This is a genomic window from Demequina muriae, from assembly GCF_030418295.1.
GTDB lineage: Bacteria > Actinomycetota > Actinomycetes > Actinomycetales > Demequinaceae > Demequina > Demequina muriae.
Genome location: NZ_JAUHQA010000001.1, coordinates 1,136,397 through 1,192,740, shown reverse-complemented (window position 1 = coordinate 1,192,740; position 56,344 = coordinate 1,136,397). Strand labels below are relative to the sequence as shown.

The 56,344-nt window shown below is 68.6% G+C and carries 56 protein-coding genes (2 of these 56 only partly in view); 34 read left to right on the top strand and 22 right to left on the bottom strand.

All coding sequences use genetic code 11. The features are described from left to right. The 14 genes from QQX02_RS05590 to QQX02_RS05525 form a co-directional block, all read left to right on the top strand. Positions 1-124 carry the 3' portion of a LemA family protein gene (locus QQX02_RS05590; protein ID WP_301141773.1) on the top strand. Its footprint begins 437 nt before the window's first position, so 124 of the gene's 561 nt are visible here — the last part of the coding sequence; its start codon lies off the left edge, out of view; it ends in the stop codon at positions 122-124. 10 nt (positions 125-134) lie between these two features. Then, the gene (locus QQX02_RS05585) at positions 135-896 is read left to right on the top strand and encodes a hypothetical protein (protein ID WP_301141772.1); all 762 of its coding nucleotides are present in this window, start codon (positions 135-137) and stop codon (positions 894-896) included. Positions 897-905: 9 nt separating this feature from the next. Continuing rightward, complete coding sequence (locus QQX02_RS05580; RefSeq protein ID WP_301141771.1) at positions 906-1,562, top strand: TrmH family RNA methyltransferase; 657 nt, start codon at positions 906-908, stop codon at positions 1,560-1,562. 87 nt (positions 1,563-1,649) lie between these two features. Next, positions 1,650-2,009: a YciI family protein gene (locus tag QQX02_RS05575; protein WP_301141769.1), complete on the top strand. Its 360-nt coding sequence runs from the start codon at positions 1,650-1,652 to the stop codon at positions 2,007-2,009. Then, on the top strand, positions 2,006-3,298 hold the full coding sequence (locus QQX02_RS05570; protein ID WP_301141767.1) for an RNA polymerase sigma factor: 1,293 nt from the start codon (positions 2,006-2,008) through the stop codon (positions 3,296-3,298). The genes QQX02_RS05575 and QQX02_RS05570 overlap by 4 nt, the downstream gene beginning before the upstream one ends. A 63-nt stretch (positions 3,299-3,361) precedes the next feature. Beyond that, the gene (locus QQX02_RS05565; protein WP_301141766.1) at positions 3,362-4,024 is read left to right on the top strand and encodes a metal-dependent transcriptional regulator; all 663 of its coding nucleotides are present in this window, start codon (positions 3,362-3,364) and stop codon (positions 4,022-4,024) included. A 91-nt stretch (positions 4,025-4,115) separates the two neighbouring features. Beyond that, complete coding sequence (gene fbaA / locus QQX02_RS05560; protein WP_301141765.1) at positions 4,116-5,135, top strand: class II fructose-bisphosphate aldolase; 1,020 nt, start codon at positions 4,116-4,118, stop codon at positions 5,133-5,135. A gap of 136 nt (positions 5,136-5,271) precedes the next feature. Then, complete coding sequence (locus tag QQX02_RS05555) at positions 5,272-6,570, top strand: adenylosuccinate synthase (RefSeq protein ID WP_301141764.1); 1,299 nt, start codon at positions 5,272-5,274, stop codon at positions 6,568-6,570. Between the two features lie 120 nt (positions 6,571-6,690). Beyond that, positions 6,691-8,484 carry an AHH domain-containing protein gene (locus tag QQX02_RS05550; RefSeq protein WP_301141763.1) on the top strand — a complete coding sequence of 598 codons (1,794 nt, stop codon included), beginning with the start codon at positions 6,691-6,693 and terminating at the stop codon, positions 8,482-8,484. Beyond that, entirely contained in the window at positions 8,472-9,104 is a 633-nt protein-coding gene (locus QQX02_RS05545; protein ID WP_301141762.1) for a hypothetical protein, read from the top strand. Before QQX02_RS05550 ends, QQX02_RS05545 begins: the two co-directional genes overlap by 13 nt. A 90-nt stretch (positions 9,105-9,194) precedes the next feature. Next, complete coding sequence (locus QQX02_RS05540) at positions 9,195-9,806, top strand: hypothetical protein (protein ID WP_301141761.1); 612 nt, start codon at positions 9,195-9,197, stop codon at positions 9,804-9,806. Then, positions 9,790-9,915 (top strand): hypothetical protein, encoded by a 126-nt coding sequence (locus tag QQX02_RS05535; protein ID WP_301141760.1) that lies wholly within the window; start codon positions 9,790-9,792, stop codon positions 9,913-9,915. Before QQX02_RS05540 ends, QQX02_RS05535 begins: the two co-directional genes overlap by 17 nt. Before the next feature lie 167 nt (positions 9,916-10,082). Beyond that, complete coding sequence (locus QQX02_RS05530; protein WP_301141759.1) at positions 10,083-10,550, top strand: hypothetical protein; 468 nt, start codon at positions 10,083-10,085, stop codon at positions 10,548-10,550. 128 nt (positions 10,551-10,678) lie between these two features. After that, positions 10,679-11,317 carry a hypothetical protein gene (locus QQX02_RS05525; protein WP_301141758.1) on the top strand — a complete coding sequence of 213 codons (639 nt, stop codon included), beginning with the start codon at positions 10,679-10,681 and terminating at the stop codon, positions 11,315-11,317. Between the two features lie 124 nt (positions 11,318-11,441). Here QQX02_RS05525 and QQX02_RS05520 read toward each other — a convergent pair whose 3' ends face one another. Then, a complete protein-coding gene (locus QQX02_RS05520) occupies positions 11,442-11,768 on the bottom strand; it encodes an ArsR/SmtB family transcription factor (RefSeq protein ID WP_301141757.1) in 327 nt (108 codons plus the stop codon). A 189-nt stretch (positions 11,769-11,957) separates the two neighbouring features. Between QQX02_RS05520 and QQX02_RS05515 the strand changes: the two genes are divergently transcribed. The 3 genes from QQX02_RS05515 to QQX02_RS05505 are packed head-to-tail and all read left to right on the top strand — an operon-like array spanning position 11,958 to position 14,580. Further along, positions 11,958-12,380 (top strand): hypothetical protein, encoded by a 423-nt coding sequence (locus QQX02_RS05515; protein WP_301141756.1) that lies wholly within the window; start codon positions 11,958-11,960, stop codon positions 12,378-12,380. 29 nt (positions 12,381-12,409) lie between these two features. Further along, complete coding sequence (purD, locus tag QQX02_RS05510; protein WP_301141755.1) at positions 12,410-13,684, top strand: phosphoribosylamine--glycine ligase; 1,275 nt, start codon at positions 12,410-12,412, stop codon at positions 13,682-13,684. Continuing rightward, entirely contained in the window at positions 13,684-14,580 is an 897-nt protein-coding gene (locus QQX02_RS05505; RefSeq protein WP_301141754.1) for a phosphoribosylaminoimidazolesuccinocarboxamide synthase, read from the top strand. The genes purD and QQX02_RS05505 overlap by 1 nt, the downstream gene beginning before the upstream one ends. A gap of 13 nt (positions 14,581-14,593) precedes the next feature. Here the strand turns inward: QQX02_RS05505 and QQX02_RS05500 are convergent, their stop codons facing one another. Next, positions 14,594-15,310 carry a trimeric intracellular cation channel family protein gene (locus tag QQX02_RS05500; protein ID WP_301141752.1) on the bottom strand — a complete coding sequence of 239 codons (717 nt, stop codon included), beginning with the start codon at positions 15,308-15,310 and terminating at the stop codon, positions 14,594-14,596. A 100-nt stretch (positions 15,311-15,410) separates the two neighbouring features. Between QQX02_RS05500 and QQX02_RS05495 the strand changes: the two genes are divergently transcribed. From QQX02_RS05495 to QQX02_RS05470, 6 genes are all read left to right on the top strand, one after another. After that, positions 15,411-15,890 carry a hypothetical protein gene (locus QQX02_RS05495; protein ID WP_301141751.1) on the top strand — a complete coding sequence of 160 codons (480 nt, stop codon included), beginning with the start codon at positions 15,411-15,413 and terminating at the stop codon, positions 15,888-15,890. Positions 15,891-15,948: 58 nt separating this feature from the next. After that, entirely contained in the window at positions 15,949-16,398 is a 450-nt protein-coding gene (locus tag QQX02_RS05490; protein WP_301141750.1) for a septum formation family protein, read from the top strand. A gap of 74 nt (positions 16,399-16,472) precedes the next feature. Then, positions 16,473-16,721, top strand: coding sequence for a phosphoribosylformylglycinamidine synthase subunit PurS (purS, locus tag QQX02_RS05485; protein WP_301141749.1), 249 nt, complete (start codon positions 16,473-16,475; stop codon positions 16,719-16,721). Next, complete coding sequence (purQ, locus tag QQX02_RS05480) at positions 16,721-17,422, top strand: phosphoribosylformylglycinamidine synthase subunit PurQ (protein WP_301141748.1); 702 nt, start codon at positions 16,721-16,723, stop codon at positions 17,420-17,422. Before purS ends, purQ begins: the two co-directional genes overlap by 1 nt. 2 nt (positions 17,423-17,424) lie before the next feature. Further along, positions 17,425-18,105 (top strand): nucleoside/nucleotide kinase family protein, encoded by a 681-nt coding sequence (locus tag QQX02_RS05475; protein ID WP_301141747.1) that lies wholly within the window; start codon positions 17,425-17,427, stop codon positions 18,103-18,105. 232 nt (positions 18,106-18,337) lie between these two features. Continuing rightward, positions 18,338-21,202 carry a fibronectin type III domain-containing protein gene (locus QQX02_RS05470; RefSeq protein ID WP_301141745.1) on the top strand — a complete coding sequence of 955 codons (2,865 nt, stop codon included), beginning with the start codon at positions 18,338-18,340 and terminating at the stop codon, positions 21,200-21,202. A 184-nt stretch (positions 21,203-21,386) separates the two neighbouring features. Here QQX02_RS05470 and QQX02_RS05465 read toward each other — a convergent pair whose 3' ends face one another. From QQX02_RS05465 to QQX02_RS05445, 5 genes are all read right to left on the bottom strand, one after another. After that, positions 21,387-21,905, bottom strand: coding sequence for a metallophosphoesterase family protein (locus QQX02_RS05465; protein ID WP_301141743.1), 519 nt, complete (start codon positions 21,903-21,905; stop codon positions 21,387-21,389). Positions 21,906-21,949: 44 nt separating this feature from the next. After that, a complete protein-coding gene (locus QQX02_RS05460) occupies positions 21,950-23,038 on the bottom strand; it encodes an LLM class flavin-dependent oxidoreductase (protein WP_301141742.1) in 1,089 nt (362 codons plus the stop codon). An 85-nt stretch (positions 23,039-23,123) separates the two neighbouring features. Continuing rightward, a complete protein-coding gene (locus QQX02_RS05455) occupies positions 23,124-23,402 on the bottom strand; it encodes a hypothetical protein (RefSeq protein ID WP_301141741.1) in 279 nt (92 codons plus the stop codon). Beyond that, positions 23,399-23,824 carry a hypothetical protein gene (locus QQX02_RS05450; RefSeq protein WP_301141740.1) on the bottom strand — a complete coding sequence of 142 codons (426 nt, stop codon included), beginning with the start codon at positions 23,822-23,824 and terminating at the stop codon, positions 23,399-23,401. The genes QQX02_RS05455 and QQX02_RS05450 overlap by 4 nt, the downstream gene beginning before the upstream one ends. After that, entirely contained in the window at positions 23,817-24,257 is a 441-nt protein-coding gene (locus tag QQX02_RS05445; RefSeq protein ID WP_301141739.1) for a hypothetical protein, read from the bottom strand. Before QQX02_RS05445 ends, QQX02_RS05450 begins: the two co-directional genes overlap by 8 nt. 117 nt (positions 24,258-24,374) lie before the next feature. On the opposite strand from QQX02_RS05445, the gene QQX02_RS05440 reads away from it, so the two are divergent. Together QQX02_RS05440 and QQX02_RS05435 are read left to right on the top strand one after the other, a co-directional pair. Then, complete coding sequence (locus QQX02_RS05440; protein WP_301141738.1) at positions 24,375-25,868, top strand: deoxyguanosinetriphosphate triphosphohydrolase family protein; 1,494 nt, start codon at positions 24,375-24,377, stop codon at positions 25,866-25,868. A gap of 31 nt (positions 25,869-25,899) precedes the next feature. After that, positions 25,900-26,892, top strand: coding sequence for a GNAT family N-acetyltransferase (locus QQX02_RS05435; RefSeq protein ID WP_301141737.1), 993 nt, complete (start codon positions 25,900-25,902; stop codon positions 26,890-26,892). 3 nt (positions 26,893-26,895) lie between these two features. Here the strand turns inward: QQX02_RS05435 and QQX02_RS05430 are convergent, their stop codons facing one another. Then, entirely contained in the window at positions 26,896-27,600 is a 705-nt protein-coding gene (locus QQX02_RS05430; RefSeq protein WP_301141736.1) for an aspartate/glutamate racemase family protein, read from the bottom strand. A gap of 260 nt (positions 27,601-27,860) precedes the next feature. Here QQX02_RS05430 and QQX02_RS05425 point away from each other — a divergent pair, with 260 nt between their 5' ends. The 5 genes from QQX02_RS05425 to QQX02_RS05405 all read left to right on the top strand — a co-directional run bounded on the left by QQX02_RS05425 (position 27,861) and on the right by QQX02_RS05405 (position 34,458). Further along, on the top strand, positions 27,861-28,259 hold the full coding sequence (locus QQX02_RS05425) for a heavy metal-responsive transcriptional regulator (protein WP_301141735.1): 399 nt from the start codon (positions 27,861-27,863) through the stop codon (positions 28,257-28,259). A gap of 305 nt (positions 28,260-28,564) precedes the next feature. Further along, a complete protein-coding gene (locus QQX02_RS05420) occupies positions 28,565-30,127 on the top strand; it encodes a Re/Si-specific NAD(P)(+) transhydrogenase subunit alpha (protein WP_301141734.1) in 1,563 nt (520 codons plus the stop codon). A gap of 4 nt (positions 30,128-30,131) precedes the next feature. After that, a complete protein-coding gene (gene pntB / locus QQX02_RS05415) occupies positions 30,132-31,547 on the top strand; it encodes a Re/Si-specific NAD(P)(+) transhydrogenase subunit beta (protein ID WP_301141733.1) in 1,416 nt (471 codons plus the stop codon). Between the two features lie 236 nt (positions 31,548-31,783). Continuing rightward, entirely contained in the window at positions 31,784-32,008 is a 225-nt protein-coding gene (locus tag QQX02_RS05410) for a heavy-metal-associated domain-containing protein (RefSeq protein WP_301141732.1), read from the top strand. Then, the gene (locus QQX02_RS05405; protein ID WP_301141731.1) at positions 32,005-34,458 is read left to right on the top strand and encodes a heavy metal translocating P-type ATPase; all 2,454 of its coding nucleotides are present in this window, start codon (positions 32,005-32,007) and stop codon (positions 34,456-34,458) included. The genes QQX02_RS05410 and QQX02_RS05405 overlap by 4 nt, the downstream gene beginning before the upstream one ends. Positions 34,459-34,485: 27 nt before the next feature. Here QQX02_RS05405 and QQX02_RS05400 read toward each other — a convergent pair whose 3' ends face one another. Together QQX02_RS05400 and QQX02_RS05395 are read right to left on the bottom strand one after the other, a co-directional pair. Continuing rightward, complete coding sequence (locus QQX02_RS05400; RefSeq protein WP_301141730.1) at positions 34,486-35,295, bottom strand: ATP-binding cassette domain-containing protein; 810 nt, start codon at positions 35,293-35,295, stop codon at positions 34,486-34,488. After that, complete coding sequence (locus tag QQX02_RS05395; RefSeq protein ID WP_301141729.1) at positions 35,292-36,467, bottom strand: ROK family transcriptional regulator; 1,176 nt, start codon at positions 36,465-36,467, stop codon at positions 35,292-35,294. The genes QQX02_RS05400 and QQX02_RS05395 overlap by 4 nt, the downstream gene beginning before the upstream one ends. Before the next feature lie 292 nt (positions 36,468-36,759). Between QQX02_RS05395 and mmsA the strand changes: the two genes are divergently transcribed. The 3 genes from mmsA to QQX02_RS05380 are packed head-to-tail and all read left to right on the top strand — an operon-like array spanning position 36,760 to position 40,851. Further along, complete coding sequence (mmsA, locus tag QQX02_RS05390) at positions 36,760-38,316, top strand: multiple monosaccharide ABC transporter ATP-binding protein (RefSeq protein ID WP_301143664.1); 1,557 nt, start codon at positions 36,760-36,762, stop codon at positions 38,314-38,316. A gap of 43 nt (positions 38,317-38,359) precedes the next feature. Further along, positions 38,360-39,733: a multiple monosaccharide ABC transporter permease gene (gene mmsB / locus QQX02_RS05385; protein WP_301141728.1), complete on the top strand. Its 1,374-nt coding sequence runs from the start codon at positions 38,360-38,362 to the stop codon at positions 39,731-39,733. Further along, complete coding sequence (locus QQX02_RS05380) at positions 39,730-40,851, top strand: substrate-binding domain-containing protein (RefSeq protein WP_301141727.1); 1,122 nt, start codon at positions 39,730-39,732, stop codon at positions 40,849-40,851. Before mmsB ends, QQX02_RS05380 begins: the two co-directional genes overlap by 4 nt. 151 nt (positions 40,852-41,002) lie before the next feature. Here QQX02_RS05380 and QQX02_RS05375 read toward each other — a convergent pair whose 3' ends face one another. The 3 genes from QQX02_RS05375 to metZ are packed head-to-tail and all read right to left on the bottom strand — an operon-like array spanning position 41,003 to position 44,149. After that, positions 41,003-42,175, bottom strand: a complete 1,173-nt coding sequence (locus tag QQX02_RS05375; RefSeq protein WP_301141726.1) for a PrsW family intramembrane metalloprotease — start codon at positions 42,173-42,175, stop codon at positions 41,003-41,005. Then, positions 42,172-42,909 carry a hypothetical protein gene (locus tag QQX02_RS05370; protein ID WP_301141725.1) on the bottom strand — a complete coding sequence of 246 codons (738 nt, stop codon included), beginning with the start codon at positions 42,907-42,909 and terminating at the stop codon, positions 42,172-42,174. The genes QQX02_RS05375 and QQX02_RS05370 overlap by 4 nt, the downstream gene beginning before the upstream one ends. 16 nt (positions 42,910-42,925) lie before the next feature. Continuing rightward, entirely contained in the window at positions 42,926-44,149 is a 1,224-nt protein-coding gene (metZ, locus tag QQX02_RS05365) for an O-succinylhomoserine sulfhydrylase (protein WP_301141724.1), read from the bottom strand. A 111-nt stretch (positions 44,150-44,260) separates the two neighbouring features. On the opposite strand from metZ, the gene QQX02_RS05360 reads away from it, so the two are divergent. Continuing rightward, positions 44,261-44,533, top strand: a complete 273-nt coding sequence (locus QQX02_RS05360) for a hypothetical protein (protein ID WP_301141723.1) — start codon at positions 44,261-44,263, stop codon at positions 44,531-44,533. Positions 44,534-44,644: 111 nt separating this feature from the next. Here QQX02_RS05360 and yicI read toward each other — a convergent pair whose 3' ends face one another. The 9 genes from yicI to QQX02_RS05315 form a co-directional block, all read right to left on the bottom strand. After that, entirely contained in the window at positions 44,645-46,915 is a 2,271-nt protein-coding gene (yicI, locus tag QQX02_RS05355) for an alpha-xylosidase (protein ID WP_301141722.1), read from the bottom strand. Next, a complete protein-coding gene (locus tag QQX02_RS05350; RefSeq protein ID WP_301141721.1) occupies positions 46,915-47,844 on the bottom strand; it encodes a carbohydrate ABC transporter permease in 930 nt (309 codons plus the stop codon). The genes yicI and QQX02_RS05350 overlap by 1 nt, the downstream gene beginning before the upstream one ends. A gap of 3 nt (positions 47,845-47,847) precedes the next feature. Beyond that, a complete protein-coding gene (locus tag QQX02_RS05345) occupies positions 47,848-48,813 on the bottom strand; it encodes a carbohydrate ABC transporter permease (RefSeq protein WP_301141719.1) in 966 nt (321 codons plus the stop codon). Between the two features lie 63 nt (positions 48,814-48,876). Beyond that, positions 48,877-50,202, bottom strand: coding sequence for an ABC transporter substrate-binding protein (locus QQX02_RS05340; RefSeq protein WP_301141717.1), 1,326 nt, complete (start codon positions 50,200-50,202; stop codon positions 48,877-48,879). Between the two features lie 196 nt (positions 50,203-50,398). Next, entirely contained in the window at positions 50,399-51,439 is a 1,041-nt protein-coding gene (locus QQX02_RS05335) for a LacI family DNA-binding transcriptional regulator (RefSeq protein WP_301141716.1), read from the bottom strand. A gap of 326 nt (positions 51,440-51,765) precedes the next feature. After that, entirely contained in the window at positions 51,766-52,188 is a 423-nt protein-coding gene (locus QQX02_RS05330; RefSeq protein ID WP_367304228.1) for a rhodanese-like domain-containing protein, read from the bottom strand. A gap of 124 nt (positions 52,189-52,312) precedes the next feature. Further along, positions 52,313-54,409, bottom strand: coding sequence for an FtsX-like permease family protein (locus tag QQX02_RS05325; RefSeq protein WP_301141715.1), 2,097 nt, complete (start codon positions 54,407-54,409; stop codon positions 52,313-52,315). Beyond that, positions 54,406-56,295, bottom strand: a complete 1,890-nt coding sequence (locus tag QQX02_RS05320) for an FtsX-like permease family protein (RefSeq protein ID WP_301141714.1) — start codon at positions 56,293-56,295, stop codon at positions 54,406-54,408. Before QQX02_RS05320 ends, QQX02_RS05325 begins: the two co-directional genes overlap by 4 nt. Before the next feature lie 40 nt (positions 56,296-56,335). Continuing rightward, positions 56,336-56,344 carry the final stretch of an FtsX-like permease family protein gene (locus QQX02_RS05315; protein WP_301141713.1) on the bottom strand. It continues 1,998 nt past the right edge of the window, so only the last 9 of its 2,007 coding nucleotides appear in the window; the start codon falls outside the window, past its right edge; it ends in the stop codon at positions 56,336-56,338.

Below are 56,344 nucleotides of genomic sequence, written 5' to 3'. Positions count from 1 at the left end.
CCTCAACACCAAGATCGAGACTTTCCCCGTCAACGTGATCGCCGGGATGTTCTCCTTCACCCGCGAGGAATACTTCGAGACCGAGGACCCGGCAGCGCGCCAGGCGCCTGACGTTCAGTTCTGACGCGACCTCCATGAGAGCGATCCTCGCGCTCACCGCCTTCCTCTTCTTCGTGGCGGTTCCCGTCGCGGCAGTGACGGCGCTGATCGTGCTGCACCGCCGCGGCTTCTTCGCGGGTCTGCGGCGCATCCACGTCCAGGAGGGGACGCTCGCGAGGGACGCCGCCGCGAGGGGATGGCGCTACCGACCCACCGGCGACTCATGGCTCCTGGGCATCACGGCTCCGCCCTTCGGAATGGGAGACGCTCAGCGCGTCTTCGACGTGATCACGGGGTCCAGCCCTGCAGGGGAGTTCGTGGCGTTCACGCTGGAACTGGTCCTCCGGCCCGGCAGCACGGATGAGCACGTCCGTCGCTGGCGGGTGGCGTCTGTGCCGCTCCCGCAGACCACTCCGCAGATCGCGCTCTCACCGGACGGAGCCCTCGCGGCCTTCCTGGGCGCCGAGGCCCTCGAGAGCGGCGCGCACGACGTCATCGTGGAGTCACATGCGTTCAACGAGCGGTGGAGGGTGGGCACGGATGACCCGGACTACGCGCACGCCGTTCTTACCCCCGCGGTGGTCGCGGCACTGCTCGACGCTCCGCATGACGTGGGCTGCATCACCATCGAGAACGGCAATCTCGTCGCTGCGAGCATGGTGCCAGTGCTCGACGTCGACTGGATCATCCATGCGCTGCGGACCCTGGAGGCCGTGCGCGCCGGCATCCCATCGTTCGTGTGGGACAGGTGGCGCATTCAGGACGAGGGCGCCGTCGCCTGGGTCCCTGACCACTAGCCTGGCGAGGTGAGCGAGCAGCCGGGCGACAGTGCCCCCGACCACGGCGTCGGACCCTTTCCAGGTGGCGAAGGGGCGTGGCCCTCGGACCCTCGACTCGATCCCGAACTGCTGCGCGACGGCGACCGACGCAATGTGGTGGACGCGTATCGCTACTGGCGGCACGACGCCATCGTCGCGGACCTCGACGAGCGGCGGCATCCGTTCCACGTGGCGATCGAGAACTGGCAGCACGACTTCAACATCGGCTCCGTGGTCCGCACCGCGAACGCCTTCCTCGCCAACGAGGTGCACATCGTCGGACGTCGGCGCTGGAATCGCCGAGGCGCCATGGTGACCGACCGCTATCAGCACGTGCGCCACCACGGCAGCGTGGAGGATTTCGTCGGGTGGGCGGAACGCGAGGGGCTGCCGGTGATTGGCATCGACAATCTGCCGGGCTCGGTTCCCCTCGAGACCGCCGCGCTGCCTCAGGCATGCGTCCTGGTGTTCGGGCAGGAGTCGACCGGGCTCACCGGTCCGATGCGCGAGGCGGCGGAGGCGACGCTCGCGATCGGGCAGTACGGGTCGACCCGATCGATCAACGCGGGCGCCGCGGCCGCCATCGCGATGCACACGTGGATACGTCAGCATGGAGACGTGGCCGCGGGACACACGGCAACGTGACGCCAGGGGTGTCGATGTGGCCTCACTGCTGCGTCATCAGGGTGAGACTCGGGGCTGGCCCGGGCTCGTACATCCAAGGAGACCGATTTGCGCTACCTGTTGATCATCGCTTCTGACCCCACGTTGCCGTCGCCCGAGCCGGGTGACCCAGAGTTCGATGAGTACATGAAGGGTTGGGCCGACTACAACGAGGAACTGACGGCCGCTGGGGCACTCGTCGCGGGCGAGGCGCTGCTGCCGACCGAGACCGCGACCACCGTGCGTCACAAGGACGGCGCCACGCAGGTGCTCGACGGGCCGTTCGTGGAGCTCAAGGAGCACCTCGGCGGCTTCTACCTCATCGACGTCGACACGCTCGACGATGCGATCGAGTGGGCCCGCAAGCTCCCGGTCGGCGAGGGCGCCGTCGAGGTGCGGCCGATCATGGACGTGTCGGCGTTCATGTGACGACGTCACCGACTGCGGCCGATGCGCTCACACGCGTCGCGCGCGAGGAGGGCGGGAGGATCCTCGCCCTCCTCGCTGACCGCGTCCATGACCTGGATCTGGCGGAGGAGAGCATCCAGGACGCCTACCTCAGAGCGGCCACAGCGTGGACCACGGGCGGTGTGCCCGACAACCCCGCGGCGTGGCTCTACACCGTGGCTCGCAATAGTGCGATCGACCGGTGGAGGCGCGCTCAGAGCGCGCAACGGCGCGCATCGGCTTCCGCTCCGCTGCTGGGGCTTGCCCCAGCAGAAGATGACGACTGCCGCCCCATCGAAGAGTTCACCGAGGTCGGCGACGAGCAACTGCGGCTGATGCTGCTCTGCTGCCACCCAGCCCTCGCACGGGATGTTCAGGTGGCGCTGACGCTCCGCCTCGTGGGCGGACTCACCACTGCCGAGATCGCCGCGGCCTATCTGGTGCCAGAGGCGACGATCGCGCAGCGCATCGTCCGCGCCAAGCGCAAGATCAGGGCGGCGCGCATTCCGCTGGTGATCCCTGCGGATCTGTCCGAGCGTGCCGAGACCCTGGCCACGGTGCTCTCACTGATCTTCAACGAGGGGTATCTCGCCAGCACCGCGGACGCCGGCACGCTCACGCGGGCGCAGCTTGCGGACCAGGCGATCCGGCTGACGGCGACTGCCGCCGACGCTTTGCCAGGAGAGCCCGAGCTGGGGGGCTTGCTTGCGCTGCAACTGTTTCACCGCTCGCGGGAGGCGGCGCGCGTCGACGCCGACGGGGTGCTCGTGCCTCTCGCCGAGCAGGATCGGGCGAACTGGGACCACGGCATGATCGCCAAAGGGCATCGCGTGCTGGCCATGGCCATGGCGCAGCGTCAGCTCGGACCGTGGCAGGTGCAGGCTCTCATAGCGGCCGAGCACGCGTCTGGCGCCGCCCGATGGGACCGCATCGTCCGGCTGTATGACCTGCTCATGCGAATGGCCCCGAGCCCGGTGGTGGCCCTCAATCGTGCCGTCGCGGTCGCGGAGTCGGAGGGCCCCGTCACAGGGCTTGCCGCCATCGATGGGGTGCCCGGACTCGACACCTTTCACCTGCGTCACGCGGCGCGGGGGCACCTGCTTGGCAGACTGGGGCGCACGGCCGAGGCCAGACAGGCGTGGGAACGTGCGGCAGCGTTGACCCACAATCCGTCAGAGGTGGCATTCGCCCGCTCGCGTCTAGCGCAGTTGGACGGCGATGAGCCGGGCGGGCGCCAGGAGGCCGTACCGAGCAGCCGCATCGAGACCTAGTCAAGGACGATCTCGCTGCCGCCGTCACTATGCTCGAGGGCGAAGGCTGACGGAGAGGGAACCATGGCCACGGAGACCACCATCGAGGACTACCTCAAGGCCGTCTGGAACGCCGGCGAGTGGTCCGACGCGCCCGTCACTGTCTCCGCGCTGTCCGCTCGGCTCGGCCTGTCACCATCCTCGGTCTCCGAGATCGTGCGCAAGCTCACCGCGCGCGGTCTGCTCACGCACGAGCGCTACGGAAGCGTCGACCTGACCGATGCGGGCCGCACGATCGCGCTCGCGACCGTGCGCAAGCATCGGCTCATCGAGACGTTCCTGGTCGACTACCTCGGGTACGAGTGGGACGAGGTGCACGACGAGGCGGAGGTGCTCGAGCACGCCGTGTCCGACGAGTTCGTGGAACGGCTCGCGACCCGCCTCGGCGAGCCGACGCACGACCCGCACGGGGACCCCATCCCCGCGGCCGATGGCTCCCTCCCGGCCGAGGAGCAGACCGATCTGGCGTCGGTCGCCGAGGGTGAGCGGGTACGCGTCGCGCGCGTCTCCGACGACGACCCCGAGCTGCTGCGTCATCTGCGGGACGTCGGGATCGACATCGGCGCGGTGGTCGAGGTCGTGGCGCGCCGCTCCGTCGCAGGCACCGTCGACCTCTCCATCGCAGGCACCCTCCTCACGCTGGGACTGCCCGCGGCGCGCGTCATCCTCACGGAGCCTGCGGCCTGACCACCGCCCGGGACCCCGGGCCCATGTCGTGCGGTCCCGAAATCTGACAGAATGGACGGTGGTTCAGTCCGCACAACTTCAGGAGAGACGCATGGCACTCGCCAACCCAGAGTCCTACAACGCAATGCTCGACGCCGCCAAGAGCGGCGCGTACGCGTTCCCGGCCATCAACATCACGTCCTCGTCGACGATCACCGCGGCCATCCAGGGCTTTGCGGAGGCCGAGTCCGACGGCATCATCCAGGTCTCGGTGGGCGGCGGACAGTATGCGTCCGGCTCCACCATCAAGGACCAGGTCATCGGTTCGCTGGCGCTCGCCGCCTACGCTCGCGAGGTCGCTGACTCCTATGGCGTGACCATCGCGCTCCACACGGACCACTGCCACCCCGACTACGTCGACTCATGGCTGCGCCCCCTGCTGGCCGCGTCGACCGAGCGCGTGAAGAACGGCCTCGAGCCCATCTTCCAGTCGCACATGTGGGACGGCTCGCCGGTTCCGATGGACCAGAACCTGTCGCTCGCGGCAGAGCTCCTCGAGCTCTCGCAGGCCGCCAGGACCATCCTCGAGGTCGAGATCGGCGTCGTGGGTGGCGAGGAGGACGGTCACACCGCAGAGATCAACGACAAGCTCTACACGACCACCGAAGACGGCCTCAAGACCGTCGAGGCTCTCGGCACCGGTGAGAAGGGTCGCTACCTGACGGCCCTCACCTTCGGCAACGTGCACGGCTCCTACAAGCCGGGCTCGGTGAAGCTGCGCCCCGAGCTCCTGGGCAAGATCCAGGCCGAGGTCGGCGCGAAGGTCGGCAAGGACAAGCCCTTCGACCTCGTGTTCCACGGCGGCTCCGGCTCGACGGCCGAGGAGATCTCCGAGGCAGTCAGCCACGGCGTCATCAAGATGAACATCGACACGGACACGCAGTACGCGTACACGCGTCCCGTGGTCGACCACATGATGAAGAACTACGACGGCGTCCTCAAGGTCGACGGCGACTGGGGCAACAAGAAGGCCTACGACCCGCGCGCCTGGGGCAAGCTCGCCGAGGCAGGCATGGCGGCCCGTGTGGTCGAGGCGTGCCAGCAGCTCGGCTCCGCCGGCAAGAAGATCTGACAGTTCCGCGTCAGGCGAAGCCCCGGGAGTCGACAGACACCCGGGGCTTCGCTACGTAGGTGTGGATAATCAGGTGGGGCACTCGCCCCACCAGTACCAAGCCCCCGGCATGGATCCGGGGTGAGGGGAGGGCCACGTGCCCGGTGTAGTGATCGTCGGTGCCCAGTGGGGCGACGAAGGCAAAGGCAAGGCCACGGACGTGCTGGGAAGCCGCGTCGACTATGTGGTGAAGTTCAACGGCGGCAACAACGCCGGTCACACGGTGGTGATCGGCGACCAGAAGTTCGCGTTGCACCTGCTGCCGTCCGGCATCCTCACGCCGGGTGTCACGCCGGTGATCGGCAACGGCGTCGTCGTGGACATCGCGGTGCTGTTCAGTGAGATCGACGCGCTCATCGAGCGGGGCGTGGACCCCTCGAAGCTGCTCATCTCCAATGCGGCCCACATCATCGCGCCGTACGCGCGCACCCTCGACAACGTCACCGAGAGGTTCCTGGGCAAGCGCAAGATCGGGACGACCGGCCGCGGCATCGGCCCTGCCTACGCGGACAAGATCAACCGCCTGGGAATCCGGATGGGCGATCTGTTCGACGAGCAGCTCCTGCGCGACAAGATCGAGGGCGCGCTCGAGCAGAAGAACCACCTGCTCGTGAAGGTCTACAACCGCCGCGCCATCACCGTCGACGAGGTCGCCGACGAGCTGCTCCAATACCGCGAGCGGCTCGCGCCCATGGTCACCGACACCTCGCTGGTGCTGAACCAGGCCCTCGACCGCGGCGAGACCGTGCTGTTCGAGGGCGGCCAGGCGACCATGCTGGACGTCGACCATGGCACGTACCCGTTCGTCACCAGCTCGAACGCGACGGCCGGCGGCGCCTCGACAGGCTCCGGCGTGGGGCCTACGCGCATCGACTCGGTGATCGGCATCGTCAAGGCCTACACGACGCGGGTGGGCGAGGGGCCGATGCCCACGGAGCTGTTCGACGCCGACGGCGAGCACTTGGCCCAGGTGGGCCACGAGTTCGGCACCACCACGGGGCGTCCGCGCCGATGCGGGTGGTACGACGCGGTCATCGCGCGCTACTCGGCGCGCATCAACGGCCTCACCGACTTCGTCCTCACCAAGCTGGACGTGCTCACGGGCCTGGAGCAGATTCCGGTGTGCGTCGCGTACGACGTGGACGGCAAGCGCTACGAGGAGCTCCCGCAGGATCAGGCCGCTTTCGCCGCGGCGACGCCGGTCTACGAGTACCTGCCGGGCTGGACCGAGGACATCTCGGGTGCGCGCGAGTTCGCTGACCTGCCGCAGACGGCGCAGGACTACGTGCTCGCGTTGGAGAAGGTCTCGAACTGCCGCATCAGCGCGATCGGCGTGGGACCTGGACGGGACGAGATCATCGTCAACCACGACCTGCTGCACGCTCGCGGGGAGTAGGGCCCTACTCGAGCTGCGCGAGCCACTCGATCACTGTCACGGCGTTTCGGCCCGGTGATCGCGCGGCTCGCGCTGGCATGCGTTCTGCGATGGCATCGTGATTGACCTCGAGGGGGACCCGTGCCATCGATTCGTGCGGCTGTTGCAGCTGTCTCGGCTGCGGTGCTCATGCTTACTGCTGGGTTCGCTTCGTCAGCTGCAGCAGAGGCCTCACCGGTCCAGGGACTGTCGTTCACGGTGGACACCACGACCGTGGACTCTACTGACCCGTACGTGAATCTCACGTTCACCTTCAGTGCCCCCACGTCGTCAGTGGCCGACCTCCACCTGTCTACGGGGACCCGCACCACGAAACACTGGTGCCATGGCGTGAGCCAGAATGCCTGCGTCCTCACTCTGCGTAGGGAGATTCCAGAAGACCAGACTGTGACGTTCACGGCGAAGCTGACTCAGTCGGGCGTGCCTGACCAGAGCCTCGGGTCAGTCACCGTGACTCATGCGGGATGGCCCGGCGTCATCACAGCGTTCGACGCGGTCCGCGACGGATCGACGGGGTTTGGAGACGCGCGTTTCCGTCTCATCGCTGAGACTTCCGCTCCACTGAGTGGGTACGAACTCAGTGTCTTCAGCATCTCGAAAGGGAGGCTGGTGAGCGAGTGTTCCCGCGACTACCAGACGTTCTGCGGCCCCTTCACGGGGGTGCCCGAAGGCACCATCGCTGTGTATGAGGCGGTGGTTTCGAGTGGTGGATACGCGGGCGGAGGCGAGTACAGCGGGAGGGTCCCTGCCCGTGCCACCACCTTCGCGTACAGCGGCGACATCGAATCGCTCGTGGACGACCTTGCCCGCTATGCGCTGGTGGCGCTGACTCAGCCACCAGCCTCGATGTCCGCCCGAGCTCTTGCCATCGAAGCGGCGTCCACCTCGACCAGTGCTGCAATGCAACTCAATGACACCGCGGCGTGCGGCAGGTTCGCGCCTTACTTGCGGGCGAATCCTCGGACTCGGTCGACTGCCGGTGACTTCTGGCTCACCTGCAACTCAGAAGGGCTAGGCGTTGCGCTGAAGGGGCTGGCCAGCATCGTCTCGATCGGGACGATCATCGCCATCATCCAGGACATGGCCGTCGACCCCGACGCGCCTCTCGACGCCGATGTGGACCCCAGCGCGGATTGCTTCGTGTTACTGAGCGGACCGGCGACCTGGTGCACAGAGAACGCTGACGACGCTTGGCTCAACCCAGGTCAGCCCACGGCGGCGGACTACGACGGAGCGGTCAACTCGCCCACTGCTTACTCGACACCCGACAAGCCTTGGGACCCGAAGCCGCTGCGGCCCCGCTTCACGTGCTTCGACGGTACCGAGGCGTGGTCCTGTGACGGCATCCCCGGCGAGCCGCGGGAGATCGAGATCTACGTCCTCGAGGACGGAGAGTGGGAGCCGCAGGCCAGCCGAGCGGGAAGCAAACCACCCACCAACTGCATGTTCCTCGACGCGAACGGTGACCTGCTGCTCGACGACGACGGCCGTATCGACACGTCGGTGCGCGACGAGAAACTCGACCAGCTCTTGCGACAAGATGGGCTGGAGAACACTTACGAGCGCCATCACATCGTGACCCGGCACGCGAATGCCAGTAACCTAGCCAAGGTCGAGTTGGTGAACCGTATGCGGTCCGTCATCGACTCATACTCCATGGGCATAGACGACGGCCTCAACATTATAGTGATTCCCCATGAGGGGCCTCATCCCGCCGAGTATCACCAGTGGGTCTTACAGAATCTGCAAATGATCGATGACGATGCGAATGGAAGCGAGGAAGTGTTCAGGGAGTTGTTCCGGACTAGAATATCCGACGTCATTCGGACCGATCCGTCAATCGTCCTGGGAGCCTATTGGAGATGCCGACGCTAATGCACGACCTTCTAGATATCCCAGACATCGTTCCACATCTGCTCTACGGCACCTTCTCCCTGGAGGAGCCGATCCGGGGCGCTTTCACTTCTGGTACCGGACGCGACGTCTATCGTGCCGAGCGGACATTCGGTGCAGAGCCGCCCGATGTCGCTTTCTCGTATCAGAGCAGCGAATTGCCTCCGTGGATATACGTCGTAGGCGCGACGACCTTGTTCTCGGATTCAGCGCGGGAGACGATCGAAGGCTACCTGAGCGCGCAAGACCGCATTGCATATTTCGAGCGCACCATAGAGATGGCAGACGGGCCCATAGAGGTAGCCAATTTAGCGTATTCAACCGAATGGATTGATGTACTTTCTCCGCACTCTACCGTGGCACCACACGGAGTGGCCATGTGGTGGGCCCTGGAATTGTCCAAGCTGCGGCACAGGGCATTCTTCATCGTTCCCGAGGCGCGAGTGCATCCCGTGATGCGTGGCGACCTTCTCCTTGCTCTTCACGAGCTCGGCTGGCCGGGTTACGCGTACGAGCTGCGAGTGATGGACGGCAAGCACATGGTCTCGTACGAGGAGTGGGCCGAGCATCCGGAGTGGACGGGCTATGAGCCGACTGTCTGAAGCCCGCGACGTTGCTCGACACGTCGACGACACCTCGATCGTCCTGACGGAGTACTGGAGATGTCGCCGCTGATGTCCGATCTTCTTTCGATGAGCGACGTGGTCCCGCACCTGTTCTACCGCGCGTTCTCCTTCGACACTCGAGACTCCAGCGTGGAGGCCGCTTCGGGAGAGCCCGCGCGCCGTCTCGTGTCGCGTGCGCGCATTCGTCATACGCCGCCGGTCAAGCACCTCGCGTTCACCGTGGACGCCATTGAGGTGCCACCGTGGCCGTACTTCCGCGACGTTCGGGGAGTCTTCTCCAGCGCCGCGCGCACAGTGCTCGAAGGGTTCCTCCGGGCTGAGGACGCGATCTTCTTCGAGACCTATCCCGTTGCGCTTGCCGGGTGCGACGACGTGGTTCACGTCGCCTACAGTTCCGAGTTCGTCGATATTGCATGGGGACTGACTGCATCGCTCTCCGACGGCAAAGTAGGAAAGTACTCGGGCATCGATCTGAGCAAGCTGGCCGGCAGAGCGTTCTTCTTCTATCCGCCAGGGGTGGGCGACGTGGCGCTTCGAGGAGATGTGATCATCGCTCTGCGACAACTGGGCTGGCCCGGGTACGCGGAGCGACTTCCGGTCATGAGCGGCACGCGTCGGGTGCCATACGCTGAATGGGCCGAGCATCCGGAGTGGACGGGCTATGAGCCGACGGTCTGAAGCCCGCGACGATGCGCTGTTCGCCGAACTCTTCGCGACGTCCATCACCTCGGTCATACTGGAGGACCCGTCCATCGTGCTGAAGAACTACTGGGAGTGCCGCAGGTGAGTTCGAGCGACCTGTTGGACCTTGACCGGGTGAAGCCCCACATGTTGTACAAGGCGATGGCGTTCGATCCGATCAGACGCTCGACCGCCACCTCGGCCTCGGGCCGGCCGGCCGGTGATGAGTACAGGCGGGCTCAAAGGCGTCTGGACGCGCCTTCGGTCGAGCTCATGTTCACCTTCGATGAGGAGTCGCTGCCGCCCTGGCCGTACTTCTTGCGCGTACCGACCGCATTCTCACGCGCTGGCAGGGATGTCATCGACGGTCATCTCGGTCCTGCTGATCGGATTCGATTTTTCGAGTACACCGTCACGCTTGCAGGTGGGATCACCGACGAGGTTCATGTGGCTCTGCCGGCCGAGCACATCGACGTCCTCTCGCCCTGGTCGACCGTCGACCCCAACGGCGTCGCGCGATGGTGGGCGCTGGATCTGTCGAAGTTGCGCGACCGCGCGTTCTTCCCGGTTCCCGAGGCCGGAAGAACCACTGTGATGAGGGGCGATCTCGTTCTCGCCCTCCATGAGCTCGGCTGGCCGGGTTACGTGTACGAGCTGCGGGTGATGGACGGCAAGCACATGGTCTCGTACGACGAATGGGCCGAGCATCCGGAGTGGACGGGCTATGAGCCTCCGGCGTAACGCTGGTAGCGCATCGCGGCACCAACATGAGTCCGACCGTGGTGCCTGCCCGTCGAGGGGTCGGGTGGTGGTTCCGCTGGCCCCGCCGACCCTTCGATCGTTCTTGCGGAGTACTTGAATTGCCGACCATGAACTCTGATGGAACGATCGCGATCGATGCCATCATCGATCACTGCCTCTATGGAGTGTTTGCCCACGATCCCACTGTTGAATCTCGCGCTGCCACTGCAGGAGGAAGCAGCGCACTGAGGTCAGCGTCGATTGCATTGAAGACCTTCTCTATCCCCGCGGAGGATCTCGTCTTTCACGTCTCTTCGCGATTACTGCCGCCGTGGCCAAACTTCGTAGGGGTCAGTCAAGTCTTTAGCGGCGCTGCGAAAGCCGCGATCGAACGTCACCTCACCGCGAAGGATCGCATGCGATTCGCCCGCTACCCGGTGACGCTTCTCGATGGTGTTGCCGACACGGTCCATCTTGCGTTGCCGACGGAACATATCGATGTTCTGTCTTCGTGGTCGACCGTCGCGCCCAACGGAGTAGCGCAATGGTGGGCGCTGGACCTCCACAAACTGGCCCACCGATCGTTCTTTGTCGTGCCCGAGGCCCGCAGCAACACGGTGATGCGGGGCGACCTGCTGTTGGCGCTGCATGAACTCGGTTGGCCCGGTTACGCCTACGAGTTGCGCGTAATGGACGGTAAGCACATGGTCTCGTACGAGGAGTGGGCCGAGCATCCGGAGTGGACGGGCTATGAGCCCCCAGCTTGACGCCCGAGATCCGGATCATGTGCGCCGGGCGTTTCTGCTTCGCTTGCGCAAAGGTGTCGTAGCCCGGGCCGCGAGGAGAACATCGTCAACCACTACCTGCTGCACGCCCGCGGGGAGTGGCGCACTACTCGAGTTGCGCGAGCCACTCGATCACCGCGTCTGATCCGCCCGGTCGGAGCCGGTAGTGGCGCCGAGGGCCGTCAGCGTCAACGTCGACGAGCCCTGCGTCGGCGAGCACTTGGAGGTGCTGCGAGCCACGCTTCGTCGAAATGCCGAAGTTGACGGCTACTGATGCGGCAAGGTCTCCGGCGGTGGTCCCACCAGGGATGAGCAGGTCGAGCAGGAATCGGCGCGCGGGGTGGGCGAGTGCGGTGAGCACCCGCTGGAGATCGGCGTGAGCCTCGATCTGTTCAGCGAGGTCCTCCGCAGTCGTGACGGGTCGTGGCGCCATGCCCGCCTCCGCCTCTTGCCGTGCGCTTCCGAGCCGTCCTGGGGTGACGGTGGTGGCTTCGGGCATTCTAGGAATTCCTAGAATGCCCGAGAAGGACATGCTCGCCGGCCGCTGACGTGACAGGTGTGGAGAACTGACGACCTCGCACGACCGAGGAGCGTCCCGAGCGCCGTCGCTACACTTGGCGCCATGAGGTCGCCGTCGCATGGCGTGAGGATCGCGGCACTGGTGGCCACTGGCGTGCTCCTGATCGTCGGCGTCTGGGCTCTTGTGGCGCACCTCATGCTTCGCGCCACCATCGCGGTCGAGCGTGAGCTCGCCCAGCCGTTCCTGGCGATCGGCGACGACGTTCACCTCGACGAGCACTACGGAACGCTGTTCGCCGACACGCTCGGTGCTCGCCTCGGCTCGGTCCACGTCATCTACGAGTCCGACGACTCCGACGCAGTGGTCGAACAGATCCACGAAGTGATGCAAGCGGAGGGCTGGGACCAGAGCAGTCCCGACGCCTCTGAATGGCACAGTGGAGGCGGCGACCTGGGCCACCGGTGGGGCATGATCCGGATCGACGACGACGAGGTGCGCCTGTTCATCGGGGTGATCGAAGGTTGACGAACGCGCCCGTCGCTAGACTCGCTCGCGTGAAGGTACTGATCGTCGGCTCAGGAGCCCGTGAGCATGCGCTCGCCCGCTCCCTCCACCTGGACCCCCACGTCGAGGAGCTGCACGCCGTTCCCGGCAATCCAGGCATCGGCCAGCTGGCGACGCTGCACTCGCAGGATCCAAATGACGGTGAGGCGATCGCCACGCTCGCCGTGAACGTGAGGGCCGACCTCGTGGTCGTCGGACCCGAGGCGCCCCTCGTCGCGGGCGTCGCCGATGCGGTGCGCGAAGTGGGCATCCCGTGCTTCGGCCCCTCCGCGGAGGCCGCGATGCTCGAGGGTTCGAAGGCATTTGCGAAGGACGTCATGGCCGCCGCGCACGTCCCCACCGCGGAGCCCCGCGTGTGCCGCACTCGCGCCGAGCTCGCCGCCGCGCTCGGAGACTTCGGCGCTCCGTACGTGGTCAAGGACGATGGACTCGCCGCAGGCAAGGGTGTGGTGGTCACTGAGGATCTGACCGCCGCCACCGAGCACGGCGCAGCGATCCTCGATGCGGGCGGCGTGATCGTGGTCGAGGACTTCCTCGACGGCCCCGAGGTGTCGCTCTTCTGCCTGTGCGACGGCTCCACCGTGATGCCGCTGCAGCCCGCCCAGGACTTCAAGCGCGCCTACAACGGCGACGAAGGTCTCAACACCGGCGGCATGGGCGCGTACTCGCCGCTGCCATGGGCTCCGCCTGGTCTCGTCGACGAGGTGGTGCGCACGGTCGCACAGCCCACCGTCGACGAGATGGCCCGCCGAGGCACCCCCTTCCAGGGCGTGCTCTACTGCGGCCTCGCGATGACCTCGGCCGGCATGCGCGTGGTCGAGTTCAACGCCCGGTTCGGTGACCCCGAGACGCAATCGGTGCTCGCCCGGCTCGTCACCCCGCTGAGCGGCGTCCTCCTGGCCGCGGCCGAGGGCCGCCTCGCGGAGCTCCCGCCGCTCGAGTGGCGCGACGACGCAGCGGTGACCGTGGTGCTTGCCGCGCACGGCTACCCCGAGCAGGCACGCAGTGGCGACCCGATCACGGGCACGGAGTCTGCGGACTCCGTCGACGGTGCTCACGTGCTTCACGCGGGAACGTCGTGGGACGAGAACGGTGCGCTGGTCGCCTCGGGCGGCCGCGTGCTGTCCGTCGTGGGAACGGGCGCGACCCTCGCCGATGCCAGGGCGACGGCCTACGACGCTCTCGACCGCATCGGCCTGCCGGGCTCGCATCACCGCACGGATATCGCGCTCGCGGCCTCGGTCGGCGAAGCGGCCGGCGCCTGATGCCCGGCCACGTCGTCCCGCCGACGGCGCTGGACCTCCCGGCTTGGCGTCACGTCTACTCGGGCAAGGTGCGCGACCTCTACGAGCCGGTCGAGCCGCACCCGCGCGGCGATGTGGTGCTGGTGGTGGCGAGCGACCGCATCAGCGCGTACGACTGGGTGCTCCCCACCGAGATTCCCGGCAAAGGTGGTGTGCTGACGGCGCTCAGCCTGTGGTGGTTCGACCAGATGGGCGACATCGTTCCGGACCACACCATCGAGGCTCCCGTGCCCGACGAGGTGGCCGGTCGCGCGATGGTGTGCCGGCGGCTCGACATGTTCCCCGTGGAGTGCGTGGCGCGCGGGTACCTCACCGGTTCCGGACTCGCGGAGTACCGCGAGACCGGCACCGTCTGCGGCATCGCGCTTCCCGAGGGGCTCGTCGACGGATCGCGCCTGCCCGAACCCATCTTCACGCCGGCGACCAAGGCCGACGTCGGCGAGCACGACGAGAACGTGAGCTTCGAGGCGGTGGTCGAGAGCGTCGGCCGCGCTGACGCGGAGACGCTCCGTGACCTGACTCTTGCGATCTACACCCGCGCGCACGAGGTCGCGGCCGCGAAGGGCATCATCCTCGCGGACACCAAGGTGGAGTTCGGCCGCGACGCGGACGGCACGATCGTGCTGGGGGACGAGGTGCTGACTCCCGATTCGAGTCGCTTCTGGCCCGCGGACACCTGGGAGCCGGGTCGCTCGCAGCCGAGCTTCGACAAGCAGTTCGTGCGCGACTGGCTCACGTCGCCCGAGTCCGGATGGGACAAAGGAGGCGACGCCCCGCCGCCCGCGCTGCCAGACGACGTCGTCGAGCGCACTCGCCAGCGCTACCTGGAGGCGTACGACCGCCTGGCCAAGTCGTAGGGCGCCGCGTGCGCTAGCGCTGGCCGTCTCCGGCCTCGTCGTCGTGAGCAGTGAGGTCCACCGGCTTTCCGCCGATGGTGGGCACGCCCCAGCCGAACTTGAGCGAGGCCAACCGCACGGCCAGGACGACGACGATGGGCACCCAGATCACCACCAGCCGCGTGACGCCGGCCTCGATGAGCAGCGCGTAGACGCTCGCGCCGGCCAGCGCCGCCGTTGCGTAGAACTGGCCGTTGCGCAGCACGTCGGGAACGTCGTTCGCCAGCATGTCGCGAATGATGCCGCCGCCGACGCCAGTGATGATGCCCATGACGGCGGCCGTCACGGTGCCCGCGCCCGCGTCGATCGCGACCCCGGTGCCCACGACCACGAAGACCGCGAGGCCGGCGGCGTCGGAGATCTGCACGATCCGGTACCTGCCCAGGCGGTCGGGTGGGTGCCACCGCGCCAGCAGGGCGACCGCGAGTCCCGTCGCGGCGCCGACGAGCAGGAAGCTGGGGCTCTCCATCCAGAACACGGGCACGTCGAGCAGGATGTCGCGAAGCGTTCCGCCGCCGACGGCGACCATGCACGCGAGCACCACGGCGCCCACCAGGTCCATGCGCTTGCGGCCAGCAGCCACGGCGCCCGAAATGGCGAAGGCCACCGTGCCGATGTACTCGAACACGGTGCGCAGGGTCTCGAGGGCCGAGTCGAGGAGGTCGGGAGCGTCGAGCGCGAACTCCAGCACGGCAGCCCCCTTCTGTTGTCGACGCGGCCCGGTGGCAGACGCGCGCCTGCCAGCGTAGTCGGCGCCCCAACGGTTTCGTGCTGCCAGGCGTCGTGATGGCATGAGGACGATGCGCGCGTGGACGAGCCTGTCCGTCACGGCAGCACTGGTGCTGGGTGGGTGCGCGAGCGGCGGTGGCACCCCGGGACCCGTGGAGTGGGACAGCGAACTCGACCTCGGGGTGCCGGGCGAGTGGATCGAGACCGTGGTGGACGTCGAGTACTACCCCGCATGCGGCAACGAGGTGCTCACGTATGAGGGTGACCAGTGGCACCCCTTCACCCCGTCCAACCTCGACGACTTTCCCAATGATCCCCGCGCGTTGGCGACCGCGTCGCTCGGCTTCTCCCGCGCATCGGCCGTCGTTCCGGCCGAGGCAGTCCCGGCGGTGGTGGTCCCGGCGGTGGTGGAGCCGGGGCCGGGCGACGACATCGGCACGCTGAGCCTCTACGAGGGCGGCTTCGCCCATTGGACGTCCAGGAGCGGGGACCTCGAGACGTGGCTCACAGTGAGCGAGCTCGAGTACTGGTGGGCGTGCTGATACGCCTGGTACTGCTAGCATGGCGCCGCTCATCGAAACGTTTTGAAGGGGGATTCTCATGCGCGTCTCATTCGCGCCCATCGCCATCGCGGCGCTCGCCGTCTCGTCCCTGTCCGGCTGCTCTCTCCTGGGAGGCGCCACCGTGGAGGAGCTTCAGGTCTCCGTCGGCGAGTGCATCTCCGATCCTGCCGTGGCGGACGAGGGTGACCAGGAGGTCGGCGAACTGCCCGTGGTCGACTGTGCCGAGCCGCACTTCGGCGAGGTCTACCACACCGAGAACGTGGCCGACGAGGAGTTCTCCTCAGACATCGTGACTCAGGCGGACGAGGTCTGCTATCAGGAGTTCGAAGGCTTCATCGGCCTGACCTACGAGGAGTCGCAGTACTACATCTCGGCGATGTCGCCCACGTCTGCCTCGTGGGACCTCGGCGACCGCCAGATCGCCTGCCTGGTGGTCGGCGGCACCGGCGAGGAGATCACGGGCTCGCTCGAGGGCGCGGCGGCGTAGTTCACCCGTCAACGGTGCTCCCGGTGCGCGCCTGCCATGTGTGGGCGCGCACCGTCGCCGGATAGGATGCCTCTATGCCCACGATCGTCGTTCACGTGATGCCCAAGCCCGAGATTCTCGACCCCCAGGGCAAGGCCGTCGGGGCCGCGCTGCCGCGCCTCGGATTCGAAGGCTTCGCCTCGGTGCGCCAGGGCAAGCGGTTCGAGCTCCAGGTCGACGGCGAGGTCACCGACGAGGTGATGGCTCAAGCCCGCGAAGCCGCGACGACGATGCTGAGCAACCCCGTCATCGAAGACGTGGTGGCCGTGGAGGTCGTCGACTGATGGCCCGCATCGGCGTCGTCACCTTCCCCGGTTCGCTCGATGACCGCGACGCCGCGCGCGCTGTGCGACTCGCCGACGGCGAGGCCGTCAACCTCTTCCACACGGACGCGGACCTTCAGGGAGTCGACGCCGTGGTGCTGCCCGGTGGCTTCAGCTACGGGGACTACCTGCGAGCCGGCGCCATCTCGCGCTTCTCACCCATCATGGAACGCGTGGTCGACGCGGCCCGCGGCGGCATGCCGGTGCTCGGCATCTGCAACGGCTTCCAGGTCCTCACCGAAGTGCACCTGCTGCCTGGCTCCATGATCAAGAACGAGCACCTGCACTTCGTCTGTCGCGACCAGGTGCTGCGCGTCGAGAATGCCTCGACCGCGTGGACCAGCGACTACGCGGCGGGTCAAGAGATCACCATTCCGCTCAAGAACCAGGACGGCCAGTACGTCGCCGACGAGCACACTCTCGACGAGCTCGAAGGCGAGGGGCTGGTGACGTTCCGGTACGTGGGCTGGAACCCCAACGGATCCCGGCGCGACATCGCCGGCATCACCAATGGACGCGGCAACGTCGTGGGCCTCATGCCTCACCCCGAGCATGCCGTGGAGCCCGGGTTCGGCCCGGACTCGCGCCTGAACGGCAGGCGCGGCACTGACGGGCTCGCGTTCTTCACCTCCGCGATTCGGGAACTGGTCGCCACCGGGTAGCCATGGATCGCCGCCAGAAGGTCATCGGCACCGTCGCCGATTCGCTCCCTCGGCCCGAGGGCGCGCCCGTGCTGATCGCGATCGACGGCCCTGATGCCTCTGGCAAGACCACGCTGCGCAAAGAGCTCGGCGCCGAGCTCCGCTGCCGCGGCCGCGACGTGGTCGAAGTGAGCATGGACGACTTCCACCACCCGCGCGACCACCGGTACCGCCAGGGACGCACGAGCCCGCGTGGCTTCTGGGAGGACTCGTTCGACCATGAGGCGTTCATCGAGAAGGTGTTGAAGCCGCTCGGCCCTGGCGGCGACCGCGTGGTCACTCTGCGGCACCACGACCTGGAGTCTGACGAGCTGCTGCCCGACACCCGCTCGGTCGGGGTGGGCGACCAGGTGACGCTGCTCGCCGACGGGCTGTTCATGCAGCACCCCGGCCTCGCTGAGTGGTGGAACGCGGTGGTGTGGGTGGAGGCGCCGTACTCGGTGCGGTTCACCCGCATGGTCACCCGCGACGGGCTTGAAGAGGACCCGGACGACCCGGTGCAGCGCCGCTACTTCGACGGCCAACTGATCTATCGCCGCGAGGTCGCGCCCCGCCAGAAGGCGCTCGTGGTGGTCGACAACGCCGACCCCAAGCGGCCCCGGATCCTGTCCGGGCCGTCGCTTGGCACGGTTCCGCTGACCTGAAACCGCCTCTCGTCGACGCGCTGTCGCCCCCATCTCTGACCTGCGCAAGAAAAAAGCGGACAAATCAGTCCATTTCTGTGAGACCCGCCGAGAATTGCGTCATCACTGCTATGTGATTCTTCTCACTTTGTGGAAGGATCAGCGAGGCGAGACGGCAGCACCTGCAATCACTACGCACGCACGTGCGTGAATCGTCGTCTGTGCCCCACTTCACATCTCCCCGGGAGCTCCCTTGTCGTCACGACGTTCACCGCTGTCTGCCCGCACCTCTGCAGCCGCCCTTATCGCCGTCGTCGCCGGCGTCCTCGTGGCCGCGCCAGCGTCCGCGGACGTCACGGCTGCGACCTCGACCACCACGGCATCGGCCGTCGCAGGTGAGGCCACGCCGCTGGCGGGACTGACCGTGTCTGCCAGCACATCGGGGGAGGCCGTCTCCGTCCTGGTGTCGACCGATGTCGGTGCCGTGAGCGTCGCGCTCAGCGGGACCGGCGCCAGCCTCGACTACGGCTACGCGTCGACTGGCTCGGAAGTCGCATTCTCGGGTACGACCACTGCGGTGAATGCGGCGCTCGAGACAGTGACCCTGACGACGCCCGCGTCCGCCAAGGGCACCGATGCGGAGATCGGCATCATCGCGCGTCCCGAGGGCGGTGTGGTCTACAGCCCGTCGAACGAGCATTTCTACGAGTACGTGCCGTCGGGCGCCATCACATGGACGCAGGCCCGCGCGGCCGCGCAGGGCCGTTCGTATCTTGGCCAGACGGGGTATCTCGCCACGGTGCCGAACGCCGAGGTCAACAACCTCATCACGAGCAGGATCGACGGCGCACAGAACGTGTGGCTGGGTGGCCAGGGGATCCTCAACCATGACAGCTACTCTCGCGTGTGGGAGTGGGTCGATGGGCCCCTCGCGGGTCAGCACTTCACTCGCTGCTACTTCACCGAGGGCAGCTGCTACTTCCTCGACAATGCAGGGCTCTACTCGAACTGGTCTGGCGGCGAGCCCAACAACGCAGGTGGCAACGAGCCGCGAATCGTCACCAACTGGGGGAGCTTCTCGGGCCTGTGGAACGACCTCCCCGACTACAGCGACGCGATCAGCGGCTATGTCGTCGAGTACGGCACACTCGCGGTGGGCACGGACGTGGCATACGACGGCCTCGCCGAAGCGAGCTCGTCCGTCGCGCTCCTTGGCACCCCCGGGTCAGTCACCAACCTTTCGGCGACGGCGGGTGTGGGCGAAGCGACCGTCTCGTGGGACGCGCCTGCCAACGACGGCGGCTCGGCGATCACCGAGTACACGGTCACCGTCACTCCTGCAGGCGGCGACGTCACAGACTGCTCCGGGACCGACACCAGCTGCACCGTCACCGGTCTGACCTCCGGCACTGCCTACAGCGTGAGCGTGGTCGCCACGAATGACTTCGGTGACTCTCAGGCGGCCACCACCACGGTGACGCCGGGGACTGCCCCGGGCACGCCCGTGGGTCCGCTCGGCCAGGTGCTGGTGGGCGAGCCCTACAGCGACCAGGTGACGTCGACCGGGTACCCGTCGCCGAGGTTCGAGGTCACGGGCGGTGCGCTCCCTGCGGGGCTGTCGTTGGATGAGGACACCGGTGCGATCACTGGCACGCCGACCGAGACTGGTCCGTGGTCGTTCCGGATCACCGCGTCCAACATGCATGGCTCCGCTGGCTCGACGTTCTCGGGAACTGCGGGTCAGGTGCCCGCGATCACCACGACGACCGTCGGCCCGTTCACGTGGGGCGTGCCTGTCGACATCGACCTCACGGCGACGGGTTCCCCGATGCCGGGTTGGGACGCCGACGAACTGCCGCCGGGTCTGACGCTCGAGGAGGACGGTCGCCTGCACGGCACGCCCACCACGGTGGGCGACCATGACCTGTCGGTCACGGCGACCAACACCTATGGCAACGACGTCGAGACCTTCGTCGTCACTGTCGACGCCGCCCTGGCGGGCGCCCCGACCATCGTCGGTGCCACTCCGGGTGACGGCACCCTGACGCTCGACGTCACCGACCCCGCCAGCGACGGCGGTGCGGCGATCACGGGCTACGAGTACACCCTCGACGGGGGCGCCACCTGGCACACGGCCACCGAGGACGACGGCACCATCGTGATCGAGGGGCTCGACAACGGCACCGAGTACACGGTCCAGGTCCGTGCGATCAACGAGGCCGGGGCATCGACGCCGTCGAACGAATACGTGGCGACACCCTTCACCGCGCCGGACGCACCGGCCATCACGGTCGCCGAGCCTGGCAGCCGCAGCGTGACCCTCGCGTTCGCGGCGCCCGTCGTCGATGGCGGCTCCGAGATCACGGGCTACGAGTACTCGCTCGACGGCGGCGCCACGTGGACTACCACCCCGGTGGGCCCCGACGAGGAGTTCACCGTCTACGGCCTCACCAACGGCACCGATTACGAGGCGACGGTGCGCGCAATCAACGCATCGGGACCGGGCGATCCCGCGGCGATCGCGACGGTCACTCCCGTGCGCGGCCCCGTGGCCGTTCCCAGCACCGATGGCGCCGGGGATGTCGTGGTCAATGGCCAGCCCGTCTCCACGACCACTGTTGTCGAGAGCGACGGCTGGAGCGTGAGGGGCGGTGGCGTGACCGTGTTCTTCGCCGCCTATGACGCCGCAGGCGACCCCGTCAGGGTCGACACGAACGACGGCATCGACGAGGTCCACCGCGACGGCGCAGTGCTCGTGAGCGGATCGGGCTTCGCTCCCGGCTCGACCGTCGACGTGTGGCTGCTGTCCGAGCCCTTCCTGTTGGGGGAGGTGACCGCGAACGAGGATGGGTCCTTCAGCGCGATGTTCGCGCTGCCTGAGGGCGTTGATCTCGGTGCGCACACGATCCAGGTGAATGGGCTCTCGGCCGCAGGCGACAGCGTGTCGGTCAACACGGGCATCACCATCGTCGAGGCTCCGGTCGCAGACGACGACGAGCTGTCGAGCACCGGAGCGGATCTGCGTCCGGTCGGCGGGGCAGCGCTGCTGCTGGTGCTGGGCCTCGGCCTCGTGCTGGTGGGACGTCGTCGTGAGGTCGCGGGAGCAGACCAGGGCTGACGGTCGCGCTCGAACCTCTGACGGAGAACGCCGGGTCGCCCATGGTGGGCGGCCCGGCGTCGAGGGCGTAGGCGACCGCATCGTCGCGGATACGAGCCGGACTTGCCGGTCGTGTGCGTTCGCTTTCGACTACTGCTTCCGCGCGGCTGTAGCTCAAGCCGTTCCTGAGGACCGGCCTGCGTCGTCAGCGCGGCGTCGGCACGAGGGTCACGTCGCGCAGAATCCCATCGTCGAGCAGTGCCGTCATGACGGTTCCCACGGGCTGTCGGCGACGGTCGGTGGGCGAGCCGGGATTGAGCAGGCGCAGTCCGCCGGGTGTCGTCGAATCCCAAGGAATGTGCGAGTGGCCGAAGACGAGAACGTCGGCCGGCTCGGCGCTTGTGGGCCCGAACTGCGCATCGCAGCGTCGCTCGCGTCGCGCGGCATCCCCGGTCTCATGAATCATGGCGAACCGCACGCCCTCGATCTCCACGCGTGCGACCTCGCCCAGCCGCTGCCACAGCGCGGGCCCATCGTTGTTGCCTGCGACGCCCACGAGGCGAGTTGCCCGGCTCTCGATCTCGTCGAGCAGCGCCTCATCGACCCAGTCGCCCGCGTGCAGCACGATGTCGGCCCGGTCGATGAGGCTCCACACCTGCGGCTGCAGGGCACGGGCCTTCTTCGGAACGTGGGTGTCGCTGATGAGCAGGAGGCGCGTGGTCACACCCCGAGGATTGCATGGCCGCGACACGCATAGGGTCATCGCGCCTAGTGCCGCTCGAACCCCCGCAGTCCGCTGCTTGAATCAGAGCGGTGCGGCCCCGTGTGGTGCGGAGCGAGCCGGTCCCGCAGCTCCTTGAGCGCAAAGAACGTGCGGTGGTTGAAATCCGCGCCCAGCTGGTTGGGGATCGTCACGAGCAGGGTGTCGGAGCTCATCACGGCCTCGTCGTCCCGCAGCTCACGCTCGAGCTTGTCCAGGTCGCCCACGTAGGTCTTGCCGAACGTCGCGATGAAGGTGTCGATCGAGCCCACCTGGTCGCGGTTGGCACCCATGCGGTCGCGCTCGAGGGTGGGGCCGAAGTACAGGGCCGTCTCGTCGTCGACGATCGGCTGGATCGAGCGCGAGACGGACACTCGCGGCACCCCCTCGTGGCGGGCATCGGCCCATGCCGAGCGGAACGCGTCGATCTGCCGCGACTGGATGACTCCCAGCGGCTCGCCGGTGCCGCCTTCCACCAGGGTCGACGACATCAGGTTCATCCCCAGTTCGCCCACCGTGCGTGCCGACTCCTCGCCGCCGGCGCCGTACCAGATGCGTTTGGTCAGCCCCGGGGACTGCGGGGTGATCGCCAACTTGGTTCCCGGTCGCACGTGGGCGTTCGCTCCGGGTTCGGCGATCCCCGTGCCCGAGATCGCGTCGCGGAACTTCGCGATGCGCTCCGCCGCGTCCTCCACCGGACGCTTGCCCACCGGAAGGGGATAGCCGAAGGTGCCCGGACCATCGGCCGCGGGCTCGGGTGATCCCCGCGAGACCCCGAGCTGAAGCCTGCCGCCCGCGATGAGGTCCGCGGTGCCGGCGGCCTCTGCCATGTACAGCGGGTTCTCGTACCGCATGTTGATCACGCCCGTGCCGAGTTCGACGCGCGAGGTGCGCGCGCCCATGGCGGCGAGCAGCGGGAACGGCGACGAGGTGTTCTGCTCGTAGTGGTGGATGCGGATCCACGCGCCGTCCAACGCCGCGTCCTCCGCGGCCTCGGCCAGCCGGATCGTGTCGTGCATGAGTTCGCTCGCGGTGCGCACGCGTGAGCCGGGAGCGCCAGACCACCACCCGAAGCTCAGGAATCCGATGTTGAGCATGTTGCCCTCCGTAGTTGAAGCCTCAAGTATTCACCGAGACGAACGCCACGGACGCATCGGCCATTCCTGGCGGCCGATGCGGGGGCTAGGTGTTCCCGACGCGGCCTTGGTTGTGCCTGAGGTCGCGCACGATGCGGCGGTACGTGTCTGTCCACCCGGCGATCAGCAGCAGCCACACGATGATGGTGAGCGGCACCGCGACCGACGGTATCCACGCCGGTGGGTTCTCCAGCGTGAGTGCCGCCCACACGATGCAGGCAATCAGCACGACACCGAAGGGCGTCGTCGCGATCAGCACCCAGCGCGGAGGACGGGCGGTCAGCCAGGTCCTGATCGCCTGTCGGCGCAGCTCGCGATCCGTCACGAGTCGTCACCCCATCGTGCCGCACGGTAGTTCTCCACCCTGCCGACGAGCGTCGCGCCGCAGATGACCGCCAGGGCGCTGTACATCGCCAGCGGGACCCAGACCGGCGGGTCCGCCGCCGTCATCAGCACGAGCAGCCCCAGCGTCACGATGACGGACACGAGGAATTGGGACGCGGCCGCTCCCGCTTTCGCCCATCCCTCGTCCGCGAAGGACAGCGTGATGCTGACAAGCATCAGGACTCCCACGGTGTAGAGGGCTCCCGAGGGCCAGTCGGTGGCATCGGCGGCGTACACGACGATCCAGATGGTCGCCGCGATGAGGGGGACGAGCGCGGCATAGTTCGCGATCCTGAACCGGCGCGCGATGGGGCGATCGATCGCAGTGCGCGCCGCGGACGTCCGTGTCGCAGTCTCACTCATCTTGGCTCGCCCTCCTGTAGGTGGTGACCTTGCCAGCGACGGCCGCCACGGCGATGCCGATCAGGCCGCCGTACGTCCCGAGTGGCACCCACGCCGGCGGATCGGCCGCCGCCATGAACACCAGGAACATCGTCATCAGGTTGACCGTGATGATCGTCTGAGACACGGCAACGCCGACCCGGGCCCATCGCTTGCCCGCGAATGCCAGCGAGAGGCTCAGGAGCGACAGGACGACGACCGTGTAGATGATCTCCACGGGCCACTCGGAGGCGTATGCGGCGTGCAGCGCCACCCAGGCCATGCCGGCCACCAGCGGAAAGAGCGCCACGTACATCGCGATCTTGTGTGGACGGGGAAGGGGACTGGTGAGCGCCGTCGTGAGCGCGGATCTCCGGGTGGCAGGGGCGCGTTCGTTCTCCTGCTGCGTGAGCACGGGAGTGCCTCCTTCAGCGCATAGCGTCGGTGCCACCGGCTCTTCCATGCTGACATACACCCTGATGTCGCGAAAGCCGCCGTATCGACCAGCACGCGCATGCACCAGGATGGACGCATGAGTGAGGTCGATCCCCGCACCGCCCGCCGCGCACCCGAGGTGCTCGATGAGTTCCAGCTGGCCGAGCGCCACCCGGACTTCCGAGTGGACCTGGAGCGCATCCGCTTCTCGCCCTACTTCTCGCGGCTGTCCGCGGTGACGCAGGTGATCTCCCAGACCGGCGCCGGCCTGGCCGTCCACAACCGGCTCATCCACTCCGTGAAGGTGGGAGCGGTGGCGCGGGCCATCGCCATGAATCTCCACCGTGACACTGGACCCACGGGACGGCTGGTCCAGGAGCTCGGCGGCTGCGACCCCGTCGTCGTGCAGGCCGCGGCCAGCGCTCACGATGTGGGCCACCCTCCCTTCGGCCACCTGGGCGAGCGGGCCCTCGACCGTCTGGCGCGCGATCGGTTCCGGCTGCGTGAGGGCTTCGAGGGCAATGCGCAGACGTACCGCATCCTGACGCGACTCGACGAGCACGACGTCTCCGGAGTGGGCCTCAACCTCACCTCCGCAGTGCGGGCCGCCGTGCAGAAGTACCCGTGGCGCCGGGGCCACGGCGGCACGCGACGCGGAGCGGCGAGCGACAAGTTCTCCATGTACGTCGTGGATGCGGCCGATGCGCGCGAGGCCTTGAGCGCCTACCCCGCCATCGCGCCCGGGCAGCAGACGCTCGAGTGCTCGGTCATGGACATCGCGGACGACATTGCGTACTCCCTGCACGACCTCGACGACTTCTATCGCGCTGGTCTGCTCAACCAGGCGACCATCGCGGGTGAGTTTCGGGAGTGGAGGCGCAAACGCGCCGAGCTGCGCGCACTCGATGACTACGCGCTGCGCAGCGTGAGCCGCGCACCGGGGCACTCCCTGGAGATGCTGTGGCGCCGGCTCGAGGCGCGCGACCCGTGGATCGCGGACGTCGACGCGTTCGACGGGGCGGTCGCCAGGGTCACCGATGAGGTGGTCGAGGGCCTGCTCACCGTGCCGTTCGACGGGTCCCTCAGTGCGGACAGGGCGCTGGCGCGCTTCACGGACGAGTGGATCCGTCACCTGCAGTCCTCCGTGGAGGTCCACCAGGAGCCCGATCATCGCTCGGGCCACGTGTCGCTCAACCGCATCGCGTGGCATGAGGTCGCGGTGCTGAAGTTCCTGCACGAACGGTTCATCCTCGACCGTCCGGACCTCGCCGTGTATCAGCGGGGGCAGGCGAGCGTTCTCGAGCGCCTGGTCGACGGGTTCACCCGGTGGCTCGACGACCCGTACGACGCACGCCGAGCGCCCCGGCGGCTGCTCGACCTCGTTGATCTCTCCACCCAGGACTACCTGACGGTCGCGCGCACCGAGCCCCAGCTGCTGCCGGACATCGACGAGACGGAGCTGCGGCGCCGTGCGGTGGGCCGTGGGGTGATCGATTACGTGGCTGCCCTGACGGATGCGCAGGCCGCGCATCTGGACGCGATGCTCTCGGGTGACACCGAACGGCTGTGGGACGCGGGCCAGGGTCTCTAGGCAGGGGCCGCTCGCTCCCTAGACTCGTGTCATGATCACCGTCCGCAGCGTGCCCGCCGATGATGCCGACGCGCATCGGCTCTGGAAGGCCCAGGAGCGCGACCTCGCCGAGCGCTACGACGAGCCCGACCTGGAGCTCGAGACTGAGTTCCCGACGCTCGTGGGGTCGTGGGTGGGCTATCGCGACGACGGCGCGCCGGTCGCCTCCATCGTGGCCCGCTGGTCGCCGTACGCCGAGACCGCGCCGGGCGATGTCGAGCTCAAGCGCCTGTGGGTCGAGCCCGGTCATCGCGGCCACGGTCACTCGCGGGTCATGCTCGGCGCGGCCGAGGCCGCCGCGCGGAAGGCAGGCGCCACCCGACTGATCCTGGAGACCGGCACCGGCCAGCCCGAGGCCATCGCGCTGTACGAATCGGCGGGCTGGATCCCCATGGCTCCGTACGGCGAGTACAGCCACGAGCCCGAGTCCCGCTGCTACGCCAAGCCCCTGCCCACCCGGGTGCTGGTGATCAATGGCACCGTGGGCGCGGGCAAGACCACGGTCTCCTCGGCGGTGCAGGACCTGCTCGGCGAGCAGGGGGCGCACTGCGGCTTCATTGACGCCGACGCGCTCTGCCAGGCGGTGCCGGCCCCCGAGTCCGACCGCTACCAGCAGGAGCTGCTCTTCGACTCGCTCTCGGCGGTCGCGGGAGTGTTCCGCGCTCGCGGCTACGGGCTCATGGTGATCCCGCGGGTGGTGGAGGATGCCTTGGATCGCGGCCGTTATGAGCGCGCCTTCGCGAGCGCCGATGCGGGGGCGGCCGAGGTCACGATCGTCCGGGTCGTCGCGCCTCAGGACATCCGCCTGGAGCGGGTCGCCGCGCGCGAGCCCGAGGGGTACTGGCGCGACTGGGCGACGGCGCGGACCGTGGAGTTGGACGACGTGCTCGAGGAGCTGGACCTGGATGACGCGGTGATCGACAACTCAGGCGACCGCAACCGGCTCGAGGTCGCCGCGGAGGTCGTCGACCGCATCGGCTGGTAGCGCTCAGTCGCGCAGCGCGAACTCCAGCGCTGCCTCGACGTGCAGCCCCATCGAGTCGAAGTAGGGCTCGTCCACGTCGTCCTGAGTCAGCACCATGGGGATCTCGGTGCACCCGGAGATCACGCCCTGAGCGCCACGCTCGCGCAGCTGCTCGTAGACGCCCGTGACCCACTCGCTCGCGCCATCGGGCACGATCCCTCGCGCCAGCGATCCGTAGATGAGCTCGTGCAACTCGCCGAGCGCCGGCTCCTCGGGTACCACCGTGGTGATGCCGCGCGCGGCCATGTGGTCGCGGTAGAACGGGTCGCGCATGGTGTACCCGGTGCCGAGCAGCGCCACGGTGTCGAGACCGGCGGCCTCGATCGCATCGGCCGTCGCGTCGAGCATGTGGATCAGTGGCACGTCGATCGCGCTCGCGACCGCGGGGGCGACCTTGTGCATGGTGTTGGCGCAGATCAGGATCGCCTCGGCTCCGGCGCCTTCGAGAGCCGCCGCATCGGCAGCGAACCGCGCCCCCAAGCCGTCCCAGTCGCCCGCGGCCTGGGCATCGGCGATCTGCTGGAAGTTGTAGGAGCGCACCAGCAGGTCCGCTGCGCTCGACCCACCCAGGCGCCCATTGACGCCCTCATTCAGCAGTCGCTCGAACTCGAGCGAGCTGTGCCAGGTGATTCCTCCGAGCAGGCCGAGGCGGCGGGGTTCAGTGCGCATCCGGCCAGGCTATGGCGTGCGCCCGGCCGATGCGAGGGCCAGGGGCGTCGCTCCTGGCCCCTGGGTGCTGCGGCCGTCAATCACCCGCGGAATCGCGGGAGGAGCAGCACGCATCCAGCGGCGCATCGTCAGTCGAGAAGCCGCGTCCGCAGGTTCGCGACTGATGACGGCTCCGATTGTCAGTGCAGAAGCACCGCCCACGATGGAACCTTCCAGCGCGCTGTAACGTTGTGAAGAGGAGCCAACCACGAGGAGTGACCATGCGCATCGGCGAACTGGCCCAGCAGACTGGCGTGACCGCCAAGACGGTCCGCTATTACGAGTCCGTGGGGCTGCTGCCCGACCCGGGGCGCACGGGCTCCGGCTACCGCGACTACGACGACGATGCGGTCGAGCGTCTGCAGTTCGTGCGCGATGCGCAGGCCGCGGGCCTGACCCTGAAGGAGTCGCGCACCATCCTCGACATGAAGGCCGAGGGCCACGGCACGTGCGAGCACACCCGCGCGCTGCTGAACCGGCACCTCGCGGACATCGACGCGCAGATCGCCTCGCTCCAGGCCGCGCGCGCCGAGCTCGTCTCGCTCTCGCAGCGCGCCGACGTGCTGGACCCCGCCGCCTGCACCGACGCCAACCGCTGCCAGGTGGTGGGCGCGCACTGACAGCCGCAGTGCATCGACTTGCCCGCGCATCGTCCGTCTGGCGCGACCGACGAACAGGCTGAACTGTGCCACGGGGGCGCGGCTCGAGCGTGAATGTCGGATGCGGGGGAAAGTTTCGTCCTGTCCGTCGGTCATGACGGTGCGCGGCCGGGCGCGGTGGGGACGCGTCGGCACGTCTGGCCGGGACAAGGGTCCCGGCGTCCGCGCCCGCCAGTGGCCCTAGTCTGAGAGCGGATGGCGGCGGTGCGCACCCTGCGCGGCACGGCCGCCATTTCCCCGATTCGAGACGGAGGGCGCGCCCGAGCATGCTCATCACAGTCCCCATGGAGCCCCGCGCGGGCGAACGCCTGGTCGCCGCGACCCCTCGTACCGTCGCAGCGCTGGTCCGTCTGGGCTACGACGTCGCCGTCCAGTCCGGTGCAGGTGCCGCCGCGAACCTCCCCGATGAGGCCTATGTCGCCGCTGGCGCACGCATCTGCGATCGTGCCGACGCCTGGTCAGGCGACGTCGTCACCGCGGTGAACGCCCCCGGCGAGGACGAGCTGGCGCTCATGAAGAAGGGCGCGATCCTGGTCGCCTCCCTCGCGCCGCACTCGCAGGCCGACCGTCTGCCCACCTATGCGGCGCACGGCATCACGGCGCTCTCGCTCGACGCCGTCCCGCGGATCTCGCGTGCTCAGTCCCTCGACGTGCTGTCCAGCATGTCCAATGTGGCCGGCTACCGCGCCGTCATCGAGGCCGCCGAGGCCTACGGCGGCATGTTCGCCGGCCAGGTCACCGCGGCAGGCAAGACCCCGCCCGCGACGGTGTTCGTGATCGGCGGCGGAGTTGCGGGACTGGCAGCGATCGGCGCCGCCGTGTCGCTCGGCGCCCAGGTGCGGGCCTTCGACGTGCGCCCCGAGGCCGCCGAGCAGATCGAGTCGATGGGCGCGACGTTCGTGTCGCTGCCCGCCGCGCAGCAGGAGGTCTCCTCCGACGGCTACGCGAGCGAGCTCACCGAAGCCCAAGAACGCCTCACCCAGGAGCTCTACGCCGCCGAGGCCGCGGGAGCCGACGTGATCATCACGACCGCGCTGGTGCGCGGCCAGGCGCCAACCACCATCACGGCCGATGCGGTCGCGGGCATGCGGGCGGGTTCCGTCATCGTCGACCTCGCCGCGTCCGGCGGCGGCAACTGCGAGCTCACCGTCCCCGGCGACAGGGTTGTCACCGAGGGCGGTGTCACGATCGTGGGCTGGACCGATCTGCCAGGCCGGATGCCACAGCACTCGTCCCAACTGCTGGGCACCAACATCGTCAACCTGCTCGCGCTGCTCACGCCCGCCAAGGACGGCTCGCCCGTGCTGGACCTCGACGACGTGGTCCTGCGTGGCATGACCGTCGCCCACGACGGCGACGTGCTGTGGCCGCCGCCCCCCATCCAGGTGTCGGCGAGGCCCGCCGCTGCGCCGGCTGTCGAGAATGCCGGAGCCGTTCCCGCGGAGCCCGCCCCTGCATCGGCCGCACGCACGCCCGCCAGCTCCACGACGCGTCGCACGTGGCTCATGGGGATCGGCGCGGGAGCGCTGGCGATCGCCTTGGCGTTCTCGTCGGCGGCGTTCCTCGCGATGTTCACCGTGTTCGTGCTGTCGGTGGTGATCGGCTACTACGTGATCTCGAACGTGAGTCACTCGCTCCACACGCCGCTGATGAGCCAGACCAACGCGATCTCCGGAATCATCCTCGTGGGCGCGCTGCTCCAGCTCGGGTCCTCGAACACGGTCGTCACGGTGCTGGCCTTCGTGGCGGCCGCGGTGGCCTCGATCAACGTGTTCGGCGGATTCCTCGTGACCTACCGCATGCTCGGCATGTTCCAGAAGGGGGCGTAAGCCCATGACTGTGCTGTCCATCGCTCAGGTCGCCTATGTGGTCGCGGCCGTGCTGTTCATCCTGTCTCTCGCGGGCCTGTCCAAGCAGACCACCGCGCGTCGCGGCAACCTCATGGGAATGGTCGGCATGGCCATCGCGATCCTTGCGACCATCGCCCTCGCTCTCGAGCGGTCCGAGCGGCCCGTGGGCGTCACTGCGGTGCTGATCGTCGCGGTGCTGCTGATCGGCGCGCTCGTGGGGACGTGGCGCGCGCGCTCGGTCGAGATGACCCAGATGCCCGAGCTCATCGCGATCCTGCACTCCTTCGTGGGCGCCGCCGCCGTGCTCATCGGCTTCAACTCGTACCTGACAGAGCCGCACGACGCGATGCACCAGGTCGAGGTGTTCCTCGGCGTGTTCATCGGCGCGATCACGTTCACCGGGTCGATCGTCGCGTACCTCAAGCTCTCCGCACGGATGTCCTCCGCTCCGCTGACCCTGACCGGTCGGCACGCCCTCAACCTGGCGGGCCTGCTCGTGAGCGCCGCCCTCATGGGATGGTTCATCGCCGCGCCGTCGGTGTGGCCGCTGGCGATCATGACGCTGATTGCGCTCGCGATCGGCGCTCACCTGGTCGCGGCCATCGGCGGCGGCGACATGCCTGTCGTGGTGTCGATGCTCAACTCGTACTCGGGCTGGGCGGCTGCTGCCGCCGGCTTCATGCTCGGCAACACGCTGCTGATCGTCGTGGGAGCGCTCGTGGGCTCCTCCGGTGCGATCCTCAGCTACATCATGTGCAAGGCCATGAACCGCACGTTCATCGCGGTCATTCTGGGCGGGTTCGGTGGGGGCGACGCGGCGCCGTCCGCTTCCGCGGAGGTCGACCCGAACCTCACTCACACCGAGATGACGGTCGGCGAGACCGCCGCCCTGCTCGCGACCGCGAAGTCCGTGGTGATCGCCCCCGGGTACGGCATGGCCGTCGCCAAGGCGCAGTACCCCGTGGCCGAGCTGGTGCGGCGGCTGCGCGCGGGCGGCACCGAGGTGCGCTTCGCGGTGCACCCCGTCGCCGGGCGCCTGCCGGGCCACATGAACGTGCTGCTCGCCGAGGCCCGCGTTCCCTACGACATCGTGCTCGAGCTCGACGAGATCAACGGCGACTTCGCGGACACCGACGTGGTGCTGGTGATCGGCGCCAATGACACGGTGAACCCCGCCGCACTCGAGGACCCGTCCTCGCCCATCGCCGGCATGCCGGTGCTCGAGGTGTGGAAGTCCCGTCAGGTCGTGGTCTTCAAGCGCTCGATGGCGACCGGGTACGCCGGGGTCCAGAACCCGCTGTTCTACCGGGACAACGCGTCGATGCTGTTCGGCGATGCGAAGACCCAGGTCGAGGCGATCCTTGCGGCCTTGCCCGTAGCGGACCCGGTCGACGCGTAGCCCCACCCGCGCATCGGCCGCCCGGCACGCGACCCAGCGTGCACCAGACTCGGACCATCCGAGTCCGCCGGGGCCGTCGGATGCTCAGCGGGCCGCGGGCCACTGAGATGCTCCGAGTCCCGTGTTCACCGGGGTGTCGCGGCACGCATCACGGGAGGGCTTGACCTTCCACCCCACTGGAAGGTTTACCGTGGTCTCAGTCGGGGCCACGAAGGGCCCCTCGAGAGGAGACCGCCATGAGCGACATCATCGAGTTCACCGTCACCGGGATGACCTGCAACGGCTGCGCAGGCAAGGTGCGCGGCGCGTTGGAGAACACGGACGGCGTCGCGGGTGCCGAGGTGGACCACGCGACTGGAATCGTGTCGGTGCGCCCGGATGGCTCGGTGCCCGCCGGCGACCTGGAGTTCGCACTCGACGAGGCAGTGGAGAGCGTCGGTTACACGGTGGCGTCGTCATGACCACGCCTGCCGACACCGCCGACCGCCTCCCGCAGGTCGACGCGATCAACCTCGCCGTCGACGGCATGACGTGCTCGAGCTGCGCCGCGTCGATCCAGGGCGGGCTCTCCAAGCTGCCCGGCGTGGACGATGCGGTCGTCAACTACGCCACCCGGCGCGCCACGGTGCGCCCCGACGGGAGCGTGGACGCCGCACAGCTCGAGGAGCAGATGCGGGGCTCGATCGAGGGCCTCGGCTACAAGGTGCTGACCCGCCCGCGCGCCGCCGCGACGACGCACACCCTCGATACCCACGCTGGTGGCGCATCGGCCGGTGGGGCCGACGAGGATGCCCATGCCGGTCACGGCGACACCCCCGATGACGAGATGGACGAGCACGCCGCCCACATGCAGGCGGACGCGTCCCGCATCGCGGACTACCGCCGTCGATTCATCGTCGCGGCCATTCTGACCGTCCCGCTCACCGCCATCTCCATGGTGATGCCCTGGCAGTTCGCGGGCTGGGAGTGGGTCGCCGCGGCGCTCGCGACGCCCGTGATCGGGTGGGCTGCGTGGCCGTTCCACCGCAGCGCGCTGATGTCTGCCCGCCACCGCACCACCAACATGGACACCCTGGTGACGATGGGGACGGTCGCGGCGTGGACGTGGTCCACCGTGGTGCTGATCGGGCACGCGTTCGGCGCCCTCAGCGAAGGGCACATCTACTACGAGACCGGCGCGGTCATCGTCTCGCTGATCCTGCTGGGCAAGTGGCTTGAGACCCGCTCGACCGCGCGAGCTGGCGACGCGATCCGGGCGCTCAGTTCGCGACAGAGCTCGACGGCGCGGCTCGAGGACGGCACCGTCATCGAACGCGACCAGCTCGAGGTGGGCATGCGATTCGTGGTGCGCCCCGGGGAGACGATCGCGACGGACGGCACCGTGGTGGAGGGCGCCGCGTCGGTGGATGCCAGCCTGGTGACCGGCGAGTCCGTGCCCGTGTGGGTCGAGGCCGGCTCCGGCAAGGAGGCGCAGGTGATCGGCGGCACGATCGCCACCGACGGCGCGCTCACCGTCGAGGCCACCAAGGTGGGATCCGAGACGATGCTCGCGCAGATCGCCCAGATGGTGGACGACGCGCAGTCGGGCCGTGCCCGTGTGCAGCGTCTCGCGGACCGCATCTCGCGCGTGTTCGTCCCCGTCGTGATCCTGATCGCACTGGTCACGCTCGCGTCGTGGTGGGCGCTCACCGGCGATGTCAACGGCGCGTTCACGGCCGCCGTCGCGGTGCTCATCATCAGCTGCCCGTGCGCGTTGGGCCTCGCGACCCCGCTGGGGATCATGGTCGGCACCGGCCGCGGAGCGCAGCTGGGCGTCCTGGTGCGCGGCCCGGAGGCTCTCGAGGACACTCGCGACATCCAGGTGATCGTGCTCGACAAGACCGGGACGGTGACCGAGGGCAAGATGGCGCTCGTCTCGGCGAGCGCGCCGCGCGTGCTCGCCCTGCATGGGGCCGATGTGGAAGCGGCCTTGCTCGACGCCGTCGCCTCGGTCGAGGCTCGCTCCGAGCACCCGGTGGCGCAGGCGATCGCCGATGCGCGGCCCGGTCGGGCGCGCATCAAGGGCTTCCGCAATGTCCCCGGCCAGGGCGTCATCGCCACCGTGCAGCACGTGGGGCGCTCGGGGGAGGCCCCGGGGCCGGAGGCAGCGAATGCCGATGTGCTCGTCGGGTCGCGACGCATGTTCGATGAGATCCCCGAGGAGCTCGAGGACCTGGCGTCGGCTGCCGAGGCCGAGGGACGCACTGCGATCTTTGCCGGTCGCGTGCCGACCTCCGACGCTGCGGGGCTGGGCACGGACGCCTTGGCGACCCGCGCATCGGCCGTCCCCGAAGTGGTGATCGCAGTGAGCGACACCGTCAAGTCCACGAGCGCCGAGGCCATCGCGGCGTTCCGTGAGCTGGGGCTCGAGGTGGTGCTGCTCACCGGCGACAACGAGCGCGCGGCACGAGCCGTGGCGGAGCCGCTCGGCATCGACCGCGTGATCGCCGAGGTGCTGCCGGGCGACAAGGCGGACGTGGTCCGTGAGCTGCAGGCGGGCGACGGTGCGTCCCGGCGCGTCCGCGTGGCGATGGTGGGCGACGGCATCAACGACGCCCCTGCGCTCGCGCAGGCTGATCTGGGCATCGCGGTGGGCACCGGCACGGACGTGGCACGGGAGGCGTCTGACCTCACCATCGTCACGGGCGACCTGCGTGCGGCGGCCGATGCGATCGCCCTGTCCCGGCGGACGCTCGGCACGATTCGCGGCAACCTGTTCTGGGCATTCGCGTACAACGTGGCGGCCATTCCACTGGCGGCGCTGGGGATCCTCAACCCCATGATCGCGGCGGGTGCGATGGGGGCGTCGAGCCTGTTCGTGGTCGGCAACTCTCTGCGGCTGCGGACGTTCCAGGGCTACCGCGCGCGGTGAACCGCTGTCCGCTCGCCGCCCCCGACGTCAGCGCGGGATGCGGTGAGCGGACGGCGCGCCCGTGATGGCCGCGATGATGTCCTCGTAGCCGGTCTCGGTCGCGCTGAACGAACCGTTGTTGCGGCCATGCCGCAGCACCTCGATACGGTCCGCGACCGAGCGCACGTCGGCGAGCGAATGGCTGATGAGCACGACGCCCAAGCCCATGGAGCGCAGCCGGGAGATGTGGTTCAGCACTTCCGCGGTCTGGGTGACGGAGAGCGACGAGGTGGGCTCGTCGAGCACGATGATCTGCGGTTCGCCCACCAGGGTGCGGGCGATCGCCACACACTGGCGTTGACCGGCGGAGAGCTGCGAGAGGGGCGTGCGCGGCGACGCGATGCGCGAGTTCAGCTGGCGCAGGTAGTCGCGGGCGAGTGACTCCATGCGCTGCTCGTCGAGCAGGCCGTGGTCGAACCGTCGCGTGGACGGCAGCTCCTGGCCGAGGAAGATGTTCGCGGTGACGTCCAGGTTGTCGGCGAGTGCAAGGTCCTGGAAGACCGTCGCGATGCCGTGACTCCTCGCGCTCTTGGTGGACAGCGGCAGCACGTTCTCGCCTGCGACCTCGACGGTGCCCCCGTCGGGCTGATACGAGCCGGAGATGACGCGGGCAAGGGTGGACTTGCCAGCGGCATTGTCGCCAACGATCGCGACGACCTCATGCGCGTGCACGTCGAGGTCGACGTCGACGAGTGCCTGGACGGCGCCGAAGTTCTTCGACACGTGACGCACTCGGAGCAGTGGCGCGGACGTCATGCCTGCCTCCGATCGGTCACGAGCGCTGTGGTCCGTGGTCATGATGCCACGCTCTCGATATGTGCGAGGTCTGCCGCGAGCGCGAGGGCCCCGTACAGCTCCGCGCGCTGGCCCAGTTCCGCGGCGCGGACCTCGAGCTTCTGCGATTGGGCCAGCGGGATGCGGCGTCGCACGGACTCGCGTATCGGTTCGAGGAACAGCGACCCGGCGCGCGACAGCTCTCCGCCGACGATGATGACCTCGGGACTCAGCGACACCGCAGTGTTGGCCACGACCGCTCCGATCGCTCCACCGGCGTCGATCACCACCTGCTGGCAGCCAGGATCGCCCGCCTCCGCGAGGTCGAGGACATCCGTGAGGGTGACGGTGCCGCGCGAATGGCGCAGCGAGTCCACGAGTGCCTGCGCCCCGCACACCGTGTTCAGACACCCGCGGCTGCCGCATCGGCAGATGTGGCCGTGGGGATCCACCAGCGTGTGGCCGATCTCGCCGGCGATGCCGAGCACCCCGTGGTAAAGCTCGCCGGACAGGACGATGCCGCTGCCGACGCCGTAGCTCGCGCGGACGTACAGCAGAGAACCCGTGCCGCGACCGGCCCCGAACCGCATCTCACCCAACGCGCCGAGGTTGGCATCGTTGTCGACGGCGACCGGGCGACCGAGCCGCCGACCCAGCACCTCGCCGATGGGGACGCCCTCCCACCCCGGGAGGATGCCCGGGATGGCGACCGCGCCCGTCGCCGGATTGACGGGCGCCGGAACGGCGATCGCGAGAGCGAGGGTCTCGGAGAGCGCGGAGCCGAGCCCGTCGACGAGCTCGCTGATCAGCATGGCCGCGCGGTCGAGGGTGGTGTCGTGGCGGTGGTCGACGGGGAGCGGCATCTCGCGCTGATCGAGGAACTCGAAGGCGCTGTCGGAGATGGCGACTCGGAGGGAGCGCTCGCCCACATGGAGGCCGATGAGCAGCCCCGCTCGGTGCGCCAACGTCACGAGCTGCGCGCGCCGCCCGCTGCGAATGGTGTGTCGCGTCTCGACGGTGCCGGACGCCAAGAGGTGCTTGACGATCGTGGAGACCGTCGCGGGCGACAGCCCGGTCGCGTGCGAGAGCTCGACCTGCGTGATGGAGCCGAACTGCCGCACCGCGTCGAGGATGCGAACGCTGTTGGCTTCGCGCAGGGACGACTGGGAACCCGTGGATCCCTGAGTCGACGTCATTGGCCGATCTTAGCGAAGCGCCGTCTTGATCCTTTGGATTTGAGTTCGAAACATGAAGTAAAGAAACTACCAAAGAGGCGTTGAGTTTGAGCGGTCCGAGGGGCGGGTTGGCGGGCGCCTGCTGTGATTTCGTGCGTAGCGAGACCGTGAGCGGCACCTCGACGCCCGTCTGTAGCGTTCGATCCAGGTCACGAACAGGTAACTGTTGCGTTCGGAAGTTGACGCCAAGCACGGCGCGGTCGTAGCGTGCATAGCGCCGACACGGCTGTCGGTGAACGACGAACACGGACCAATGGGGGTAAGCGTGAGCACCTCGCACGTCAAGCTTGAGATGCGGAACATCACCAAGGTGTTTCCCGGCGTCAAGGCGCTCGACAGCGTGGACCTGACGGTCCGTGCCGGCGAGATTCACGCGATCTGCGGCGAGAACGGCGCAGGCAAGTCCACCCTCGTGAAGGTGCTCTCGGGCGTGTATCCGCACGGAACCTACGAGGGCGAGATCGTCCTCGACGGGGAGGTCCAGAGCTTCAAGAGCCTCAAGGCCTCCGAGCACGCGGGCATCGTGATCATCCACCAGGAACTCGCGCTGATCCCCGAGCTCTCGGTGACGGAGAACATCTTCCTCGGCAACGAGATCGTGTCGCACGGCCTGATCGACTGGGACGAGGCCCGGGTCCGCACCACCGAGCTGCTCGCCCGCGTGGGCCTCCAGGTCGACCCTCGCACTCAGATCAAGAACCTGGGCGTCGGCCAGCAGCAGCTCATCGAGATCGCGAAGGCGCTGTCGAAGAACGTGAAGCTGCTCATCCTGGACGAGCCCACGTCTGCTCTCAACGAGAGCGACTCCGAGAACCTTCTCGACCTGCTGCGCGGGCTCCGCGAGCGCGGCATGACGTCGATCATCATCAGCCACAAGCTCAACGAGATCGAGGAGATCGCAGACGCGGTCACGATCATCCGCGACGGCCTCGCCATCGAGCGCCTGGACGTGGCCGATGCCCCGCTGGACGAGGACCGGATCATCAAGGGCATGGTGGGGCGCTCGCTCGAGGCGCGCTACCCGGACCATGAGCCTCAGATCGGCGAGGTCTTCTTCGAAGTGAAGAACTGGACGGTCGAGGACCCGACGATTCCGGGCCGACTGATGTCCAAGAGCTCCTCCTTCAATGTGCGCCGCGGTGAGATCGTCGGCTTCGCTGGCGTGATGGGCGCGGGCCGGACGGAGCTCGCCCGGTCCGTCTTCGGCCGCTCGTTCGGGATCTACCGCGCCGGCACGATCACCCTGAACGGTGAAGAGATCACGCTGCCCACCGTGAAGTCCGCGATCGCGAGAGGTCTGGCGTACGTGCCCGAGGACCGCAAGACGCTGGGGCTGAACCTGCTCGACTCGATCCGCGACACCATCGTGGCCGCCGATCTGTCGCGCATCACGCCGGGCTTCCTGCTCGACGAGTCCCTCGAGTACAAGGCCGCCGAGCACTACCGCAAGTCGCTGCGCATCAAGACTCCCGACGTGAACCGTGGCGTCGCGACGCTGTCCGGCGGCAATCAGCAGAAGGTCGTCCTCGGCAAATGGATGTTCACTGAGCCCGAGCTGCTCATCCTCGACGAGCCCACCCGGGGCATCGACGTCGGGGCCAAGTACGAGATCTACACGCTGATCAACAAGCTCGCCGACGCGGGTCGCGGCGTCGTGCTGATCTCCTCTGAGCTTCCCGAGCTGCTCGGCATGTGCGATCGCATCTATACGGTCTGTGAGGGCCGCATCACCGGAGAGGTCGCGCGAGGCGAGGCCGATCAGGAACAGCTCATGAGGCTCATGACCACCACCACCAGTTCCGCCGCCTGACGGCTGCGGCGACTCGGATCCACGACAGAAAGAAGCAGAGACGATGAAGTCAATCAGGAGCCTGTTCGGGGGTGACCCGCGGCAATTCTCGATGCTGGGCGCGCTCGTCATCCTCATCATGCTGTTCCAGGTCCTCACCGGCGGCAAGGTCCTCACGCCGAGCAACATGATGAACCTCATCAATGGCAACTCGTACGTGCTCGTCCTTGCCATCGGCATGGTGATGGTCATCGTGGTGGGTCACATCGACCTGTCAGTCGGCTCCGTGGCCGCCGTGACGGGCATCATCGTGGCGCTCGCGCTCCGAGACTGGGGGATTCCCTGGTGGGCGGGGATACTCCTCGGACTCGCCGTCGGCGCTGCGATCGGCATGTGGCAGGGCTACTGGGTGGCCTATGTGGGCATCCCCGGCTTCATCACGACGCTCGCGGGCATGATGATCTTCCGCGGTCTCAACCAGTACATCGGCGACTCCAACTCGATCCCTGTGCCCGAGGAGCTCCAGTTCCTGGGCGGCGGGTACCTGTGGGAATGGGGGCCGAACACCGGCTTCAACAACTCGACGCTGCTGCTCGGCATCATCGCCGGTGCGTTCGTGGTGTGGCGCGAATGGCGCAAGCGCGTGCGGGCCGCCCGGGTGGGCTTCGAGCCCGACCCGCTGCCGATCGCCGCGATCCGTGCGGGCCTGCTGATCGCGCTCATCTCGTACGCGACCTACCTGTTCGGCACCGGCCGCGAGGGAACCTCGTTCCCGGTCCCCGGCGTCGTGCTCGTGATCCTGGTGATCATCTACCACGTCATCACGCAGCGCACGAAGTTCGGTCGTCACGTCTACGCCGTCGGTGGCAACCGCGCCGCCGCCGCGCTCTCTGGAGTCTCGACCAAGCGCACGTACTTCTTCGTCATGGCGAACATGTCCGTGCTGGCGGCGTTCGCGGGCATGATGTTCATCGGCCGCGCCAGGGCCTCGGGCCCGTTCGACGGCACGCTGTGGGAGCTCGACGCGATCGCCGCCGTCTTCATTGGTGGAGCTGCGGTCACCGGCGGCATCGGCACGGTGACCGGCTCGATTATCGGTGGTCTCGTGATGGCGACGCTCAACAACGGGCTGCAGCTCATGGGCGCCGGCTCCGACGAGACGCAGATCATCAAGGGCCTCGTGCTGCTCGCCGCGGTCGCCTTCGACGTCTACAACAAGAAGCAGGGCAAGCCGTCCATCATCGGCTTGCTGCTGCGCCGCCGTCCGTCGTTCCGAGACGACGACGCTGCCGGTGAGAACGCACCCGCGGGGGGCTCCGCACAAGCGGGCACCCTCGACACCCAGGCAGACCAGGGGACCGCAGTATCGAGCGCCCCGGTCGCCACCGAGACTTCGCGTCCAACGAGGAATGCGAACAACGAAAGGCAGGAACCATGAAGATCAGCATGAGAGGCGCTGCGGCGTTCGCAGCGGTGAGCGCCATCGCGCTCGCCGGCTGTTCATCCGACCGGGGCGACGACACCGAGCCCACGACGAGCTCGACCGCAGGCGCGGCCGGCAGCGAGGTCTGCATCGAGGAAGGCGCCGCCATTGGCGTCGCCCTTCCCCAGAAGACGTCGGAGAACTGGGTGCTCGCGGAGCAGCTGTTCAACGACGGTCTCACCGAGGCGGGCTTCGAGCCCATCGTCCAGTTCGGCAACTCCGGAGTGACGGAGCAGCAGAACCAGATCTCGGCCATGCTCGAGCAGGATGCTCAGGTCATCGTTGTCGGCGCCATCGACGGCTCGCAGCTGGGATCCCAGCTCGAGGCCGCACACGAGGCCGGCGCACCGGTCATCGCCTACGACCGCCTGGTCCTCAACACGGACGCCGTCGACGCCTACATCGCGTTCGACAACTTCCGCGTGGGCGAGCTCCAGGGCGAGGCGCTCCTGCAGGGCCTGGCCGAGCGCAAGGGCGAGGGTCCGTACAACATCGAGCTCATCGCGGGCTCGTCCGACGACGCCAACTCGACTCCGTTCTTCGAGGGCGCCATGAGCATCCTTCAGCCCAAGATCGACGACGGCACGCTGACGGTCGTCTCGGGACAGACCACCTTCGAGCAGGCCGCGACGGCCGGCTGGCAGGCACAGAACGCTCAGAGCCGCATGGACACCATCATGTCCGGCTCGTACTCGGGCGACACCGAACTGCACGGCATCCTGTCTCCCAACGACACGCTCGCCCGCGCGGCGCTCACGTCGGTGGACCAGGCCGGCAAGGACACCCCCGTCATCACCGGACAGGACTCCGAGGTCGAGTCGGTGACGTCCATCGTGGCTGGTGAGCAGTACTCCACCATCTACAAGGACACGCGTCAGCTGGTGGCTCAGACCATCGCCTCCATCGAGGAGCTCGCCGCTTGTGGCGAGATCCCCGTCAACGACACCGAGCAGTACGACAACGGCGTGAAGGTCGTGCCCGCGTTCCTGCTCGACCCGCAGATCGTCACGCAGGAGAACGCTGCTGAGGTCTACGCGGACGACGCGACTCTTGGTCCGCTGACCGAGGGCTGAGTCTCACTGCAGCACGCACGGGCCCCGCGACCACTCGGTCGCGGGGCCCGTGTCACGTCCGGGCGACGTCGCCCGCTCCGCGGACGCTTCGCAGGAAGGCATGCGGCCGATGCGGGCGCGCCGGGCAGGCGTGCGTCGCAGCCCGATCGGCCTAGCGTCGAGAGTCGGCCTCGGCCTGACGCCGGTCCAGCGTGGCCGCGAGGATCCGCACATCCCGTGACAGCTCCACCGTGCGGGGCGATCCCCAGCCGTCTTCGTGGACAGCCGTGAGCAGGCTGAGCTGCGCGCCCTGCAGTCGCTTGAGCGCGCGGGCGGTGATGTATCCCCCGCGCCGTCGCGCCCACCGCCGCGCGCGGCGACGGGCCCGACGCGTCGCGAGCGTGGAGAAGTCCCCAGGGGAGACGAGGTCGTCCGGCACCACGTGCGCCGCGAGCCCAGCGAAGGTGCGTCGCTCGCGCAGGTGGGCCCACCGCAGCACGGCGAGGAACAGCAGGAAGACGGGCAGCCCCTTCACGACCGAGTTCACGAACGGATTGGTCCCCAGCACGGGGGCGTCGAAGAACCCATGGAGCGCGATCGACAGCGCGACGGTGCCGCACAGGACCCCAGTGCGTCGCTTCAGGTCTGCGGTGGCGTTGAAGAAGTACCCCAGCCCCGCGCCCGCGACGGCGGCGAACGTCGCATGGCTCCACAGCCCGCCGATGATGCCGCGGAGCAGGAACATCGCCGTCACCGTGTTCGTGCCGGACTCGGCGCCGAACGTGGCCGTGTAGAGGAACCCCTCCGACACCTGGAAGCCCAGTCCCACGACCGCGCCGTAGAACAGGCCGTCGGCAGCGGAGCGGACGCGTGCCCCCGGAATCAGCGCGAGGGCGAGCACGCCGAGCAGCTTGAGGGGCTCCTCCACCAAGGGCGCCGCGAACGACGGCACCCACGGGTTGTCGCTTCCGATGGCAGCGGCGACGAGGTCGTGCATCGCCGGCGCCGCGATGACGCCCATGCCAGGGCCAGCGAGGGCGCCCCAGAGGAGCGCGCCGAACACTGTCGCAGGGGAGCGACGCTCGAACAGCTCAAGCCGGTACAGCAGGACGAGGAACACGAGGCCGTACAACAGCCACAGGATGGCCGAGAGCACCCCGGTGGTCGGGCTTCCGCTCAGCCCGGAGATCACCAGCGGCGTCCAGCGCCAGATGCCGAAGACCGTGAGGGCGGCACCCGCCCAGAACACCCACGACCGGACGTCGATGAACGACGCGGTGCGCGGCGACATGCGGGGCAGCGCCGAGAGCGTGACCGTGAGTGGCTGTGGCTCGCGCGCGTTCACGGCGTGGCCCCTGCATCGCCGTCGCCGCCCTGGCCGTCGGCGAACTCGATCGAGTCGACCATGTCCTGCACCAGGGGCTGCGCGGAGGTCCAGCTCTCGATCGTGGTCGACAGCACCGCGACCGTCGTGAGGCCCTCGTGCGACACCGCCCACACCTGGGTGGCGTTGGTCTCGCTGCTTGCGGACACCGTCGCGCCCTGGTCGCCACGGTCGGTCTCGAACGTGGTGGGCTCGCCCACGACCCACGACCCGGTGCCGTCCGCGTCGACGGTGGAGATCTCCGCCGCGACCACCTGTGTCACGGAACGCGAGTCCCGGTAGGCCGGGACGATCACGAGCCGCGAGCTGCCGCTGGCCAGCACCGTGGCCCGCCCGTCCTGGGACTCGACGCTCCAGTCGTTCGCCACCGTGAGCTCGAAGGCATTGCCCACCGGGATCACCTCACCCGTGGCCTGGGAGGCGTTGAGCTGAAGCTTGGCCGCGAGCGGCACGATGCCGATGAACACGGCGGCGATGGCGAGCACCAGCAGTGCGCCGGGCACTGAGCTGCGGCCGATCAGCCTGATGGACAGGGGCAGCCGCTGGCGCAGCACCTCGAGGGTCTCCGTCGTCGGCGCCACTGGCTGCCAGGTGGACGCGCCGTCCCTGGCGCCGAGAGCCCGCTCGCGCCGCCCCCGGCGACCGTCGTCGCCGCTCGCCCCCGCATCGGCCGCGGGCGGCTCTCCGGTGCTCATGGCGTCGTGAACGTGCCTAGACCTGCGCGAGCGCCTGGTCCAGGTCCGCGCGCAGGTCCTCGACGTCCTCGAGGCCGATCGACAGCCGCACGGTGGTCTCCGAGATGCCCACGGACGCACGGGCCTCGGGGGTCATCTTGTTGTGGGTGGTCGTGGCGGGGTGCGTCGAGATCGACTTCGCGTCGCCGAGGTTGTTGGAGATGGTGAACAGCCGCAGGGCGTTCATGAACCGGAATGCCGCGGCCTGCGACTCGGGTCCCGCCACGTCGACACCGTCGCCCACCGCGAGGTCGAGCGTCACGAGCGTGCCGCCGATGGTCATCTGCTTCGCGGCTCGCTCGTACTGCGGGTGAGAGGGCAGCAGCGGGTAGCGGGCCACGGACACCTTGGGGTGGGCCTCGAGCCACCGCGCCAGCTCGATCGCGCTCGCGGCCTGCCGCTCGACGCGCACCGACAGCGTCTCGAGCGCCTTCACGAGCACCCACGCGTTGAACGGCGAGATCGTGGCGCCCATCTGACGCACCATGGTCTTGACGGGTCCGTCCACGTAGTCGGCCGAGCCCAGGATCGCGCCGCCCAGCACCCGGCCCTGGCCGTCGATGTGCTTGGTCGCGGAGTAGACCACCGCATCGGCCCCGAGCTCGAGCGGCTTCTGTCCCAGCGCCGTGGCGAACACGTTGTCGACGATGAACAGCGCGCCGGCCTGCTTGGTGAGCGCCGCCACGAACGGGATGTCGACGACGTCCTGCATGGGGTTGGTGGGCGACTCGATGTAGACGGCCTTCGCGGGGGTGGCGAGCACGCGCTCCCAGTCCTCGTTGTCGTGAGCGTCGACGTAGTCGATGACGATCCCCCACTTCTCGAAGAAGTTCGCGAAGACCTGGAGCGTCGAGCCGAACAGTGCCCGCGACGCCACCAGGCGGTCGCCCTGACCGAGGATCGATGCCAGCGACACGAAGACCGCGCTCATGCCGGTCGAGGTGGCGAAGCAGGACTCAGCGCCCTCGATCGCGGCGAGCCGTTCCTGGAACGCCGTCACGGTGGGGTTGCCGTAGCGCGAGTACATGTAGATGTCGATGTCGCCGGCGAATGCGTCGCGCGCCTGCTCCGCGGAGTCGTACGCGTAGCCCTGCGTCAGGTAGAGGCCCTCGGACATCTCGTTCGCCTCGGAGCGGTGGATGCCCGTGTGCAGGGCGAGCGTGTCCGGGCGAAGGTCGCGAGGGAGTTCCTGTGCATTCATGGGTTCAGGGTAGCGGCGCGGCGGTGCCCAGAGCGGAGGCCGGGCGCGGGTCCGGGCCGATGCGTCGACGTCCGATTTGTGCCGCCCGCGCGGGTGCGGCACAGTGTCCGAATGCCCCCGGATGTCGTTGCCAGCCGTACGCGCTGGCTCGTGCGCGTGGCGGTCGTGCTGGTCACCGCGACGCTGATCGCCACCGCCTCCCTGCTCTACGCCGCGCTCGGGTGGCGCCAGATGGACCTGGCCTGCAGCCAGGAGTCCGCCGCGCCTCCCGGAGCGCTCGGCGCCTCCGTCGAGTTCGGGTGGTCGTGGGCCCCGCCGGGGTTCTCCTGCACGTGGCCGGCCCAGGACACCGGAGAGGTCACCATCACCAAGCTCTGGTGGTGAAGCCCCACAGAGATGACCGACGATGGCCGAGGCGCGGGCCTCGTGAGACGAAGTGGCGCGGCTCCCGGAGCTGCAGGGGGGTTGCTCAACGGGAGCCGCGCCGAGCGCGCGTCAGCGGTGCACGCGCACGATCGCATCGGGCGCCGTGGCGGAGTCGCCCGATCCGGTCACACGATACGTGACCCGGCGGCCCTCGGCCGTGACGACATCGACGGAGGCGTCGATCTCGTGATCCTCGGGGTAGACGTCCAGGACGAGTCCGTCGAGGAAGTCGTAGTCGGGACGGTCGGAGCGGGCGCCCCGGGGGATGACCGCGCCGGGCCGCACGTACACGGGCAGGGAGTCGAAGCCGTGCGTCTCGCGCACCCAACGGCCTCCGTCGACCCTCTCGCCGGTCAGCAGCGACGTCCACGTGCCCGCGGGCAGGTAGAAGTCCACCACGCCGTCCGCTGACATCACGGGCGCGATCAGCAGGTCGTTCCCGAGCATGTACTGGCGATCCAGGTAGCCCACGGCGGGGTCGTCCGGGAACTCGAAGAACATGGGGCGCGCCACCGAGACTCCGCTGGCCGCCGCATCGGCGCCCGCGGTGTAGAGGTAGGGCATCAGCGTGTTCTTGAGCTCGGCGAACGCCTTGGTGACCTGGACCGCCTCGTCGTCGAAGGCCCACGGCACCCGGTACGAGGTCGAGCCGTGCAGGCGCGAGTGCGACGACAGCAGGCCGAACGCGAGCCACCGCTTGAACACGGCCGGGTCGGGAGTGCCCTCGAAGCCGCCGATGTCGTGGCTCCAGTAGCCGAAGCCGGACGAGGCAAGCGACAGCCCGCCGCGCAGCGTCTCCGCCATCGACACGTAGGTCGACGAGTTGTCGCCGCCCCAGTGGACGGGCATGGTCTGCCCGCCTGCCGTCGCGGAGCGCGAGAACAGCACCGCCTCGCCCTCGCCCCGCTCCTCGAGGAGCACCTCCCACACGGCCTCGTTGTACAGCTGCGTGTAGAGGTTGTGCATGGTCTCGGGGGAGGACCCGTCGTGCCACACCACGTCGGTGGGGATGCGTTCGCCGAAGTCGGTCTTGAGCGCGTCGACGCCCTGCCGGATGATCTCGCGCAGGCGGTCCTTGAACCACGCGCGGGCGTCGGGGTTGGTGAAGTCCACCAGTCCCATGCCGGCCTGCCACATGTCCCACTGCCACACCGTGCCGTCGGCGCGCTTGACGAGGTAGCCGTTCTCGACGCCTTCCGCGAACATGCGGCCGCGCTGGCCGATGTACGGGTTGATCCACACGCAGACGCGCAGGTCCTTGTCGTCGTGCAGACGCGTGAGCATGCCCTCCGGGTCGGGGAAGGTGCGCGCGTCCCACTCGAGGTCGGTCCAGTTGAACTCGCGCATCCAGAAGCAGTCGAAGTGGAAGACGCTGAGGGGGATGTCGCGGTCGCGCATGCCGTCCACGAACGAGTTGACGGTCTCCTCGTCGTAGTCCGTGGTGAAGGACGTCGACAGCCACAGGCCGTACGACCACGCGGGCACCACCGGCGGGCGGCCGGTCAGCTTCGTATAGCGGTCGATGACGTCCCGCGGCGTGGGGCCGTCGAACACCAGGTACTCCAGCGCCTCGCCCGCGGTGGAGAACTGGACGCGCTCCACGGCCTCGGAGCCCACCTCGAACGACACATGCTCGGGCTGGTTCACCAGCACGCCGTAGCCGCGCGAGGACAGGTAGAACGGCACGTTCTTGTACGAGAGTTCGGAGCTGGTGCCGCCGTCGGCGTTCCAGATGTCTATTGCTTGGCCGTTCTTGACGAACGCTCCGAAGCGTTCGCCGAGCCCGTAGATCAGCTCGCCGACGCCAAGGTCGAGCTGCTCGTGCACGTAGGTTCGCGAGGGGGCGAGCCCGGTCTCCGAGTAGCCGGAGATGCCGGCGGGCTCCGCGCCCACGGGCGCATCGGCCGCGAGGGCCATGTGGCCCACCGACTTATGCCCGGAACCGGTGAGCCGGCGGCCGTCCCGCGAGAAGGACAGGTCCCAGGGAGCCCCAGCGCCGATGCGCGCGGTGAGTCCGCCGGTGACCAGGCTGGCCCCCGCATCGTCCGTCATGACGGTGGCGGCGCCGGGCTCGGTCGCGAGGGCGAAGCCCGGCGACCGATGCGCGCCCTGATGGTGCTCGATCCGCACCCGGACCACGCCCTCGAGGGGCGAGGACAGCGTGACCGTCAGCAGCGCCCGGTTGAGCACGTTGCCGCGGGACACGATCCGCTGCGAGGGGGCGTGGACGACGATCCCGTCGCCGTCGGGCGTGGTGGTGGGGGCGATGTCGTACGCCTCTTGCGCGTAGTTGGCCGTGACACCTGGACGCAGATGCCAGAAACCGTCGGTGAACTTCATTACTTCACTGCTCCTGCCGTGATTCCTCGGGTCAGCGTGCGCTGGAAGATGAGGAAGAAGATGATGGTCGGGATGATGCTGATCAGCGTTCCGGCGATCAGCGTGGTGGTGTCGGTCTGACGCTCGCCGCTCAGCTGTTCGAGCACGAGCGGGACGGTCAGCGAGTCGGACGTGTTGAGGAAGGCCAGTGGCAGCAGGAACTCGTTCCACGTCCAGATGAAGAAGAACACCATCAGGACGGAGAGCGTGGGCCGGACGATGGGCACGATGATCGATCGCAGGATGCGCCACCGACTCGCTCCGTCGACGGCGGCCGCCTCGAGGATCTCCTTGGGGAAGGTGCCCAGCAGGCTCGACAGCAGGTACGTGCCGAACGCGGACTGGATCACCACGAACGTGATGATCACGGACCACGAGTTGGACAGCAGCCCCAGGTCGTCGTACAGCGTGAACAGTGGGTCGAACAGCATCTCCTGAGGAATCAGGTTGGCCATCAGGAACAGCAGCACGATCCACGTGCGACCGCGCACCCGGCCGATGCCGATCGCGAACGAGTTCAGCACCGACAGGATGACCGCGAGGAACGCGACCATCGTCGAGATGAAGATCGAGTTCCACAGCGCACGCGGGAAGTTGTTCTGCTCCCAGAACGTCTGGATGCCGGTGAGGTCGAAGCTTCGCGGGAGGTCCAGCGGGCTCGACGTCGAGTAGTCCGACGGCGACTTGAAGGCGTTGATGAGCAGCAGCAGGATCGGGAAGACCACGATGGCGGCGCCGAGGACGCCGAGCAGCATGAGGATCCACTCCGCTGCGGTGCGGGGACGGCCGCCGCGGCGGCCGCGGGCCTTGACGAGCTGGTCGTCGCTCGGGGGTTCACCGCTTCCGGCCGATGCGCGGGTCGTGTCGTTCTGGACAGGCGTGGTGGTCATGGGTCACGCGTCCTTTCGCTCGGAGCGGTTCTGCACGCGAATGAAGATGATGGCGACGATCGCGACGAGGATCGTGATCGACGAGGCGATCGCGGCCGCGTAGCCCTTGTCCGTGCCGTTGACGAACTCGTTGTACGCGTAGAAGGACGGCACGTAGGTGGACTTGTTGGGCCCGCCCTGGGTGAGGATGAACACGGGAGCGAACACCTTCATGGCCGCGATCGTGGTGGTGAGGGACACGACGAAGACCTCGGGCTTGATCTGCGCGAGCGTGATGGCGCGGAACCGCTCGTACCAGTTCGCGCCGTCGAGCTCGGCGGCCTCGTACAGCTCGGGGTCCACCCGCTGCAGCGCAGCCATGAAGATCACCACGGGATAGCCGATCTGGATCCAGATCATGAGCACCATGACCGCACCCATGGCGGTGGGGTAGGACCCTCCGAGCCAGTTCACGGTCACCTCGGAGCCCGTGATGAAGGTCAGGAACTGGTTCACGACGCCGTCGGAGTTGGGCTTCAGGAGCCATCCGAACAGCACGCCAGCGACCGCGATCGGGAGGATCTGGGGAAGGTAGTAGGTGGCGCGCAGGAAGCTCGACAGCTTGCCCCCGAACCGGCGGCCGATGACGTCGAACAGCAGCGCGGCGATCACGAGACCCAGCAAGGTCGGGATGATCACCATCGCGAAGATCACAAGAATGATGTTCTGGAACGACTGCAGGTACTCCTGGTCCTGGAAGAGCGCGGCCCAGTTGTCCAGGCCCGCGAACTCCTCCTCGGCGCGTCCACCGCGCCAGTGGAAGAAGCTCAGGCGCAGGTTGCGGACGATCGGGTAGAAGATGATGACCGACACCAGGAGGGCGCCGGGCAGGAAGTAGAGCCAGTAGCCCAGCTTGCGGCCGCCGCGCTCGGGAATGCGCGCGGGTTCGTGGATGCGCTTGCGCCGCTTGGGCGTCATCGTCGAGGTCATGATTGTCCTTCTCCGGCGCGGCCCGGGCGGTGAGGCCCGGCCCGCGCCTGTGAGTGGAAGGGGCTAGTCGCGGATGTCCGCGACGTGGTCCTCGTAGTAGGACTCGAGTTCGGCCTGAGCTTCCTCAGCCGTGAAGTCGCCGTTCACCAGCCCCTGCAGCACACCGTTGAGGTCGCCGTAGAAGTTGGGGGTGGGCCAGTCGGGGTAGAACGACAGGCCGTCGCGCTCGTTGACCTCGTTGAACAGCTCGATGAGCGCCTGGGCGTCCTCGTCGGTGATGTCAGCAGGGTCGGCTGCGACGGGCAGGCCGCCGGAGTCGCCCAGCAGCGCCTGGATCTCGGGACGCATCGTGATGTCGATGAACACGCGAGCGAGCTCGGGCTGCTCCGACTCGACCGGGACGACCCACATGTTGCCGCCCGAGCCCGGGGTGAGCTCGGTGGAGGGCCAGTTCGTGATCCCCATCTCGAAGTCAGAGACCTCGGTCAGGAAGCGTCCGTACCACCAGGAGCCCGAGTAGAACATCGGGACCTCGCCGTTGATGAACTCGAGTCCCGCGTCCTCGGCCGTCATGCCGGTGACCTCGGAGGAGATGAAGCCGTTGTCGACCCACTCCGCGATGGTCTCCGTCGCGTAGCTGATCTCCGCACCCTGCCAGTCGACCGGCTCGGTGTAGAGCTGGTACGCGTTGACGAAGTCACGGTCGGCCTGGCTCAGCGCGAGCTGGTACCAGAGCTGCCCCAGCGGGTATTCCTGGACGGACTCCGCGAAGGGCGTGACGCCCGCATCGGCGAAGGTCTGGGCCGCAGCCTCGACCTCCTCGATGCTCGTGGGGACCTCGACGCCGTGCTCGGTGAACATGTCCTCGTTGTAGTAGAGGAACGTGAACTCGCCGTAGTTCGGGACGCCGTAGTAGCTGCCCGAGCCCATGATCCCGTCCTCGTTGTACTGCGCCGTCGTCGCGACGGAGTCGGCGAGCATGTCGCCCCAGCCGTACTCCTCGTACGCGGCGTCGAGGTTCTCGAGCACGCCGATCGCCGCCAGCTGGCCGGCGGTCGCGTTGCCCTTGTTGTACTCGGCGACGTCGGGGGCATCACCCGAGTCGAACAGCTGCTCGGCGGAGGTGCGCAGGTCCTCGAATGCGGTGAGCTGGAGGTCGACGGTGGCGCCGGTCTCCTCCTCGAAGATCTCGATGGCGCGGTCCCAGGCGATGCCCATCGCCGAGTCCTGGCCTTCGAAGTGCATGACGGTCAGCGTCTCGCCCGACCAGTCGCCGTCGGCGGGAGTCTCGGCGGAGCCGCCGTCGTCATCGGATGAGCACGCGGTGAGCGTGAGGGTCAGGGCGCCGGCAGTGGCCAGCGCCGCGAGGGTCCGTGATCGGTTCCTCATTTTTGTCTACCTCCTTGTAGGTGCTCGGGACCGGGGTGGCCCGTCGCGGGGTGGTCGGCTGCCGTGCTTCCCGGGTTGGCGAAGCGCTTCGACAGTGAACGTCGTGGTGCGTATTCAGTTGTGGTGGTGCGGGTCCCGCGTGATTGTCGAAGCGCTTCGACGAGGCGCAGCCGTCAAGCGCGCGGGGTGGGGGGTGTCATGTGGCCGGGGCGGTGACGGGCGCGACAGGGGTCGCGCTGGTGCGCGCGACCGAGCCGAGCTCGATGTAGGTGGGCGGGATGAGGGTGGTCTCCGGTGGGGATTCACCGTTCTCCACGATGCGGGCGAGCATATCGACCGCCGCGGAGCAGGAGGCGTGCGCATCGAGGGGGATGGTGTCGAACGGCACGGGGAAGCGAAGAGTCGAGAAGGTGACGCCTGCGGCCACCACGGAGACGTCGCCGGGCACCGATCGGCCCAGGCCCGCGAGCGCTGCCGTGACCGAGCCCGCGACGTCGATGTTGGTGTTGAGCACGATCGCGTCGAGGTCGGGCTTGCGCTCCAGGAGCTCAGCGATGGCCTCGTGGGCGCGGTGGTGGGTCGGGTTCGCGACGGCGATGTCGATGCCGCGCTCGGCGGCGTGCTGCTCGAAGCCGTGGCGGAAGCGCAGGGGGAAGTTGGATTCCCGCACCAGCGTCTCTTCGGGGTGGGAGATGAGGCCGATGCTCCTGCGGCCGGCGTCCAGCAGTCGGTCGATCGCCATGGCTGCTGCCGCCTCGAAGTCGAGGTCGACGCACACCAGGCCGGAGGTGTCCTCGGGGATGCCGATGAACACCGCGGGGCAGGAGAGCTGGCGCGCGAGAGTGGCGCGTTCGTCGTGGGCGTCCACGTCGAGCACGATGATGCCGTCGGCGAGGCTGGTCGCGGCCGAGCGCTTCATGCCCTCGAGTGCGTCCTTGTGCACCAGCAGCAGCGTGTCGTAGTCACGTTCGCGAGCGGCCTTGGTGACCTCCATCGCGAACGTCATGTGTGCGCTGTGGTCGGTGTCGGGGTGAAGCGGCGCCGTCACCGCGAAGATGTGAGAGCGGTTGGCTGCCAGCATGCGCGCCGAGGCGTGGGGGAGGTAGTTCAACTTGGTGGCGGCGTCCTGGACGCGCTGGCGGGTGGTGGCGCTGATGGCCCTCTTGCCGCTCAGGGCGTACGAGACAGTCGAGATGCTGACGCCCGCCTCGCGGGCCACATCCTCGATCGTCGCCATCGTTGACTCCATCGTCGTCTGCTCAACTGCTTCGTCGAAGCGCTTCGAATCACCTCGTTGCGGACGACACTAAGTTGCGGATCCCAACAATGCAAGCCGTGTGACCAAATCGTGACATCTGGCCGGACTGGCCCGCGTGCGCGCCCGCTCGCACCGCCGCGCCCGCTCCCACCACCAGGATGGCGGGTCGTGACCGACGGACAGGCTGACTTGTGCGGACTTGCCTGAGGCCCCGCACGAGCGGCCGCGCGCGGCATGGATGAGCCTGCCCGTCGGTCGCGCACGAGGATCGACGGCTGGTGTGCGGTGAACGCGGTACGGGGGGATCAGCCCTGACGCCAGGGCAGCCCGGCCGCGCGCCAGCCCTGCCAGCCACGGTGGCCGTCGCCGTCGACCGCGCCCTCGAAGCCTTCGAGGACGTTGTAGGACGGGCCGATGCCCGCATCGGTCGCCGCCACTGCCGCGCCGATCGAACGCTGTCCCGAGCGGCACAGGAAGATCACGGGCGCCTCGGACCCGGGCTCGAACCCGCCGTCCTTGAGCTGCTCCACGAAGCGGAAGTTCCGCTGGCCGTCGGGGTAGCTCACCCACTCGATGAACAGGGTCTCGTGGTCGGTCGATGACGTGTCGGGCACGCCCACGAACCGCCACTCGGCCTCGGTCCGCACGTCGACGAGGCGCGCATCGGGGTTCGAGGTCAGCATCTCCCAGGCCTCCTGGGGGGTGATGTCTCCGGCGTAGTTGCTCACGAGCGGTCCTTCCGGGGCGGCACCGGCGGGGCGGCCGATGCGGGTGCGGGGGCGGCGCCCCGCGCTTGGGGGCCGATGCGCGTCAGTCTAGGGGAGGTGCGCTCGACTCCTCCGAGTGCCCCGCTCAGCGCGTAGCGCGCGCGAGTTCTCGCACGGGAGGCCCGATTCTCGTGGTCACCGCTGCAAGGGCCGATGCGACTGCCGCGACGAGTGTCGCGATCCCGCAGGTGGCGGCGACTGTGATGACGGTGGCGGCGGCGCCGACCCCCCACGCCTGGATGCCGCTGGCGAGTGCGGGGGCCGTGAGCGCGAACAGGGCCCCACCGGCCCATCCCACCGTCGTCCCCGCCAGTGCGCCGACCGCGATGGGCATGCCCACCTCAATGCCCGCCGCCCGCCGCGCATCCCGTGGAGACAGACCGAGCGCGCCCTGGACCGCGTCATCCGCGGCCGTGGCGTGGCGCGCCGTCGAGATGATGGCAGCTGCGACGACCGCGGCCAGTGCGAAGGCCCCGCAGGCGACCGCCACGAGGCGCCAGCTCGGCACCGCACGCATCATGGCCAGATCCCACAGGGATCCGTAGACTCCCGCCCCCGGTGAGTCGACTGCTCCGAACGCGGCGTTGTACACGCCGAGCGCGATGACGCTCACGATGCCCGCGGCCGTGAGTCCCACGATGGCGGCGGCAGCGCCCGACGACCGCCAGCGTGCGGTGAGGCCCGACTCGACGGCCACGGCCCATGGCTGCGGCACCCGTGCGACCAGCGCTCCAGCGCGTCGAATGCCCAGCCGCGCGAGCTCCACCGTGACGGCGATCCCGAGCACCACCAGGCTCGCCACGCTGAAGGCCGTCAGCTGTTCGCCGACGGCCGGGGACGTGAACCACCCCAGGGCGGCCGCGACGACGATGCCCACCACGGCGAGCGTCGTCAGGCCGATGAGCCACCGTCCCGACACGTCGCGAGAGAGCTGCGCCTCGCTGAAGGGGGTCACGGGCTTGAGCGCCGCCGAGGGCACCACCCGGGTGGCCCAGAAAGCCGGCGCGACCGCCGTGATCGTGGCGAGCACCAGGCCCAATCCGATCAGGAGTGCGAGCCCCACGGGTGCGAGCGTAGGCGCGGGAGGGAGCAGGACGCCGGGCGTGCGCCAGCGTTCGAACGCGACGAGTCCGCTGACGGCGAGGTAGCCGAGTGCGATCCCTGTGGCAGTCGCGACGACGGCGATCACCAGCGCCTCGACCGCGCTCGCGGACACGAGGGCCGAGCGCTTGGCGCCGAGCACACGGGCGGTCGCGACCCATTGGATGCGCCGCTGAGCCTGCGACCGGGCCATCGCGAAGGTCGCACCGATCATCGCCACGGCGACGAGGCCCGCCGCGGAGATCGCCGTCACGGGCCAGCCCTCGAACCCGAGGGACAGATCTGTCCAGGAGAGGTCGTAGATGCCGACGGGCTCGAGTCCCGCGAATGCGGCTGCACCCTGCGTCCATGTCACGGTGGCATCCAGGCGCTGCGTGGGCTCGCCAGTGGCCGCGGCGACGTCCCTCCACCCCTCGATGGCGTGTGCGTAGTCGAGTCCGTCGTCCCACGTCACGTACCCGGTGGGCGCCGGCGACATGAGCGGACCGTAGGAGGAGGGCCGAGTGAGGCCGGTGACCGTCACCGCGTCGGCGATCGTGTCGTCGCGGTCCATGGGCGCGGCGAGACGCAGTTCGTCGCCCACGCCGACCCCGAGGCCCTCCGCGACGTCTGCCGCGACCGAAATCTCTCCGCCTCGAGGCGCGCTCCCCTCGATGAGCACGTCCTCCCACCGCACGTCGGGGTAGCGGGAGACCACCTCAAGCGTCTGCGCGCCGGCGCCAGCGTCGACGGGTGCTGCCCACAGTCCCGTGTACTGCTGCACCAGCGCGTCGTCGCCGGCCGCGCGCGCCTCATCGACCATCGCCACGGCCTGCCCGGGCTCCAGCACAGTCGGGTCCCCGGCGTACGGCAGCAGCTCAGGGTCGTCCTCCGGCAGGCCGTCGGTCCACCATGACACCCACGCCACGTGGTCGAGCCGCGGCAGGTACTCGTGGCTCGCCAGGGTGTTCGTCGTGAGCTGGGTCGACGCGCCCACGAACGCCGCGCTCGCGAGAGCGAGGGCCATGGTCAGCAGCAGCCCGCTCCACGCGGTGTAGCGCCGTCCCGATCGCAGCTGCTCTCGCGCCAGTCGCAGGATCATCGCACGCCTTCCGTCGCCTTCGTGCGGAGCTGGTCTACAGGTGTGCGCCCGCGACCTCCCGGTCGGGCCGTCGCCCACGCCGTGATGAACGCCGTGATCGTCATGATCGCCACTCCCGTGAGCCCCACTGTGCCCATCGCGGCCCAGCCCACGGCGTCCAGACCGGCCGTCAGGGGCGAGTCCACGGCCACCGACTGAAGCGAGAGCCGGCCCTGTTGGAGCTCCGTCATGAGCACGCGGGTGACCGCTCCCACCACCATGCCGCCGGCGAGGGCATAGGCGCTCACCGCTGCCGTCTCGAGAGCAGTGGCGGTGCGCATGGTCCGAGCCGTCGCTCCCAGTGCCGCAAGCGTCGCATCGTCCTGCCGACGTCGCTTCACCGCGCGCACCGCGAGCAGCGTCAAGGGCAGCACGAGCACGAGCCCCGCGACGGCGATGTCGACCACGACCGACCACGGCGACGTCGAGGACTCCCATCCCAGGTAGGACGTGCCGATGCTCGTCACGCCTGGAGCGTCCGAGGCGACCCGGTCGATCGCCTCGTTCATGGCTTCGAGGTCTGCGCCGGGGGTGGCGTAGATGAGGAATCCCGATCCCGGCGAGCCGAGGTCGATGTGGTCGGCGTTGACGAAGGCGTCGCAGCACTCGGAGATCGGCAGGACTCCGTCGACCTCGAAGCGGGGATTGCCCAGCAGCTCGGTGGGCACCTCACCGTTGGTCAGCGACGCGGCGACGTGCCGCGGGTGTCGCTCCAGCGCGTCTGCCAGCGCGTCGTGATGACCACGCAGGCTGTCGGGAGAGACCGCGAAGACGAAGCTGTGGAAAGTCGCGTCCGGCAGGGTCGCAGCGTCGGCGACGATCACGCTCTCGACGCCCGGGATGGCACGGTAGGACTCCTCGAGGGCGGAGGCGTCGACGTCTCCGTCGAGCACGATGGCTGCCGTCTGGCGGCCCTCGAGGGGGACGCCGGTCTCCGCTGACGGCAGGGCGGCGAAGAGGAAGCCCAGCCCCGCGAGCACGGTCACGATGCGCGCAGATGCGCGGGATCGGTCGCCGGCGTAGCTGTCGAGCACCGCGCCGACGCGACTGTCACGGCCTACGGCGGCGGCCGCCAGCGCAATCGCCGCGCCACGCCGCAGGCGCAGCCACGGCACCGCGGCCCACAGGCCGAGGGCGAGCGCTCCGGCCCAGCCCGTGATCATCGCGATCCCGGCGGCGTTCATCGCGACAAACCCGCCTTCCCACCGGGGAATGTCCCGCATGAACATCGCAAGCCCGGCGATGACGCCGCCCGAGGCTGCAAGCACGCCCCCGCTCAGCATGGCGCGCACCTTGAGGGACGGTCGCGGCGCGGGATCGTCCTGCATGTCCGCAGTGAGGGCGTCCACGGGCGTCCGCGGCCGCTGGGCGGCCGTGAGCATGTGGGACAGGACCAGGGCGACGACCGCGACCGCGGCGAGCACGGCGCGCTCGAGCCATAGGCCTGCCCCTGCCGTGAGGGGGTTCAATCCCACGCTGGCGACCATGGCGACGTGCACCGCTCCTGCGAGCACGTATGCGATCCCGGCGGCGATGAACCCGTCGCGGAGACCCTGAAGCGCGGCGGTCCTGACTGCGGTGCCGCGCGTCTGCCCGAGTGCCGCCAGCACCGCCCCCGCCTCCGGGTCACGAGTGGCGCGCAGTCCCAGCACCGCGCGCAGGATGATCATGAGGACGAGCGTGGGGATCACCAGGGCGATCGTGGTGAAGCCAAGGGTGAACAGCGGTGCATCGGCGTCGCTCGGCACGCACGCGGCGGTGGCGCACTCCACCTGATCCCACGGCAGCAGGACTGTCATGATGAGGAGCGCATAGGCCCCCGAGAGGGCCGCGGCGACCGCCCTCATCGGGCTGCTCCCGTCGCGGTCCCCAGCATGCGAGTGGCGATCATGACGT

Coding starts and splice junctions, on each gene's coding strand:
- QQX02_RS05565 (WP_301141766.1), top strand. CDS start 3,362: ATGGCCACGGAGACCACCATCGAGGACTACCTCAAGGCCGTCTGGAAC.
- QQX02_RS05345 (WP_301141719.1), bottom strand. CDS start 48,813: ATGACCTCGACGATGACGCCCAAGCGGCGCAAGCGCATCCACGAACCC.
- QQX02_RS05400 (WP_301141730.1), bottom strand. CDS start 35,295: ATGACCACGGACCACAGCGCTCGTGACCGATCGGAGGCAGGCATGACG.
- QQX02_RS05530 (WP_301141759.1), top strand. CDS start 10,083: ATGTTCACCTTCGATGAGGAGTCGCTGCCGCCCTGGCCGTACTTCTTG.
- QQX02_RS05405 (WP_301141731.1), top strand. CDS start 32,005: ATGACCACGCCTGCCGACACCGCCGACCGCCTCCCGCAGGTCGACGCG.
- QQX02_RS05545 (WP_301141762.1), top strand. CDS start 8,472: ATGCCGACGCTAATGCACGACCTTCTAGATATCCCAGACATCGTTCCA.
- QQX02_RS05410 (WP_301141732.1), top strand. CDS start 31,784: ATGAGCGACATCATCGAGTTCACCGTCACCGGGATGACCTGCAACGGC.
- QQX02_RS05340 (WP_301141717.1), bottom strand. CDS start 50,202: ATGAGGAACCGATCACGGACCCTCGCGGCGCTGGCCACTGCCGGCGCC.
- mmsB (WP_301141728.1), top strand. CDS start 38,360: ATGAAGTCAATCAGGAGCCTGTTCGGGGGTGACCCGCGGCAATTCTCG.
- purQ (WP_301141748.1), top strand. CDS start 16,721: ATGGCCCGCATCGGCGTCGTCACCTTCCCCGGTTCGCTCGATGACCGC.
- QQX02_RS05520 (WP_301141757.1), bottom strand. CDS start 11,768: ATGGCGCCACGACCCGTCACGACTGCGGAGGACCTCGCTGAACAGATC.
- QQX02_RS05505 (WP_301141754.1), top strand. CDS start 13,684: ATGCCCGGCCACGTCGTCCCGCCGACGGCGCTGGACCTCCCGGCTTGG.
- QQX02_RS05425 (WP_301141735.1), top strand. CDS start 27,861: ATGCGCATCGGCGAACTGGCCCAGCAGACTGGCGTGACCGCCAAGACG.
- QQX02_RS05515 (WP_301141756.1), top strand. CDS start 11,958: ATGAGGTCGCCGTCGCATGGCGTGAGGATCGCGGCACTGGTGGCCACT.
- metZ (WP_301141724.1), bottom strand. CDS start 44,149: ATGAATGCACAGGAACTCCCTCGCGACCTTCGCCCGGACACGCTCGCC.
- QQX02_RS05450 (WP_301141740.1), bottom strand. CDS start 23,824: ATGAGTGAGACTGCGACACGGACGTCCGCGGCGCGCACTGCGATCGAT.
- QQX02_RS05525 (WP_301141758.1), top strand. CDS start 10,679: ATGAACTCTGATGGAACGATCGCGATCGATGCCATCATCGATCACTGC.
- QQX02_RS05380 (WP_301141727.1), top strand. CDS start 39,730: ATGAAGATCAGCATGAGAGGCGCTGCGGCGTTCGCAGCGGTGAGCGCC.
- QQX02_RS05540 (WP_301141761.1), top strand. CDS start 9,195: ATGAGCGACGTGGTCCCGCACCTGTTCTACCGCGCGTTCTCCTTCGAC.
- QQX02_RS05350 (WP_301141721.1), bottom strand. CDS start 47,844: ATGACCACCACGCCTGTCCAGAACGACACGACCCGCGCATCGGCCGGA.
- pntB (WP_301141733.1), top strand. CDS start 30,132: ATGACTGTGCTGTCCATCGCTCAGGTCGCCTATGTGGTCGCGGCCGTG.
- QQX02_RS05460 (WP_301141742.1), bottom strand. CDS start 23,038: ATGCTCAACATCGGATTCCTGAGCTTCGGGTGGTGGTCTGGCGCTCCC.
- QQX02_RS05320 (WP_301141714.1), bottom strand. CDS start 56,295: ATGAGGGCGGTCGCCGCGGCCCTCTCGGGGGCCTATGCGCTCCTCATC.
- QQX02_RS05440 (WP_301141738.1), top strand. CDS start 24,375: ATGAGTGAGGTCGATCCCCGCACCGCCCGCCGCGCACCCGAGGTGCTC.
- purS (WP_301141749.1), top strand. CDS start 16,473: ATGCCCACGATCGTCGTTCACGTGATGCCCAAGCCCGAGATTCTCGAC.
- QQX02_RS05335 (WP_301141716.1), bottom strand. CDS start 51,439: ATGGCGACGATCGAGGATGTGGCCCGCGAGGCGGGCGTCAGCATCTCG.
- QQX02_RS05420 (WP_301141734.1), top strand. CDS start 28,565: ATGCTCATCACAGTCCCCATGGAGCCCCGCGCGGGCGAACGCCTGGTC.
- QQX02_RS05435 (WP_301141737.1), top strand. CDS start 25,900: ATGATCACCGTCCGCAGCGTGCCCGCCGATGATGCCGACGCGCATCGG.
- QQX02_RS05585 (WP_301141772.1), top strand. CDS start 135: ATGAGAGCGATCCTCGCGCTCACCGCCTTCCTCTTCTTCGTGGCGGTT.
- QQX02_RS05490 (WP_301141750.1), top strand. CDS start 15,949: ATGCGCGTCTCATTCGCGCCCATCGCCATCGCGGCGCTCGCCGTCTCG.
- QQX02_RS05360 (WP_301141723.1), top strand. CDS start 44,261: ATGCCCCCGGATGTCGTTGCCAGCCGTACGCGCTGGCTCGTGCGCGTG.
- QQX02_RS05370 (WP_301141725.1), bottom strand. CDS start 42,909: ATGAGCACCGGAGAGCCGCCCGCGGCCGATGCGGGGGCGAGCGGCGAC.
- mmsA (WP_301143664.1), top strand. CDS start 36,760: ATGGGGGTAAGCGTGAGCACCTCGCACGTCAAGCTTGAGATGCGGAAC.
- yicI (WP_301141722.1), bottom strand. CDS start 46,915: ATGAAGTTCACCGACGGTTTCTGGCATCTGCGTCCAGGTGTCACGGCC.
- QQX02_RS05535 (WP_301141760.1), top strand. CDS start 9,790: ATGAGCCGACGGTCTGAAGCCCGCGACGATGCGCTGTTCGCCGAACTC.
- QQX02_RS05475 (WP_301141747.1), top strand. CDS start 17,425: ATGGATCGCCGCCAGAAGGTCATCGGCACCGTCGCCGATTCGCTCCCT.
- QQX02_RS05495 (WP_301141751.1), top strand. CDS start 15,411: ATGAGGACGATGCGCGCGTGGACGAGCCTGTCCGTCACGGCAGCACTG.
- QQX02_RS05325 (WP_301141715.1), bottom strand. CDS start 54,409: ATGATCCTGCGACTGGCGCGAGAGCAGCTGCGATCGGGACGGCGCTAC.
- QQX02_RS05395 (WP_301141729.1), bottom strand. CDS start 36,467: ATGACGTCGACTCAGGGATCCACGGGTTCCCAGTCGTCCCTGCGCGAA.
- QQX02_RS05430 (WP_301141736.1), bottom strand. CDS start 27,600: ATGCGCACTGAACCCCGCCGCCTCGGCCTGCTCGGAGGAATCACCTGG.
- fbaA (WP_301141765.1), top strand. CDS start 4,116: ATGGCACTCGCCAACCCAGAGTCCTACAACGCAATGCTCGACGCCGCC.